The organism is Flavobacterium sp. RSP46, assembly GCF_003984825.1.
GTDB lineage: Bacteria > Bacteroidota > Bacteroidia > Flavobacteriales > Flavobacteriaceae > Flavobacterium.
In genome coordinates, this window is record NZ_RYDM01000004.1 from 158,390 (window position 1) to 216,060 (window position 57,671).

A 57,671-nucleotide genomic window follows, 5' to 3' on the forward strand; every position below is an offset into this window, starting at 1 on the left:
AAAAAATCTTTTTTAACACAGATTACACCAATTTTCACAGATTATTTTTTGAATGGGAAGAGGAAACTCAGTAACAACTATTATATACTGTCGTGTATTAAAAATAAACAAAATGACGCAACAGATTGATATTAAATTACTTTTTACAATAATGCTCCTTTTGACTTTATGACGTTTAAACTTTCAACTTCCTTATTTCATCTATTTTCGCTGTGCCAAAATTATTCGGAAATTTTGTTTTTGGACTGTAGCTATAACTATCCGTACTGCATCATTTGTCTAAATACTGCGCCCGAAATGCTTACAACTTATGCTTCAGCAATCCCAGCAGGTATTCTCCGTAACCTGATTTCCTCAAAGGCTCGGCCAGATCTTTCAATTGTTGCTCACTAATGAAACCCTGTCTCCACGCAATTTCTTCAATACAGCCCACTTTCAATCCTTGACGCTCTTCAATAACCTGAACAAATTGTCCCGCCTGCATTAAGCTATTAAAAGTACCGGTATCTAGCCAGGCCGTACCTCTGCTTAAAATTCCTACTTTCAAAGCCCCTTTTTCCAAGTACACTTTATTTACATCAGTAATTTCATATTCCCCTCTAGCACTTGGCTTGATATTCTTGGCAATTTCCACCACTGAATTATCATAAAAATACAAACCAGGTACCGCATAATTTGATTTGGGTTCCAACGGTTTCTCTTCAATAGAAAGCGCTTTAAAATCAGCATCAAATTCGACTACACCGTATCGTTCCGGGTCTGAAACATGATACGCAAATACGACCCCACCTTTAGGATTGGTATTGGATTGCAACAATTCATCCATATTGGATCCAAAGAAAATATTATCCCCTAAAACCAAAGCTACGCTGTCTTTCCCTATGAATTCTTCTCCAATAACAAAAGCTTGCGCTAATCCATTAGGAATGGCCTGCTCCGCATAACTAAATTGACAACCAATTGAAGACCCATCGCCTAATAATTTTTTGAAATTAGGCAAATCATGAGGAGTTGAAATAATTAATATTTCATTGATTCCCGCCATCATCAAAGTAGACAATGGATAATAAATCATGGGTTTGTCATAAACCGGCATCATTTGTTTGCTCATGGCCAGTGTTAACGGATGTAAACGGGTCCCGGAACCTCCGGCTAATATAATTCCTTTCATATATTTTTTATTTTTTTGCCACAAAGGCACTAAATTTCACAGGTATAATTTTTAATCTAAAATAATTTATTTTTTTAACTAATACCTTACAAAGGAAGTTTTTTCTATAGTTAAATCTACATCAATTAAAAAAACGGACAACTGATCACTAAACAATGATCACTAAACAATGACCACTGATCACTGACCACTAATTATACTGCTTCTCGTAATAATTTGCATACTCCCCCGAAGTAATATTATTCAGCCAGGTTGGATTTTCCAAATACCAATTTACGGTCCTTTCCAATCCTTGTTCAAAAGTAACCGATGGTTTCCATCCCAATTCTCTGTTTATCTTACTGGCATCAATAGCATAACGCAAATCATGTCCGGGACGGTCTTTTACGTACGAAATTAATTGTTCCGAAGTTCCGGACGCCCTTCCTAATTTCTCATCCATTATTTTGCAAAGCAATTTAACCAAATCAATATTTTGCCATTCGTTAAATCCACCAATATTATACGTATCATGGTTAACTCCTTCATGAAAAACCAAATCAATGGCTACCGCATGATCTTCTACAAATAACCAATCGCGGGTATATTTCCCGTCACCATAAACGGGTAAGGGTTTGTTTTGAATGATATTATTGATGAATAATGGAATCAATTTTTCAGGAAAATGAAACGGCCCGTAATTATTGGAACAATTGGTCAACACATAAGGCAAGCCATACGTTTCTCCATACGCTCTGACAAAATGATCCGAACTGGCTTTTGAAGCCGAGTACGGAGAATTAGGATCATACGCAGTAGTCTCCGTAAACAATCCTTCGGCACCTAAACTGCCATAAACCTCATCGGTACTGATGTGGTAAAAACGTTTTCCTTCGTAATTGCCTTGCCAAGTAGCCTTAGCCGCATTCAATAAATTCATCGTTCCGATAACATTTGTTTTCACAAAAGACAACGGATCGGTTATAGAACGATCCACATGAGATTCGGCAGCTAAATGCAAAACACCATCAAATTGATGCTCCGCAAACAATTGATCAATGAATGGCGCATCAACGATATCTCCTTTTATAAAAGTATAGTTAGGCGCTTTTTCAATATCAACAATATTTTCGAGATTCCCAGCATACGTGAGTGCATCCAAATTAACAATTTGATATTGCGGATACTTCTTTACAAAAAGCCGTACGACATGGGACCCAATAAAACCGGCCCCACCGGTGATTAGTATTTTTTTCATTTTTAGATTTTATTTTTAATTCGTTTTAACAAAACTTCCCTAAATTTATTTTTTGTTTCCCCCTGGCCCAGAGCGTGCGAAAAATAAAATTTAGTCAGTTTCTTTTTTGTTTCTCCTGGCCTAGAGCGTGCGAAAAATAAAATTTAGTTAGTTTCTTTTTTGTTTCCCCCTGGCCTAGAGCGTGCGAAAAATAAAATTTAGTTAGTTTCTTTTTTGTTTCCCCTGTCCCTAAAGGGAGCAAAAAAGAAACACAAAATCCGATTTAAAATTAACAGGCTTTATTTAAATTACGTTTTGGATTTTCGGCTTCCTTTAAGGGTGGGACAAAACGGAAATTTTACACAACCCCCTAACTCATAACCCACCTTTCATACAAACAGCTAAACTCTCTTTGTAATCCGGAACAACAATACCATAAACTCGTTTAATCTTGCTTTTATCCAATAAAGAAAAAGCTGGACGTTTGGCAGGTGTAGGATAAGCCGCTGAGGGAATTCCTTTCACTTCACAAGTATACCCACCAATTTCCTGGATTGCCAGGACAAAGTCATACCAGCTGATTTCTCCTTCATTCGAATAATTATAGATTCCGGCAATCCAGTCTGGTGCTGTTACAATAGTCATCATAGCCTGAGCTAAATCGGCAGCATAAGTAGGCGAACCAATCTGATCGTTAACCACACTGATCGTATCTCGTTCTTGTAATAATCGTTGCATGGTTTTTACAAAATTGTTCCCAAATCTGCTATACACCCATGAAGTTCTAATGATAATTGCATCGGGATTTGCTTTCAAACAAGCTAACTCTCCCGCTCTTTTGGTCGCTCCATACACATTAACAGGTTGCGTTAGGGCCTCCTCGCTCAATGCGACAGCTGATGTCCCGTCAAAAACGTAATCAGTAGAAATATGAATTAGTTTTACAGAATGATCTTTCGTATATTGAGCAATAATGGCGACCGCTAAATGATTAACAATATCCGCTAATTCGTGTTCTGTTTCCGCTTTATCAACGGCTGTATAGGCACCACAATTTAATATAAAATCTGGAGTAATTTCTTCTAATTGACTTTGTAAAATCGACAAATTATCCAAGGAAACTTGCGTTCTGTCTGCAAAAATCCATTCGAACTGAGGGTAGTTTTTAGACAACACCTTTAATTCAGAACCCAATTGCCCATTAGCACCAGTAACTACTATTTTCTTCATTTATCTTTTTAATTTTTCACTCCTCACTTTTCCTCTTCTCACTCCTCACTTTCAACTTCTCACAAGTCAATCGTTAGTTCTGGATCTTGCATTTCATCCAAACGTTCCGAAGCTATCTGTGCCAACCAAAGCTTAAATGGTTCAGCTTTTGGTGAAGGTATCGATTGTATTAACCTAAAAAGTTGCTCGGTATCGAAGACATCCGTCTTATAATATTTCCCATCGACAGATTGCATTTTCAGTTGACTACAATTTGTAGTCAACTGACTTCCCTCTTTTTTTAAACGCATTTTTAAAACACTCCAATATTTTCTTGCATTAGGAGTGCCTGTCAAAATATCAATTACATCAACAATAGAAAAGTACCATTTCTCTTGATCGGAATCCCAAAGAGTCCGTACTTTTTTATCATCAAATAACTGTAAGGCTTGGCGCTGTATCATAACGAAAAATTTAAAAATTTACTTCTACAAAGATAATAGCTTTAATTCATCTATTTTATAATACTAAAAATCAATACTTTACATTTATAGTTAGTCAATTTATGATCAACCGGTCGATTTTCAAATCACAAACAAAACTACTTAATGTCTTTGCTTCCTGATTACTATCAGGATTGCGATTAAAACTGCCTCTCGATATGACCTTAAACTCTCTTTTCAAAACTCCCAATCAATATCCTCAAAACTCGGCAAAACCAAATCCTTTTGAGAAACAATAACTTCATCAGGACTCACTTGCCAATCAATGGCCAAAGTAGGATCATCATACCGAATCCCTCTTTCGCTCTCCTTATGATACAATTGATCTACTTTGTATAGCACCGAAGCAGTTTCACTCAAAACCGAAAAACCATGGGCAAAACCGTGGGGAACCATCAATTGTTTTTTATTGGCTGCACTTAAAATCACACTAAAATGCTGTCCATAAGTTGCTGATTTTTTGCGTAAATCGACCGCCACATCAAGGATTTCTCCTTCAAGCACACGCACCAATTTAGCTTGTGCAAAAGGATTAATCTGCAAATGCAATCCCCGAATCACCCCGCGTTTGGAGAAAGACTGATTGTCTTGTATAAATTGATAGGACATCCCATGTTCATGAAATTGAGCCTGATTGTAGGCCTCAAAAAAATAACCCCTCGAGTCTTCAAAAACTGTTGGGGTAATAAGTATTAAATCTTTTATATTTGTTTTTTCAATGGTCATATTGTAATTGTAATTTTATTTATTCTATCATTTAATTGTAAGTAAGTCGAAAGTTTAAAAGTCGTAAAGTCAAAAGAATTAACTTTAAGTAAAACAGCTTTAAATCAGATTTTTACATGATTTTATCCTGATTTTATCCTGATTTTAAAATACGACATTATACCATGGTTATTACTTAATACAGAAAGCCAAACAACCACAATGGAATTTTATTTTGAAAACCATACTCAATATCGTCTGCGGCGATATAGGAATTTTCGATACCTTCAATTTGTTTCATCGACTTATCCTTTCCTCCAATTTCAAAAGAATATAAATCATTTACAAAAAAATCAGTTTTTTCGTGATGGCTCAACTTATTTTTATACCCCAATTGATTTGCAAAAAAGGTCTCTCTAGCCTTACCAATAGTAGCTTTTGAAGGAGAAAGTGTAAACATTAAATTTGTGTTTTCTAAATAAATCTTAGCTGGTTTTTGCAATTTCACACTTCCTTTAGCTTCTTTTTGCAAGTTAATGGTCAAACCTACTTCTTCCAAATAATGTAGATAAGTCATTAAAGTAGTTCTATTTATACCAATTTTATCACTTAAATTACTCACATTAGGTATAAAAGGAACCGATTCAGAGATTATAGCCAACAATTGTTTAATTTTTGGAACAAAGCCCAAATCAACACCTCGCAATAAAGGTAACTCCATTTTCATTGTGGGATATTCTTTTATATCATTACGAATCCTACTAAAACCAATAAAAGATTACAGTAGTTTATTTTCAATCGAATTTATTGCACTAAATGGAATTGCCGTAATAGAATTGCTCCTTTTTTGAACCAAGTCACCCCCATAAATCACATATCCCCCTTCTTTCTGAGCTAGTTTATTCCAATAAACAACTCCTTTAAAATAATCAATGGTTATTGTTTGCCCTGATTTTATCTCAATAGGAATTATATCCATCCCATTATCAATAATCAAGTCTATTTCTTTCCCTAAATTATCTCTCCAAAAATAAAGGTTATTGGTCTTGGCTTTATTAAATCTACTTTTAAGAAAATCAACAATAATCAAATTTTCAAAAAGCGCACCTCTAAATGGATGAACGTCAATTTGCTCACTATTTTGAATTCCCAATAAGGCAGACGCTAATCCCGTATCATAGAAATATAATTTAGGCATTTTTACAACTCTTTTGTTAAAATTAGAGTGATACGGTTGTAAACGGAACACTACAAAACTAGCTTCCAAAACACTAATCCAAGAACTAATCGTCTTTGTATCAACACCTATTTCTACCGCCAAACTATTCATATTCAACAACTGACCAATTCTACCAGCACATAATCGCAAGAATTTTTCAAAAACCACCAAATTGGTTATATTCTTAATCAGCCTAACGTCTCGCTCAATATATGTTCTAATATAATTTGAATACCACTGCGTAGTATCAACAGTGTCATTATATAACGAAGGATAGCAACCTTTAAAAATAGTCTGGCTAATAGTACGCTCCTTATCACCTATTTCGTGCAAAGTCAGTGGTAACAGATTAAGATAACCCACTCTTCCTGCTAAGCTCTGAGATATGCTTTCCTGCAACAAAAAATTATTTGAACCCGTTATAATAAATAAACCTTTTACAACTGATTCATCAAGGATTTGTTGCAAATAGGAAAAAATATCTGGAACTCTTTGCGCCTCATCAAATATTGCTCCATTGGGATAGTTTGACAAAAAGCCTCTTGGGTCTTCAATAGCAAACAAACGAATGTCGGGATTTTCAAAACTCACATACTCCTTGTCTTTAAAAATCCACCGTACCAAGGTAGTCTTACCAGACTGTCTCGGTCCAACCACGGCAACTGCTTTAAACTGCTTTGCCAAAGCTATAATTTCTTTTTCTGCTTCTCTACGTATCATTCTACAAATCTATACAATTACGGAATCAAATTCCATAATTGTATAGATTTTTTTAATCTGCGCCAATCTGCGTGAAATTTTTTTAACGCATCGGCGTGAAACTTTTCTATTTAAAACAATCAATATCAAATCGATATTCATCTTGAATTTCTCCTAACAAATAATCTCCCATGACCAATAATTTTGCTCCTTCCTTGAGTGCTTGAATACTACTTACGTACCCTTGAGGAATATAGAGAATATCAAGTGTTTCAGCATTTATTTATAATAAAAGAGAGTGATTTTAACCTTTTGGAAGGATTCTCCCAATTATCAATGGCAATCAATTCAATTTTAAAACTACCTTGTACAACAGAAAACCACCGTTGCTCTGTGCGGTGTCCTTACCACCCACGAACAAATGTGGTTTCGCTATTTTCTATGAGATAAATTCTTTTTATAGCCGTTGAATCAAAAGAATTATTAAATCGAAGGGTACCTCTAGTATCAGAATGATTTCCTCCTATAATTATTTTTGAAATTATTTTATTGGCAGTTGCAAATAGAACGTATTATTTGTCATCATAATGAAATCTACATTGAATAATAATACATTTTTGATCAATCCCTTTTGTTCCTTTTATGGAATAAACTAATCTATGTTCACCTGTAATTCTTCTTGACCAAAATCCTTTTAACCCAAACTTTAAAGGTTCTGGTTTTCCAATCCCTTTAAAACAATTTTGCTTAATTGATTTTATTAACTCTTTAATTTTATCAAGTACATCAGCATCATTTTCTATCCAATAGGTAAAATCTTCCCAACCATGACTTGTAAATTCGATATTCATATGAAGATAATATTTGTTTTTGTCGTTCTCGATAGCTGTCGGGAGGAATCGCCATTCTTCATTCCAGTTTGTGATTTAGAATCATTGCGATTTCATGATTTTGTAAATTCTATTAATCTAATGAATAGGGAATTGTTTCTCCTTCCTTTAGTTGACCAATAGATTCTTGAAGTCTATTCCTATTACTCTTGGTGGATAACAGATGCTCTGTTTCCAAAAGTGAATTATATTCTTGAATTGACATAATGACAACCGCTTCATTCTCTTTATTTCTAGGAACTACAATTACTTCCATCGATTGAGAAACATAATCAAAGTATTCTTTCATCCCTTTTCTTAATGCTGAAATTGTTATCGCTTTCATAATTTATTATTTTTTTTACAAATGTACAAAAAAATGTACTTAATATTGTACCACTTAACAATGTTTTATTTACGGGGATATCTGGATATTTTTACACGCCGATAATCGCTGATCTAGCTCCACGCCGATTTTCGCAGATTCTTTAAAATCTTTAAAAAATAGGCGCTAATCTGCGCTTTTTTAATCTGCGCCAATCTGCGTGAAATTTTTATTTAGAAATTAGTTACGTTGTTTAAAAAAAGCATGGACAACTGCCGAAATCCGCTCCCTCTCCTCATTCGTCAAATTAGAACCGGAAGGCAGACACAACCCCTTTTCAAATAAAGTTTCAGCAACTGTACTACTATAGTATGGGTACTTCTCAAAAATAGGTTGCAAATGCATTGGTTTCCACAGAGGACGACATTCAATATTGGCTTGCTCGAAAGCCAACCGTAAAGCTTCTCTATTAATTCCTTTCACTGCATCAGGTTCCACCACAATGGAACTCAGCCAGTAATTAGCAAAATAATCATCATTTGGTGCTTCAAAAACGGTTACTGCTGCAATATCCTTGAATAAATCGACATAAAAAGCATGCATTTTTCTTCGCAAAGCCACATGGTCGTCTAAAACTTCCATTTGACCGCGGCCGATACCAGCACAAATAGTACTCATCCTGCAGTTACATCCTATCCACTGTACTGGTAATGCGGCGCATCATCTCTCGATCGTTCTTTTTTGCAAATCGATTACTGTTTTTTATTTTTCTCTTGCAAAACCTGTTTTGCATTCAATCCTGTTACAACTTTTTTATCTGTTCTAGCTTCCAATTCTTGGAGAGCTACTTTGGCTACATTGCCCCCCTGTTGAGCCACTTTTTGACTCTCTTCAAAACTTTTAGGATTTACGGCTTGCGAAATATCTTTGGTAGAAGCCTCCGCTAGCATATTCAAAATCAATTCTGTATTAGTTCACCCCGTTTGATAATTCTTTAATCGCTCTTTTATATATCTTTTGCCCCATGATGTTTTTAGATATTTTTCTCTATGTGTTGCATCTTGCTGATTGAGACACCCTTCAAAATAAACCAATTTTAGTGGCATTCTATTTTTTGTAGAATTCACCTTACCCGAATTATGCTGACGAAGTCTCTCTTCTAAATCGCTTGTATACCCTGTATAAAACATCCCGTCTTTCTCCGATTGTAAAATATAAATATAAAAGTACATCTTTAAAATTTTAAGTCCATAAATATCTAACGGGGTCAATATTGTCCCGCAGATTTTCCTTTTTCAATCCCTTCAAAATTTTATACTCTTTAGTAGTTTTATCCGACCAAGCTTTGGTAATAATATCGGTTAATGTTGCAAACTGAATTCCTTCTTTCAGCCCTTTGTTTTTCCATTTACCCTGTGGGATAGTAAACATCCAACAGGGTGAATCGGTCAGTTCTTTTCGGATTTCAATACTTTTCAGTCGTTGATTGATCCAACTTTCCGAATAACCCAATTGCAAATACTGTTCTAAGGCGCGATCGATCGTCAGTTCAGGATCTTGCATTTCATCCAAACGTTCTGATGCTATTTGTGCCAACCAAAGTTTAAAAGGTTCCGCTGTTGGTGAAGGTATCGATTGTATCAGTCTGAAAAGCTGTTCGGTATCTGCCACATCAGTTTTATAAAACTTTCCATCGGCAGATTGCATTTTCAGTTGTACGATATCCTCGTACAACTGGCTCCCTTCCTTGGACAACTTCTTTTTTAAATCCGTCCAATACCTTCTAGGGATTGTACTATCGGTTAGTACAAGAATAACATCCACTATAGAAAAATACCATTTCTCTTGTTCCGAATCCCAAAGGGTGCGCACTTTTTTTTCTTTAAATAATTGTAAGGCTTGATGCTTTGTCATACTCTATATTTTTAAAAGTTTACTTTTACAAAGATCGTATATCCGTTATTTGCATACTTATCAACTTTCAGTTTCGAACTGACAATAGCTAACAGATAACTACAAACCGAAAACCCTTCTCACCACCCCGGCAATCCGCTCCCTGTCCTCATTCGTCAAATTAGAACCGGAAGGCAGACACAACCCCTTTTCAAATAAAGTTTCAGCAACTGTACTTCCATAGTATGGGTACTTCTCAAAAATAGGCTGTAAATGCATTGGTTTCCACAAAGGACGACATTCAATATTGGCTTGCTCGAAAGCCAACCGTAAAGCTTCTCTATTAATTCCTTTCGCTGCATCAGGTTCCACCACAATGGAACTCAGCCAGTAATTAGCAAAATAATCACTGTTAGGTACCGTAAAAACGGTTACTGCTGCAATATCACTGAATAAATCGACATAAAAAGCATGCATTTTTCTTCTCAAAGCCACATGATCGTCTAAAACTTCCATTTGACCGCGGCCGATACCAGCACAAATATTACTCATTCTATAATTATACCCTATTTCACTGTGCTGGTAATGAGGAGCATCATCTCTCGACTGGGTGGCAAAAAACACAGCTCTGTCTTTCAACTCCTTCGTTCGAGTAACAATAGCACCACCTCCAGAAGTGGTAATGATTTTATTCCCATTAAAAGACAAAACCCCTATATCCCCAAAAGTACCACACTTCTGACCTTTATAAGAACTTCCCAAAGCCTCCGCACTGTCTTCCAGAATTGGAATACCATATTTATCCGCTATTGTTCTAATTTCATCAATTTTATAGGGTACCCCATACAAATGCACGGCAATAATCGCTTTAGGCGTTTTTCCTGTAGCAATTCGATCTACAATAGCTTCTTCTAAAGCAGTCGGGCATAAATTCCAGGTGTCCGTTTCACTGTCAATAAAAACAGGAATTGCCCCTTGATACAATATAGGATTAGCCGAAGCCGAAAAAGTCATGCTTTGACAAAGCACTTCATCACCTGCTTGAACTCCTAATAAAATCAGACCTAAATGTATCGCTGCCGTACCCGAACTTAAAGCTCCGACATGAGTTTCATTTCTTAAGTAATTTTCAAGGGCCTGCTCAAAAGCATCAACATGAGGTCCTCCAGTAGTAATCCAATGTGTTGCTAAAGCTTCTTGGATATACCGTTCTTCAAAACCACTTCGCTGAGACAATGATAAAAAAATTCGATTTTTACTCATTGAGTTTCCAATAATTGGCTTCGTAACGAACATCATCATCACTAACATTGTGCAATGGTAAAGTCGAAAACGATAATAGTTTCGAATGGGATTCTAGGGATTCAATAGCATTGGCATAACCAGCCGGAATATGCAGCATTTTACTTTCTGACGCTAATAAAGTAACGGTCTCAATTGTTAAATCTTTAGAAGGTTGCTCCCAGTCATCAATTTTTACATAATGAATCCTGAAAGAACCACTCAAACAATAAAAATTTTTGGAGTCTAATTTATGTCCTTGCCAAGCACGCACAGGATGCGCATCAGAATTGCTGATAATATAAAATCGTTCAATTCCATTAAAACTAAAATCATTGACGTAGGATACCGTACCGCGGTGATCCGAAAAATTTCCTCCTGCAATTATTTTAGGTTTCATGTATATAATATTTTATCATTATAAAATAGTCCCGTTTCCAGTTCCAGCGCAGTCAATCACCTAATACTTCATAATTCCCTAACTCGACTGCAGATACCTTCAAACTGAACCCTGAACACTCTTGTTACCACTCCTTAATTGTCCTTAAATAAAAAGCATAAAAAAACAACATTTAAAATTAAAAGGAGGACTGCCAGTGGCAGTCAGGTAAATAAACACAACCGTTTTTACGCTTTTGATTTGTAGGCTTGATCTTTTGTTTTGCATAAAAGCAAAGAAAAAGTTAAACAACGATCACTTATAATTAAAGTGAAGTGAGATGAAAAGTAAAAACTCATCTCATTCTCTCTAACCAAATTAACAGTTTACTATTTTATATTTTTTATGCAACAAATAAAATTTCACACAATAAATAAGCAGCAATGGCACAATAACAAGCCCAAACAAAATAAAATCCGAAACGTTCTGATACAAACCAAGTACCATTACCGAAACAATAATCTGAACCATACCATAAAACGCCGCAATCAATCGGTGTTGAATTTTATATTCATTACTCAAAACCTGATAGAAATGCAACCGATGTGCCTCGAAAATATTATCTTTTAAATACAATCGGTGCAGGATCGTACAAATAGCATCAACTCCATAAACTGCTAAAAATAAAAGCCAAACCAAAGAATTTGTGACCAGAATAAGTTTCAAAACCAGATAAATTACCCAAAAAGCAATCGCAATACTGCCCACATCTCCGGCAAAACATTTGGCCTTTTTTCTATAATTAAAAAATAGAAAAACCAAATTAGCAAGCATCGCATATAGTATAAAAGCACCATCAATAAATACCTGGATATTTTGATTCACATACAACAATGACCCCATCACCACCAAAGTATACAATCCCGTTATACCATTGATACCATCCATGAAATTATACGCATTAATCAAACCTATGGCTAGAATATAAGCGAATACAATTCCTAAAACGGGAACAGAATTAAAAACACCTAAATCGTAAAAAATTACGCTGATGGCGAGAAAATGAACCGAAATTCTAATTTTATTAGACAAACTCTGAATGTCATCCCAAAAACTCACGACAGTTACCAAAGTAATTCCTGTAAAAAAAAAGCAATTATTTTGGAGGTGCTGTCCAAAATAAAGTAAAGCCGCAAACCAAAAAATGATACCGCCTCCTCTAAGCGTAATTTCAGTATGTGCTGACCGATAATTGGGTTTGTCCACGATGTTGTACCGATCAGCTACTTTGAAATAGAGCAATTCCAGTAGGAATAAAACAACAGTAATAAGTAAGTATTGCATTTTTATAGTGAAAAAGTATTTTTTATTTATTTTTGGAAAACCGCTGTCAATAATTATAATCTAAAAGCTAATAATAATAATAACCCGTAGGGTCCAACTATTTAAAACGTCAGTTTGAGTATTTTTGTGAAGTAAAACGGAACAAAGCTTCTCGATACGCTTCGCACTCGAAGTGACGTGTATCGAGAACCGATTTTAGCACTAATTTTCTAATTATCGATATAATCCCGCCCAAAAGCGGGATCACTCGAACTTACGGAAATTTTTATCAATATCTAATTACACCTAACGGTTTAGTACCATGAATACTCTTGTGGTTATTTTATCTCCTATCGCCCAAAATCATCCTGAACCCGCACAATATCATTCTCATCAGATGGATTTTCCGCATCGGTATGTTGCCAAATTTCAGCAATAACACCCCAACCTTCAAGCCCTACTAAACGATGGCGTTCTCCTTGCTGCAAAGTAATCGTATCGCCTTTTTTTAATACTTCAAGTTGTCCTTGTACATCATCTTCACTGCGAATAACACCTGCTTCCCCATCAATTAACCGCCATATCTCAGCCCTACGGTGATGGTATTGCCAGGATAATCGTTGATGAGGCGCTACTAACAATATTTTCGGACTCAATTTTCCGGATATCTTAAGAGATGCTACATCCAATCCTTCAAAATAGTGGTTGGCAAATTGCTGTGCTTGATTTTCGTCAATAACAAAAAAACCGCCCCAAGGGCGATTGTCATCATAGGATGCTATTGTAAATCCCTCTTGTTTTAAGGATTCATTTATTTGATTAAATATGGTAGTTTTCATTTACATTTTACTTTACAAATTATCACTTTTTTTACTGAAAATCAATACCAAAATTTTCAGTCATTTGCATTGATACTTGTTTAATTTCTTGTTCTTTCTCTTTAGGGTATATTAGTATCACATTGGCATCTGGATATACCCAGAAAATCAATAAACTGCTTGGGAAAGTGGTTGCGGCTCTTAGGCCAAAACCGACTGCCCACACCACCAGCCATGATTAAAATATAGGTGTTGTTTTTAGTTCCAGTCATTGTTTTTTATTTCTTCATATACTTTTTGAATCCCTTCTTCTAAAGTAATTTTCGCTTTCCAACCTAATCCATTCAGTTTCGAAACATCCATCAATTTTCGGGGGGTACCATCTGGCTTAGAAGGATCCGTTAGTATTTCACCTTCAAAACCAGCTGTTTTCTTAACTAATTTGGCCAAATCCAAAATGGAAATGTCGTCCCCAATTCCAATATTAACTAAACCCGAATCATTATAATTTTCCATCAAAAACAAACAAGCTTCTGCCAAATCATCTGCATGTAAAAACTCCCGTTTTGGACTCCCCGTTCCCCAAATGGTTACCGATGCATCACCGTTACGTTTAGCAGTAATAAACTTTCGCAACATCGCTGGTAGAACATGGGAATTGTTCAAATCATAATTATCATTAGGTCCGTACAAATTCGTTGGCATAACCGAAATAAAGTTACATCCATATTGATCTCTATATCCATCACACATTTTAATTCCGGCAATTTTGGCAATGGCATACGGCTCATTAGTAGGTTCCAAAAGACCAGTTAATAAATACTCTTCCTTCAGTGGTTGTGGTGCTAACTTTGGATAAATACAGGAAGAACCTAAGAACATTAATTTTTTCACTTTATTGACATAAGCTTGATGAATCACATTATTTTGAATCATCAGATTTTCGTATATAAAATCGGCTCTAAAAGTATTATTAGCTACAATGCCCCCTACCTTAGCAGCAGCTAAAAAAACATAATCTGGTTTTTCAGCTGCAAAAAATTCAGCAACAGCTTGTTGATTCCTTAAATCCAATTCTGCAGAAGTACGCAGTAAAAAATTGGTATATCCTTTTGCTTGTAAAGCACGTAAAATAGCAGAGCCTACCATTCCACGATGACCTGCAATATATATTTTATCTTGTTTGTTCATTTTGCTGTAATATTCGATTTCTTACTGTTCATATTCGCCTGAAGTGATACACTGAGATTTACAGTTCAAACTAGTTCTCCACTGAGAAACCGGCTTCTCTTAACATTTTTTTCTTTTGATAATACGCTAAATCCCCTTCCATCATCTCTTTGACCAATCCTGCTAAATCATATTTTGGAACCCATCCTAATTGGGTTCTAGACTTAGTAGGATCACCAATCAACAAATCCACCTCGGTTGGACGGAAGTACTGCGGATCTACGGCAATAACGGGTTTCCCAATTTCAACGGAATACGCTGGATTAGTGCAAGCCTTAACATACCCTTTCTCGTCAACACCTTCACCTCTGAATTCGATTTCGATTCCTACTTCAGCAAATGCCATTCTCACGAAATCACGTACATAAGTAGTTTTACCCATAGCAATTACGTAATCCTCTGGAACCTCTTGTTGTAAAATACGCCACATTGCCTCTACATAATCTTTAGCATGACCCCAATCGCGTTGCGCATTTAGATTTCCCAAATACAAACAGTCTTGTTGCCCCAAAGCAATAGCGGCAGTAGCCATAGTTATTTTACGGGTCACAAAAGTTTCCCCTCTACGTGGTGATTCATGATTAAAAAGAATTCCATTAGTAGCAAACATACCGTAAGCTTCTCTGTAGTTTTTGGTTATCCAAAAAGCATATATTTTAGCAACTCCATAAGGCGAACGAGGATAAAAAGGAGAGCGCTCATCATACAGCCCTTTCTCATTTTTATTTTCCGCTAACCCTCCATATAATTCGGATGTGGAGGCTTGATAAATACGTGTTTTCTTTTCTAGACCTAGGATACGAACCGCTTCTAAAATTCTTAGCGTACCAATTCCATCAACATTAGCCACATATTCCGGAGAGTCAAAAGAAACTTTTACATGACTCATCGCTCCTAAATTGTAGATTTCATCAGGCTGTACTTCTTGAATGATTCGAATAATATTAGTAGAATCAGTTAAATCCCCATAATGCAATTTAAAGTTCACATGCGTTTCATGTTGGTCTTGATAAATGTGATCAATGCGTTGGGTATTAAAAGAGGAAGCCCTTCTTTTAACCCCATGTACTATATATCCTTTTTCCAGTAATAATTCAGCCAGGTACGATCCATCCTGTCCAGTAATCCCTGTTACAAGTGCTATTTTCATTTTTATTATTTTTATTTTTATTTTCTAAACGACTCAAAAGTCATCATCAATCCGTCCTTAGAAGATATAGGCAATGCTTTCCCGATCGCCTTTACAATCTTTCTATTGCTAACCACATAATTCTCGGTTAATTTTTGCAAACGTTCTGAATTAAGTGGCAAATACAAATGATCTCCCATTATTGCCACTCCTCTAATCCATGAAGTCGGAATAGACCAAATTCTGCTTTTTTTATCTAAGCATGTACCCAATAATTCAATTAATTCATTTGTCGATAAAGACTTATCATCAGCCACCTGATATACACCCGAGAGAATAGTTGTATTTTCAAGCAATTCTTTAATCACAAAGCAAAGATTTTCGATACTCAGAAAAGACCGTTGGTTCTCAAAAGCTCCCAAAGGCCAAGGCAGTCCTTTGACGACCAATTGGTACAATAAATTCAAATTTCCTTTGTTTCCTGGACCGTGAATCATGCATGGTCTTAGGATATAAACTCTTTTGCCTTCTGGCAATACTTTGTTCAAGATGTATTCTTCAGCCTGATGTTTCGAAATACCATAATGAGTTTTGGGATTGGGTTTGTCGTCTTCCCTCAATATTCCCCCAACCTCATCTGCCACAGCTTTAACCGTACTCATAAAAATAAAAATAGCCGCCTCTGAGATTAAGAAAGCATCAAATAACTGCTTCGTTAACTCAAAATTAGCTTCGTAATAATTTATTGAATTGGAAACTTTTTTTAAATCGTGCGCCTTACCGGCCAAATGAATAACAGCATCTGCTTTCAGATCAAATTTCTGATTGGATATAAAACGCATACTCATAGGTTCTATGTCGTGTGAAACCAATAAATAGTTACGAAGATTAGTACCTACAAACCCTGTGGCTCCTGTAATTGCAATTCTCATTTCTTTAAAAATCCTATTATTTTCCAAAAAAAACGCATCTTTATCTTGAATGGAGAAAATGTAATCCTATTCATTTGAAGTGCTTTTTGAATTTCTTTAGTAATCAATTTATATGACGACGCACCAGAGCTACTTAATCCTCCAACTAACATTGCTGTAGTTGTTATTCCAGAAAACTTCCAACATATATTATTCTTTAAAAAAAACCTAGTAATCAACTCATAGTCAGCACCTATTTTAAAATTAAGATCATAGTATCCAAATTTTGAAAAAAGTTCTTTTTTAAAAAAAATTGAAGGATGGGGAGGCATAAATCCAATGCTAAGTTTCTCAGGACTCCAGTTTTTAGAAGAATACAATCGTACAATGCTACCATCTTCTTTGTGTTGAATAATATTTCCAACAGAAGCGTCTATGTTATTTTCTTGGTGAAAAGCGAAAATTTCTTCGATTACTGTTGCAGAGTTAAAAGTATCGTCAGAATTTAGAATTCCTATTAAATCGCCAGTAGCCATAGATATACCTTTATTCATGGCATCATACAAGCCATTATCCTGTTCAGAAATCCAATTAGAAATAACACTTTCATGCTTTTTTACAATTTCAATAGTATTATCTTTTGAATCACCATCTACTATAATGAATTCTAGATCTTTATACGTTTGATTGGCAACAGATACTATTGTCTTCTCAATAGTCTTAGAACTATTGTAACATACTGTAATTATTGAAATTTTCACTTATTATCCTATTTTAATTTTAAACCGTCAAAAAATTATATCTGTATTTTAAATCTGAAAATTTAGAAATATATTCCGCATCATCATAACGATTAGAGGTTTTAAATTTATAATGAAAAAGCAGGGAATCCGCTACTAAAGAATCCAATTCGTTCTTTGTAATTTTACTAAAAGAATCCGTTATATAAATTCGTTCGTATTCACTATCATGACGTCTAAACTTTAATATCTGCCTACCTATTTCTACATCGTCTATTAGATATTTTTTTGAATCATCTAATGAAAGTCCATTACACAAGTTAATTCCTATAAAAAAACCTGCTCCGCTAAAAAATAAAACTTTCGGTCCAAAAAAGAAATATTTAAAAAAAGAATATAAAAATTTGTTTTGACTAAAGATTTGGCTTAAAAGATTTGCTTTACCCAAATATCCATGATATGAATCTTTATCAAAAGAACACTTTTGTATATATTTAATAAGAACGGGAATATCAATATATGAAGACAAATTCGTTCTGTAGATTAATTTTATATCTGGATATTCACTTAATAAAATATTTTTGGCACTAACAAATTTACGATAACAATTTTCAATGGAATCGTCTTCTGCTACTCTAATTTCATTGTGGCTGTATAAACAATTCTCTAAATGCCCACCACTGTAAAAAAAAACCTTAAATCCTCTATCAATTGCATCCTTATACCAGCTATTCTCAATTGCTGTAATAAAACAACGATAACTCTCCGCTTTTGTGGAAAGGATGAGTATGCAAACATTTGAATTATTCATCTGTTAATTTTTTTATTAATATCAAACAGCTAATATAAAATAAAACTAACCTTGTCCTATAATTTAAAAATTTAATTATTTTCACAGAAGCTTTGTTTACAAACTTAAAATCATGCCAATGCTCTTCTAATCTATTGTTTAAGAAGTACCCCCCAATAAAATCTATTGTACGATAATCTGTTTTAATATAATTTTCATTTTTAAATACTAAAAAATTGGAAAACACCAATAAATTTGACACTATTACAGGATATACTATTTCAGCTAAATAGATCTGATCATAAAAATGTTTTCGGTTTTTAGCAAAACAAGGATTGGTTTTTAGTATCTTTTTAAAAACATGTACAAAGGTACCTTTAACAGAAAAAGTGCCAGCCATTATTGGATACAAATGTAATCGTGTATCCCGTATCACATTGGTATCAAATTCGGATTTAAACCAAATATTCAATAATGACAACTCTCTTTTTGATATTACAGAATCTGAATCACGAAAAAGATAGGCGTCTGCCACGTTATAAAAGATATTATAATATCGCCACATTTTAGCTGGAACAGCTAACAATAAGACTTCGTTAATATTCAAAATAAATTGAATAGGCAGTCCTTTAAAATAATCTACATCTACCGATTCATCAATAAAAACAACAATTCTAAATTCATATTCAAAATTTAAAGTTTCCTCAAAAAAATCATTAAACAATTCAAATTGTTTTAGAATTGGCAAGTAATAGTCATAATTCTTACCATAAAGTGTGTACGAAATACTTATTACCTTTTTACGCATCCATTATTTTTTTATAATAATTCTTCATCATTCCACCTATTGCTTCATAACTATATTTTAACACTACTTTTTCTCTAGATTTCTTTGCAAATGAGTCTCTTATTAGTTCATCCGCAAGAATATTATCAATACTTTCTGAAAAATTTTCTATCGAAAAACTTTTAACTAGAAACCCATCAAGGTTGTCTGTAATAATTTCTGACGGTCCACTGGAATCAAATGCAATAACTGGAGATCCACAAGACATAGACTCGAGAGTAACTTGACTAAAGGATTCAAATCGAGAGGGCACAACAGTTATATAAGCAAGATTATAAATTTTGACCATCTCGATTGTTGAATTTATTTCTCCGAAATGATGATGCGAAAAATTTAATTCATCTGAAATTTTACTATAATTATTACCAACGGTCAATAAACAAATGGAATCTGGGTTCTTGATAAGTTTTATAGAGGCTAAAAGTAAATCCATACCTTTATTATAATCTATCAAATTATTTGAAACAAACAATAGAAACTTTTTATCTATTGGCAAACCATTAAACAGAAATTCTTTTTTAAAATCTACACATAATGGCTTATATATTGAAATATCAATGGGATTAGGCACCACTAATACTTCTTGGAAGAAATGCCCCAAATAGGAATCAACAATCTTACTTTTCATGATTTCAGATGGAGCCGTTGCATATATTTGTTTCGTTTTGTATAAATGTTCTTTTTGCCTAAAGTTTTCTAATGTGAAATCTATAAAACCATTTTTTGCTGGGCAATCACTACAAGATTTGGTATACTTCAAGCATTCACCCGGAATATGACATCCACCAGTTATAAAATAATAGTCGTGTAATGTGACAACAATTTTTTTTACCTTAATTTTTATTAAAAAATGTGTCGAAATAAACCCGTGACCAATCCAATGAAGATGAATTAAATCAAATTTATGAGAGAATGGAGCGTAAATAGACGCTAATATATTGGAGAACAAATTAGTATTTCTAGAAAATAATCGACCTGTTTTTTTGTAAACAAATCGCGTAACAAAAATATCATACCAAAACAGAAAAGTAAACAAAGCTCTACCGAACCCACTTGCCTGGTGATTTTTTTTTTCTTTAACAAGGGATAAATAGGAGAATATACAAACGGACACACCTACTTTAACCAGTGATTCTGAAATTCGTAAGAGTGCAGAACTTGGATTATTTCTAAAATTTAAAAATAAAATTTTCACAAACCTATCTTTTTTATAAATGATCTGAAACGAAAATAAATCTGAAACAAAAAAACATTAACTATTATGAATGAACAAGAAGTTAGTTTATAAAAAATATTTAATGAACTTTTTAAAACTATAGACAACGATTCGCTTAATAATAGAAAGGGCTTTTGAGATGATATGCCACCAAAAGTTAATATTGTAAATTGGGCATTAACATTTTTAAAAAATAAATTTTGATCCAATGCAACTACAACACTTTTAAAGTCTGAACAAATCCTTAACGAATCATCGTACTTGTTGTTAAATAAATACAATGTTTTATATATTATACCTTGATGTACTGTTGGCATTCTCAAACGCCATTTCTTTACTGCTCGCGATTCTACTAAGTATGAAGTGTGTTCATTACTCACTTTAACATTGAGTGCTATTCCTGCAACAATAGACTCACTTAAATTTAGCTTTAAAACTTCTAACAAATTGTTAAAATCGACATCATTATCAATTATATCACCACTATTTAAAAAAAAACAATAAATCCCTTTAGATGCAGATACTCCCTTATTCATAGCGTCATAAATACCATTATCCCTCTCTGATATAAATGTCGTTTTTAATACTGTTGATTTAATGTAATTGTTTAAATAAGGAATAGTTTGATCAGATGATAATCCGTCAACTATTATATGCTCAAAATAACTTTGAAATGTATGATTTATTTGTTTTAAAGAATCAAGAGTTTTGTTTAGACCGTCAAAATCATTTCGCGTAACAGTAATAATTGATACAAGCATAAAAATAGATATAAATTAAATTATTTTTTCATTTAAAGTTAAATTATGTATTAAAATATAATTAGTTAAGACAATTAGAAAACTTGTTTCAGGAGTAAAAAAGGCTCCGTTTACAAATAAACAGGCTCCGATTATTAGAGAATAATTGTATAATTTATTGTAATCTTTACTGTTTTTAAAAACTGAACCGAAAATTAACAGATAAAACAATGGTGTTAACAGACCATAATAAGAAAAAATAACAAAAAAAGAATTATCAAACATAATCGGGGACTGACCAAAAGGGATCCCAAAATAATTTGCTTCAAGGAAAATCATTTTAACCACTTCAAAAAAAGGTTTTCCTATCCTTTCATAACCACTTGTCCCTTCGGTAGCAATTTCACCAAATCTGAAAAATTCAAAAATTGCAACATTATATTTAATTATAAAATAAACAATAAATAAGAAAAATAAAACTTTAACATATTTATTATTATATAGTTTGGGGATATAATAGAGTATCATAAACAAATATATTGTTGTAGAGAATGACAAAACAATCCCAAGAAGGATAATTAATTTTACTAACAATTTAATTCGCATTGAATCAGCCCAAATTAATATTGAAAACAAAACTAATCCTAAATAACTTGGTTCATGATACAATGAAACGGGACGCATATAATTTAAAAAATTAGCAGCTTGAAAACGACCTACATCTTCCGCAGTACTTATAGAAAATTTATCTAGAAGAAACCAACTAAATGATGTACCAATTAAACCATACTCTAATACTTGAAATAATTCAAATAAAACAATTACAACTACTGCTATCGATAAGATTTTTTTAAAATTAATTTTGTAAAGGACACTTGGAACATGAAATTTTGAAACTATTATACCCAAAACAGCAATATTCACTAATAAAAATGATTTTAAAAATTCTATAAAATCAAGTTGCAAAACAAATAAAACAACTACAAAATATTGATGAATTAACAATAATAAATATATCCTCCAAGAGTTTTTTGGTATATACTTTAATGACAACATTATTAATAATCCCTGTAAAAAAAAAGCAAGAGAAAAAGAATAACCTATAAATCTAAAAACATAAAGACTTAAAGTTAATATAGCAAATAAAAAAAAAAGCGAAAAGAATGTTTTTTTTATTAAAGCCATTTACTTAGGATTATGAATTTCTAAAATTTTAATGATTTTATAATAAGTATCCTTATTTGGGTTATCTAATAAAATAGGATAGATTTTCTCTATTATATCATCCTCATAATTCCACCATTGTAATTTTAAAAGCATTTCTATTATTTCTTCTGAAAACTTATATCTAATAAATTTAGCTGGATTACCACCGTAAATAGAATATGGTTCAACATTTTTAACAACATGACTGTTCGCGGCTATCACACTACCATCACCAATACTTATTCCGCTCATTACTGTAACATCTCTACCTATCCAAACATCATTACCAATCTTTATATCACCGTTACTAAATACAATTGATTTATCGAAAACTACTTTCAAAAAATTTGGATAGACCGATCCAAATGGGTAAGAACTAACAAACGAAGTACTATGGTTACCTCCACAAAACAATTTTAATCCTGCCCCTATAGACGAAAATCTGCCAATTTTAATATCTATATCTTCTCCCCATGAATAAATTTGAGTAGATTCAAAACCATAAGTATATTTCCCAATAAAAATATCTTTACCAGACAACTTAACCATCTGATCATTAGAAGGATTATATTTAGTTTTAAATAAACTATCAAAAAAAAAGTAAATCTTTAATAATATTGATTTCATGTATAATAAACGTAAAAAACTTCTGATTCATTCAATTAGAAATAAGTTTTATTTAATTGAAAATAATTTTTTAACTTGCTTTACAAATAACTCTTTCTCTTGCAAAATCTGATTTCTGTAATAATCAAAATTAGACACATCCGATTCATAATTTGTTAATGAATATTGTATTCTATCGATAATAGAATTCAAAGAATCTTTATTCTGATCAAACTTGTAAAAACTCTCAATGGGAACGTCTTCAAAAAAGCGTGCGGAGCCTTTAGTTCCAGTAATTACACAACATCCGTTTAAGACAACTTCTCTTGGTAATCGATCCTTTCCTGGATGATATCCAAAATCAATATAAAGTTTACTTTTATTAAACATTTCTATTAACTGTGACCGGGTCATATTTTCAACAGGTACCCATATAAACTGTTGAGCTTTTGAAATTATTTTTTTTGTAAAATTAAGGCCTTTTTTAGGGTTATAGAGAATTATATCTTCCCGATTAGAAACCGAAAATCCAGAATAAAAATTAGTATTAATATAATCACTCAACGCATAAGTTTCTTTAAATCCATTGTTTATAAGGAAATTCTGTGCATATTCGGATTGATATGCATTTACTGCATTTAAGTTAATTAGTGAATTTATAGAAATATTATTTCTAAATGAATTTTTACCTTTAAAAAAGAATTCATAAATCCTGACAAGAGTCATTTTAGCTCCAAAAGAAAAATTATATCTAAATAAATCTTTTATAATTAAATGTCTAAATGAACAAATAAAAAAATTATCAACACTTAACCACCATAGACATTTTTGAGAATATTTAACTAATTGTATTTTATCAAATACTGCTTCATAAAAAACTACAATATTATTAAAATTATCCTCAACTGTATCGGCTAGCTGAATATTGTACATTTTGTATGCATCAGGAATTTTGAAATCACCTTCTCCATAATAAACAATAAATGCATTAAGATTGTTACTATTTAAAACATCTACCAATTGGTGTAATAATTCAGCTCCTCCCGTTACAGCATTAGTAGGACAATAAACAAAAACTTTAGTATTCTTTGTAACTTTTAACATATTTTACTCAATTTTAATGATGATGCTATTATCTGATGCATATCATAGTAACGATATTCAGCTAAACGCCCACCAAAGTATACGTTAGTTTCTTTTTTAGCCAAGTCACTGTATTTCTTAAATTTTAATGAATTCGAATCATCATTTATAGGATAATAACTTTCCATACCTGAAGACCATTCAAGCGGAAATTCATGCGTGATCACAGTTTTAGCCTGCTTACCAAATTCAAAATGTTTATGCTCAATTATTCTTGTAAAAGGAATCTCTCTCTCTGTATAATTTACAACTGCATTACCTTGAAAATTTTCCTGATCAAGAATTTGATGCTCAAATTTAAGACTTCTGTATTCTAATTCCCCGAATTCAAAATTAAAATACTCATCAATTTTACCTGTAAAAATGATTTTATCACACAAACTTTCATATTTTTCACGATCAGCAAAAAAATCTACTCCCAATTGAACTTCAATTCCGTTCAACAATCCTTCAGTCAACTTGTTATACCCTCCAATTGGTATTCCTTGATATTTATCATTAAAATAGTTGTTGTCATACGTAAACCTTACGGGCAATCTTTTTATAATAAAGGCAGGTAACTCCGTTGCTTTCCTACCCCATTGTTTTTCAGTATACCCTTTAATTAATTTTTCGTAAATATCAATACCAACAAGAGATATAGCTTGTTCCTCCAGATTTTTAGGTTCTTTTATACCTGAATTTTTTACTTGTTCCTCAATTTTTTTTATAGCTTCATCTGGTGTTAAAACTCCCCATAATTGATAAAAAGTATTCATATTAAAGGGTAAATTATATATTTTGCCCCCGTATACCGCAACGGGCGAATTAGTATACCTATTAAACTCAACAAATTGATTAACATAATCCCAAATATCCTTATCATTGGTATGAAAGATATGAGCTCCATATTTATGCACATTTATGCCCTCAATTTTTTCACAGTGAATATTGCCCCCTGAATGAGCCCGTTTGTCAATAACCAAACATTTTTTACCTCTTTTGGAGACTTCATGAGCAAAGACACTCCCAAAGAGTCCAGCACCTACAATTAGATAGTCATATTCTTTCATATTCCGATTTTTTGTTTTATGACCTCAAGGGATTCTATGGCAAGAGGTGTTTTAAGTAATTTAAGATTAACAAATAAAAATGTAACTAATATTAAGAAAGAAATTATTATCATATATAATAAATCAGAATATATATATTGGTTTATATAAAATCCGAATACTATAATAGGAGAATAACTGATAATTTGTAATGCTAGTGTTTTAATAGGTGAACCTATATTAATTATTCTTGAAGCAAAATAACCCATAAGAATAGTCACAGCTAATTCACTTAACAAATTGGTCAAAGCTGCTCCAAAATCTGCCCAAATAGGTATCAAAATAAAATTCAAAGTTAAACTCAAGATGGTGCCTATTAAAACTGAAATCAAGAGTTTTTTATCTTCGCCCAAAGGAACTAATATTTGCATACCATATATATTAGATAATCCTATCAAAAGAGATACTCCAGTCAAGATTTGCATACTGTTTGTAGCTGGTAAAAATTCGGGCCCAGAAAACAAAACTATCAATTGTTTTGAACATAGAAATAAGACTATGGTTATTGGGACACCAAGCATAACGACAAAATCAGTAGATTTTTGAATTAATTTTTTAAAACTGACCATATTTTTTTCATGTGCTGCCAAAGTCAATTGTGGAATTAATACTATGCCTAAGGCAACTATAAAAGTTAAAGGCACTTTGTTTAATTTAGATGCAAGGGTATAATAACCAACATAAGTATCTCCTCTAAGAAAACCTAAAAGCAGAGTATCAATTAAAATGTATAAACTTATAGCTAGGGTGGATAGAAAAATGTAAAACAACGGCTTTATATGTTTCTTAATTTCCAAATCCTTAATTGAAAAATCGGTTTTATTTTTACAATAATAAATACTAATCAAATTATTTACAAACAATACAATAACATTAAGACTGAAATACCAAAATACATCTGAACTATTTCTAACTAGAACAAAAAGCCCAACAACAAATAAGAAACGTATGACAACAGATCGTAGTGCTATAAACTTAAACTCACTCAATCCATTAAAAAACCATTCTATTGAAAACGTATTAATAAAAATATAAAAAGCTCCCAATAAATATATCCCAAGATGATTTTGAAATTTATCAAATGAAAATATAATTAATAAATAAACAAGTACATTAATACAACTGGCCGTAAAATGAATTACTATTATTTCTGAAAAAATTTTGGATCGCAATTGTAATGAAGTACTTATTTTCGCAATCTCACGAACACCGTAAATAGGGATTCCGAGAGCCGCAAATAGCATAAAATAGCGACAAAAATTTTCGGCAAAATTCGTTAAACCAATCCCTTCAGGACCTAGAATCCTTGAAGCATATGGAAAAGTTATTAAAGGAAATAAAACCGAGGAAAGGGATTGTATGAGATTGAAAAAAAAATTATTAGCTGTTTTCAATAAAACTTATTTGAAGTTTATAATTTTAAAGTACTATTTTAGTTCATTAAGGGATACGACTTTTCTCAACGAACTACTGGAAAAACGATGGTCTCTTTTATTGTAATATAATTCGATTCCTTTTTCTTCGCAATATACTCTTCCTGTAAAAGTTTCTTCTTTATATTCATCCCCTATAATACGTACATCAATTTTAAAGGAACGTAAAATATCTTCTAAATCTTGTTCTGTTGCATAAGGAACAATCTCATCTACAAACTTACAACCTTTCAACTGTATGTAGCGCTCCACCACCGTTTGGGCGGGTTGGTTTTTACCTAATCGATCTAGCGTAGGATCAGTTTGCAAACCCACAATCAAATAATCACAGTGTCGTTTCGCTTCTTCCAGCATTTTTACATGACCGGCATGAAATAAATCAAATGCACTAAAAGTTATTCCAACTCGTATTGTATTGCTTTCCATATTTACGCCAATTGTTTTAAAATCTTTCTTACAATTAACAAGATTACAATTAAAAATCCCGCTAAAAAACCACCCATTACAATCCCTTTTGTTTTCCCAAATTTTTCTTTCATCAAAGGCAAAATAGGTCGATCAATAACCTGAATCAAAGGCGTTTCTTTACGTAAAGTTACTTTAGCTAGTTCCGTTTGTTTGACTAATTCCGTTAGTATTGCTGTGTTTGCCTGTACATCGACCTGTCTTCTAGCGGAAGGGGCGCGACGCACATTCATAGCAGGATTCAATCCAAAAGTATTGTCATTGGCAACCGCCACACCGGTAATCGCTCCGTTGAGTTCACCACGTATAGAATCCGTTTGTCGTTCCAGAATATCCATATTCATGCGGGCCTTTTTACTTTTAGTATTCACATAAAAATCAGAAACTTCTTTGACAAGCGCTTCCGTAAAATACTTGGAAAACAATTCATTAGTAGAAGAGACATCTATGTTAATAATAGCAATCTTTTTATCTTTTTGTCCTACTGTTAATCCGGTTTTAGACAAATCTTGATATACCACACCCAAGATACTGTCATGTACACGGGTAAAATGGGTACGCTTGGTATCGGGTAAAAACTGAATAGCCTTAAATTTCGGATTATTGTTCCATTGGTCTCTCCAACCATTATTCTGAATGTACATCTCCGCCAAAGAAATGGTTTTTCCATCTAGAACAACTGGACTTAACAAAGTTTGTTCCACCATAGCGCGAGACTTGAACAACTCGGTCAAATTAGATCCGGTAAAAATACTTCCGCCGCCGCCGCCAAGATCTATACCAAATGAACTCGCCAAACCTAAGGCACCGCCTAATCCTCCAGATTTCTCATCTTCTAGTGCGAAGGACAAAGAAGCTGTATATACCGGTTTTTTACTAAAAGAATAGGCTAACCCTAAAGCTGCCCCTATAACTCCTGCTAAAACAATAATTTTCCATTGCCCAAGCAAATAAGAAAACCATTCTCTTCCTTTTTCAATAAGTTCTTTTAACGATATTTCATCGTTTGGTATTTGTTCGTTCATTTTTCGGTTTTCTGTTATCCGTTGTCTGTTAATCAGCCTGCCCCGAGTTTTTACCGAGGGGTCACTTCGAGTAATTTTATAAAATAGCGACAGCAGTTGCATAAAATTGTATCGAGAAGTAGATTATTAATTTTTCATTTCCCTTCCTTTGGATCTGGTTCAAAAATATAAAGTGCTGAATTTTCGATTCCCTTTAGGACTGGAGCAAAAACTAAAGATACCTACTTAAAAGCGGTCAAAATAAGTAACGCTAAACTTGACATTACACTTCCTATTCCTACCCATTCCCCGGCACTCATTTTTTTAACTTCCGGTTTTTCTGGCACTATAATTTGAGAACCTGCAGTCACTTTAGGATACGTTTTTATGAATAAGAAAGAACTTACTACATCTGCTTTACCATTTGGATAAATAATGTAGGCCTTTTTCTTCCAGCCCTTGGCATCGATACCACCAACAGCATCTAAATAATAATTAAATCCTTTTCCTTTTGTATAAGGAATCTCCGAAGTTAACAATACATTACCTGCCACTTTAACCCCTTCATTGTAAGTAGCCACTTCAATCTCATCACCGGGAAACAAAGTTACATTGGTGTTGCTTTTTGGATTTTCAACAATGGCTTTCCAATCCACTGGTATGGTGGCAAATTTTAAATCTTCTTTTAGTTTTTTAGTAAGCTTGTTTTGGATACTGTCTTTTTTACCCAAATTCATATTTACATTTTCCAATGCTTCTATTTGTTCGGCTTGAATGGGTCTCTTGATCTTAACTCCCTCTATATTGGCAACTGATGTCAAGCCACCTGCTCGTGCAACAATATCATAGACTTTGTCTTTTTTAGTTGCCAAAACATATTTACCGGCATAATGGACCGCTCCGCTGATAGTGACCATCTCTGGTTTATCATACACCGCCATTTTACGGATATTCACCACATCAAAAGGCTTCAAATCAAAGTTCTTTAACTGTTCATTGTTATCAGCCGTAATTTCGATATTAAACAATTCCGCTTTATTCGGATTGGCATCGTCTATTTCTTCCGATTGAATCATTCTTGCTATCTCAACTCTCTTAGAAGCCGATCCTGTTAATCCACCAGCTTGAACCAATAGATCATTTAAGGTTAAGTTTTCATGATACTGATAAACACCTGGTTTTTTAATCTCACCATCAATGGTTATTTTAAAGTCTTCAACAAAATCTAAAATTGAATACACCGTTACGATGTCTTCTTTAAATAATGCAACATCCGCTTCTAGATCCCCTGCTAAGGCTTTGGCTAAATTTACATTGACTATTTCCGTGGTCAAATCCGATTGTAGTCGAATGATTCTCGCTCTGTTGCTATACGCATCTTCTTTTAGACCTTCCGCCTTTGCAATCAAATCGGAAACACGCATTCCTTCATAAAAAGAATAGGTATCCGGTCTAAAAACAGCACCGTCAATTTTGATACGGTTTTCAAAACGATTCAGAATTTTAGTCACTCTAAACACATCCCCGGACAACGGTTTATAAGTATTAAATTCTGCGAATTTTACATCTCGAACTTTAAATTCTTTAGCTGTTTTTTGCAATACATTTACCGAAGCAGTATACGCCAATTCATTGAATCCTGATGCAAAAGACAGTAAATCAGCAAATGTCTCCCCTTTTTTCATTTCAAAAATACCAGGACGTTTTACCTGTCCCTCGACGGTGACCCTTTGATTGTAGGCCGGAATTCGAATGACATCATTATCCTTTAATCCCACATTATCCGATTGATTTCCATTGACAAGGAAGCGGTAAATATCAATGTTTTTGAATACTTTATTATCCCTTAACAATTCAATATTTCTGTAACTGCCGTTTTTTCCCGGGCCACCACCTAAAAATAACGCATTATAAACGGTTGCCAAAGAAGATATCGAATAATTACCGGGTTGCTTACTGCCTATTATAGTAACTCTAATGGTTCTGATGCGACTTAAAGTCACTGCGACTTGAGATTGTCCTGATCCCACTGTGCTATACACTCTTGCGATTGCACCTTTTATTTTTTGGGTAGCAGCCTCAATCGTCATTCCGGAAACGGAAATCTGACCTACATATTGAATGGTTATTTTACCCTCTGTAGATACGGGAATACTAGCATTAAATTCTTGTACTCCATACACACTAACCTGCAATTCATCGCCGGGTCCCAACACGTAATTTACAGGCGTAGCCAATTTTAAATTGGGTTCAAAATTTAAGGTAGGATTATCGAAAAGCTCCGAACCAAAAATTAAAGCATTTAGGGTATCTTTTACTTTCGTATTGACGATTTTTTCTTGTTTTCTATCTTCCGTATCACTGGAATTACTAGTATTTGAAACGCCTGTTTGCAAGGACAGACCAGCAATTCGAGTTCTTAATTTAGCAAACTCCGAAGCGGGCATTCCTTTGGCTAGAGCCATAGGTTCTGCTTGTTCAATCGTCATATTGTTTGTTTGCAGCTGAGTTTTTATTTTTGCGATGTCGCTATCGATCAAATTATCCACTTTTAAAGTACTCAAATCAGTACTTTTTAACAAGTCCTGTGCAAGTACATGGGAAGATTGGAAAAAAGCAAACAACAATAAAAGAGCAACAATTATTTTTCTCATAAGTAATGTGTAAAAATGTGTATTTTTTTAATTCGAAATATTTTAAGTACTATTTTTTTAAATAAGTAATAACTAAAATTTAATGTCGTGTTTTACTAAAATTCTATATTTCTTTGCCATAAATTTCAAAGATCGGCACAGATTAATTCGCCACGCAGCTTTAAAAATCGTTTTAATTCATCCAATCTGTGGCAGAAAACTCTTTTTAATAATTGCGACAATATATTTTTCGTGCTACTTATACTATTTTTTAAATAACAAGAAACCCGTTGGGCGTAATGAATAAATTTCCCATTAATCTTAAAGAAAAAATTGATGCACAGCACGTAATTTTAAAATATAAGTAATAACCATGGTATAATGTCGTGTTTTAAAATCAGGATAAAATTATGTAACAATATAATTTAAAGCTGTTTTACTTAAAGTTAATTCTTTTGACTTTACGACTTTTAAACTTTCGACTTACCTATGTTTCTATGTGGTTAAAAAATTAAACAAATTGCATTACACCCAAGGGGTTAACTAGAATAAAACAAACAACTCTTTATCGTTTTTATTGTAGGAAGTTCTAATCCGTTGTTAAGGGAGCTTTTTCCGATTTTTTTTGAAAGCGGTACGATTAAGCGAGCGCGTAATTTAGTAAATTCTGAAGCGGGCATTCCTGTCGATAAAGCTAGAGGTTCGGCCTGATGAATAGTCATATTGTTGCTTTTCAACTAAGCTCTACTCTTTTCGAGAGCAGCACCCGATAAATTGTCTACTGGCGGAGTACTCCAATCGGCAGTTTTTAATATATCCTGAGCGCTTATCCGGACAGAATGAAAGAGGATTAAAAGGACACTACGGCAGTACCTATTATTTCCATAATTTTTTTTCAAGTATTTTAAATTCTAAAGGGGAACACTATTACCTAATAACGAACCGCTACACCCAATTCTTTATTTTTATAAAAGCTTCGCTGCTCAAAATCCCATTTTACAGTTATTTTGTGCGGCTTGCGCAAAAGTAGCAATTTTTTATAGCATTAGAAATAAAAAGGTTTACAATTAATCTTTTCTTAACCGATTAAATCTTTTCCTTTAAATGGTTAATTGGTTAATCGTTTAACTGGTTAATCGTTTACTATTTCGTTAACCGATTAAGTTTTTCTCTTTAAATGGTTAATCGTTTAAGTGGTTAATTGTTTAATCGTTTAACTGGTTAATCGTTTACTATTTCGTTATCCGATTACACTTTTTTTTAACCGATTAAACCTTTCCTAACCGATTAAACTTTTCTCATCGATTAAACTTTTTTCTCATCGATTAACCGATTAAACTTTTCTTAACCGATTAACCCTTTTCCTAACCGATTAACCCTTTTCTCATCGATTAAACCTTTTTCCTTTAACGTTTATTTATATCCCAGTTTTTTTCGATTTTCCCATTTCTTTTGCTCTATTTTTTCTTCAATAAATTGATCCATTACAGTATAAATTTCCATCAATTGTACATCGTGTTCTCCAAGGCGTTGTTCCAAATCATTTTTCAATTCCATGATTTGTTCAGAAAGATGACTTTGCAAACTAATTGTTTTTCTGATTTCTACAAAGGCACGCATAATGGCGATATTAGTTTCAACTGCTTTTTTAGATTTTAAAACCGTACTAAGCATTGCAACTCCTTGTTCACTGAAAGCAAATGGGGTTTGAGGGCTAAACTTTATTGATTCTGGTAGGTTATCACAATTTGTGATAAGCTCCTGCCATTCTATTTTATTGAGTTGAAACATAAAATCATCAGGAAATCGATAATCGTTTCTACGCACTGATTGTTTTAAACTTCTTGTTTCCACTTCATATAGTGATGATAAATCAAAGTCAAGCATAACTTTTACTCCACGAAATTCATAAATTTTTGATTGAAATAAACTTAAATCCATATCTAGTTCTTTTCATTGGTTAATTGGTTAATCGTTTAATTGGTTAATCGTTTACTATTTCGTTAATCGATTAAACCTTTTTCTCATCGATTAAACCTTTCCTAACCGATTAAACTTTTCTCATCGATTAAACGATTAACCTTTTCTTAACCGATTAAACCTTTCTTAAACGATTAACCCTTTCCTACTACTCGTATAATTTTCCAAGCAATGTTGCAGGGTCAATATTCAATTTTGAGAAAGCAAACCATTTTTTGCCTAAGTCTTTAAGTGATGCTCCTATATGATACACTTCCGTTTCATCGATTATCAAAAAACGATCATGTGATTTGGAAAATTGCTTAATTTCGACAAGTTCGTATTGGGAATTGAACCGCTCTAAATCGAGTTTTAACTGTTTAGTAATGTCTTTTGTGTAAATAATAACGCCAACTCCTTTTTCTCTCTTTGACAACTGTATTAAAACAGTTTCGTCTACGAAATTATCAATAAGAAGGATCGATTTTTTTGCAGATTTTATCAGTCTGGAAACAAAGGAATGTGCATCGAAAATTTGTCCATCATAGAAAATCCCTTGATTTAGGGGAAGAGAGGTATTTAACAAAATTTCAATTTTCTGGTCATGCTCGAAAATCTTTTTCTCGATATTTTCAATTCTATTCTGAATCGCATAGCCTTTTAACAAATAGGATTTCAAAGTATTAGTTGCCCATATCCTGAATTGTGTCCCCGTTTTTGACTTCACTCTATAACCGACGGAAATAATCACATCGAGATTGTATAGCTTTGTTTTGTATTTTTTGCCATCAGAAGCAGTTAGTAAGAAATCCTTACTAACTGAACCTGCTTCTAACTCTTGCTCTTTAAATAGGTTTCCAATGTGCAACGTGATGTTGTTTCGAGTCGTTTGAAATAAGGCTGACATTTGCAACTGCGTTAACCATACGGTCTCATCTTCAATTCGAACCTCAATATGGCTTGATAGAATTTCAGACTGATAGATAACTATTTCGTTGTTCATTATTTTCTGCTTGCTTGGTTGTTGTTTTTAAATGGTTAATCGTTTAATCGTTTAACTGGTTAATCGTTTACTATTTCGTTAACCGATTATACTTTTTTCTTTAAATGGTTAATAGGTTAAGTGTTTAACTGGTTAATTGGTTAATTGTTTACTATTTCGTTAATCGATTAAACCTTTCTTAAACGATTAAACTTTTTTCTCATCGATTAACCGATTAAACCTTTCTTAATCGATTAAACTTTTTTCTCATCGATTAACCGATTACACTTTTCTTAACCGATTAAACCTTTTTTCTTTAAATGGTTAATCCATAAGGCAAACTACCTGGATTCCAAATTTAAAGCCGGTCTTTAAAAAGCATGACCTGAACAAATTGTAGTGAGATGTACTGATTTATAAAAATGTCAATCCTATTCGTTTGTTTAATCCTAATTCAAAAAGTCGAATCAGTGTTGAAATTTGAATATTTCCTTTTCCATTTTCAATTTTAGAAATATAACTTTTTTTAGTCCCTGTCTTTTCGGCAAGCTGTTCCTGTGTCATTTTTGCTTCTTTTCTTGCTTGCTTCAGCATTTCGCTGATAATAAACATTTGAGTGTGTTCCTCATATTTATTTCTGCTTTCTGTTCCAATTTTTCCGTGTTCAACTTCAATAAGTTGATCAAAATTAGTTATGTGGCTATATTTGTCCATGTCTAATTTGTTTTAGTTGAAAAATATTCTTTTCTCAATCGTATTGCTTTTTCTAATTCGCTATTGGGAGTTTTCTGAGTTTTCTTTTGAAAGGCATTGAATAATACAACTACGTTTCCTTTGTCGAAACAACAAAATATTCTGTAAATATTGGATTGATATTCAACTCTTATTTCATAAACTCCATCGCTTCCGGACAAATGTTTTAAAAATTTTTCAGGAACTCTGTCAACTTGCATTACCAGTTCAAGAATATTTTTAATCTTAGCTTTTACTTTATCACACTATAGTTACCCTAAAAGGCTGTTTTTTTTTTAGCAGGAACGACTGATAGTTTAATTGGTTAATAGTTTACTATTTCGTTAACCGATTAAACTTTTTCCTCATCGATTAACCGATTAAACCTTTCTTAAACGATTAAACTTTTCTCATCGATTAAACGATTAATCTTTTCTTAACCGATTAAACCTTTCTTAAACGATTAACCCTTTCCTACTACTCGTATAATTTTCCAAGCAATGTTGCAGGGTCAATATTCAATTTTGAGAAAGCAAACCATTTTTTGCCTAAGTCTTTAAGTGATGCTCCTATATGATACACTTCCGTTTCATCGATTATCAAAAAACGATCATGTGATTTGGAAAATTGCTTAATTTCGACAAGTTCGTATTGGGAATTGAACCGCTCTAAATCGAGTTTTAACTGTTTAGTAATGTCTTTTGTGTAAATAATAACGTCAACTCCTTTTTCTCTCTTTGACAACTGTATTAAAACAGTTTCGTCAACGAAATTATCAATAAGAAGGATCGATTTTTTTGCAGATTTTATCAGTCTGGAAACAAAGGAATGTGCATCGAAAATTTGTCCATCATAGAAAATCCCTTGATTAGGAGACAAATTTGTTTTTAAAATCAAATCAAATTCATTGTTTTTATTTTCCAAAGAACCTACTTTTTTTTCTAAAACATCCATTCGATGATGAATAGCATAGCCTTTGAGCAGATAGTTTTTCAGAATTTTATTTGCCCAAATACGAAACTGAACCCCTCTATTTGATTTCACTCTATAACCTAAAGACATAATCATGTCCAAATTATAAAACTCTACTTGATACGTTTTACCATCACTAGCAGTTGTCGCAAATTTTGCGACAACTTGAATTCCTTCAAGTTCTTCTTTGAGTGCATTAGAAATATGCTTGCCTATAGTTTTAATATCACGATCAAACAAATCAGCGAGTTGAATTCGATTTAACCACACCGTATCATCTTCAATACGAACCTCAATTTGGCTTGTCAGAATTTCAGATTGATAAATGATGATTTCGTTGTTCATTATTTTCTGCTTGCTTGGTTGTTTTTTAAATGGTTAATGGGTTAATCGTTTAACTGGTTAATCGTTTACTATTTCGTTAACCGATTAAATCTTTTTCCTTTAATGGTTAATCGTTTAAGTGGTTAACTGGTTAATCGTTTACTATTTCGTTAATCGATTACACTTTTTCTCATCGATTAACCCTTTCCTAACCGATTAAACCTTTTTCTCATCGATTAACCCTTTCCTAACCGATTAAACCTTTCTTAAACGATTAACCCTTTCCTACTACTAGTATAATTTTCCAAGCAATGTTGCAGGGTCAATATTCAATTTTGAGAAAGCAAACCATTTTTTGCCTAAGTCTTTAAGTGATGCTCCTATATGATATACTTCCGTTTCATCGATTATCAAAAAACGATCATGTGATTTAGCGAATTCCTTAATTTCGATAAGTTCGTATTGGGTATTGAACCGCTCTAAATCGAGTTTTAACTGTTTAGTAATGTCTTTTGTGTAAATAATAACGCCAACTCCTTTTTCTCTCTTTGACAACTGTATTAAAACAGTTTCGTCAACGAAATTATCAATAAGAAGGATCGATTTTTTTGCAGATTTTATCAGTCTGGAAACAAAGGAATGTGCATCGAAAATTTGTCCATCATAGAAAATCCCTTGATTTAGGGGAAGAGAGGTATTTAACAAAATTTCAATTTTCTGGTCATGCTCGAAAATCTTTTTCTCGATATTTTCAATTCTATTCTGAATCGCATAGCCTTTCAACAAATAGGATTTCAAAGTATTAGTTGCCCATATCCTGAATTGTGTCCCCGTTTTTGACTTCACTCTATAACCGACGGAAATAATCACATCGAGATTGTATAGCTTAACTCTTCGCTTTATCTTTCTAGAACCTTCTTGTTGAACTGTCAAGTATTCCTTGACAGTTGAAAATTCGTCTAGTTCCCCTTCTTTGAAAACATTATTAATATGGAGACTAATATTTTGTTTTGTTGATTGAAATAAATCTACCATTTGTAATTGAGTTAGCCACACAGTCTCATCTTCTATGCGAACCTCAATATGGCTTGACAGCATTTCTGCCTGATAGATAACTATTTCGTTGTGCATTATTTTCTGCTTGCTTGGTTGTTTTTTTTAATGGTTAATGGGTTAATCGTTTAACTGGTTAATCGTTTACTATTTCGTTAATCGATTACACTTTTTTCTTTAAATGGTTAATGGGTTAAGTGTTTAACTGGTTAATTGTTTACTATTTCGTTAATCGATTAAACCTTTCTTAAACGATTAAACTTTTTTCTCATCGATTAAACGATTAACCTTTTCTTAACCGATTAACCCTTTCCTAACCGATTAAACGATTAACCTTTTCTTAACCGATTAAACCTTTCCTAACCGATTAAACTTTTCCCTACATCTTAACTTGCTTAAATGCATTTACATTCTCCAAAAACCAATCGTATGTTTTCTGGATTCCTTCTTCCAGCTGCACCTGATGTTTCCATCCTAGTGCGTGCATTTTGGAGATGTTCATTAGTTTTCTGGGGTACCGTCCAGTTTGCTGGTTCCAAGGGACCTGTGAGCAAGTATTCCTCTTTCAAGGGCTGTGGTGCCAATTTAGGATAGATGCACGAACTTCCCACCATTCCATTGTGTCCTGCGATATATATTTTTGAGGCGGTGTCCATTACTGTAATAATTCCGGTTTTTCCTGTTCCAATGCATTGTATACATTCTTAACATCTTGAGAACTATTTTTTTGAAGAATCAAATTAGCAGTATCCGTATAGACGAAAATAGTGTTTTTCATTCCCACAAACGCCGTATAATTTGTATTGCCAATCACCATGTTTCCATTGGGATCAACAGGATGTCCCGTTGCCACTAAATAGTCGTACACCGATTCGAAAGAACCCAAGTCCGACCATGAAAATTCAGACACGACCACTTTTATCTTTTTACTGCGCTCCATTACCGCATAATCAATACTGATGGATGGTATATCCATGGATAAAGCCAAATCTAGATTTCCATTGCTGTTGTTGTCCCATGCAATTTTAGATTTTTCATAGACTTCCGGATTATAGGTCTTTAATTCCTCCAGAAAAACGCCCGCTTTGAAACAAAACATCCCGCTGTTCCATAAAAAATTGCCTCTGGCTATAAAATCTCTTGCAGATACCTGATTGGGTTTTTCCCGGAAGGAAACCACATCCTCACCCTTGCGCTCAATATACCCGTATCCCGTTTCCGGTTTCGTCGGAATAATACCGAAAGTAACAATAAAACCGTTAGAAGCCTTTTCTACTGCTTCCTGAATCGCCTTATTATAGTGTTCCATATCGCCTATAATATGATCCGAGGGCGTCACGATTAAAACAGTCTCCGGATCAGAAGCTAGTGCAGCAAAAGCGATGGCTGCAGCCGTATTTCGCGGAGTAGATTCAACAATATCAATATATGGAGTATTGGATTTTTCTAGAACGTGTCGACTTAAATGACAGTTATCACTATTTCCCACAACCATAATCTGGTCCACCAAAGTACGATTGCGCTCCACGGTCATTGCAAATAACGATTTACCTTCAAATAAATCTAAATATTGTTTGGGTTGACTTTTGCGAGATAGCGGCCACAATCGGCTTCCCACTCCTCCGGTAAGGATTACATGTGTTACTGCAGGCTGTTTTTTCATAGTGTTTTTTGTGCAATTAGTGCTTATAAGTGATTTGACGCCTCGATTTTGGGGTTTACAAAACAGCCTATTGGCGACTATTTTAATTATATTTTTATTTAGACAGGAATCAAATTAAATTCCCTTTTTTTCTTTCGCTTCTTTTTTAAAGTTTCGAGTTAATGACTTAAAAAACTTAGTATGAAGACTACTAAACGCAAACTTCTTTGCTGTAATGACTTGAATACTTTAGAGTACAGTGAGAGGATGAAATGTTTGAATTTTAGAACATAAACACGCCCCTAACCTCTATAGCTCCACTTTTTACTTTTCACCATTCACTAAAAACACTACTTCTCTTTCATCAGTTCTTTCTCTGTGACTTCTTTTCGCAAGCTGCTACTTGAAAAGCGATGGTCTCGTATATTAAAAAAAAGCACGATCCCTTTTTCTTCACAGTAGTTTCGTCCCGTAAAATTCTTTTCTTTATATTCATCTCCTACGATGCGGACATCAATTTTGAACGCACGTAAAATATCCTCCAGATCTTGCTCTGTTGCATAAGGAACTATTTCATCTACATGCTTACAGCCTTTGAGTTGAATATAGCGTTCAACCACAGATTGGGTAGGCCTGTTTTTTTCAGGACGATCGATAGTAGGATCTGTTTGCAGTCCCGCAATTAAATAGTCACACTGTCCTTTTGCTTCCTCTAACATTTTGATATGTCCGGCATGCAACAAATCAAAAGCACTGAATGTTATCCCTATTTTCATGTTTTCTACTATTATGGTTTGAATCCGTAGTACTATTTACAATCTCCCATCTACTGCATCCCCTAAAACTCCTTTTACATCATACAACACACTAGTTTCTTTTTGTAACTGTGACAAATCTATCGCTAAAAAGGCAGCATGCGCCACTCCTAACACAATGGCATCAAATTTTTTATTGGGCACTGTAGCGGTTGTTTCTAATTGGTATTCGTGTTGTACTTCTGATGGGTTTGCCAAGGGATCATAAATGGTGATGACAATGCCATAATCTGCTAACGCAGTGATTACATCCACAATTTTGGTATTGCGCACGTCGGGACAGTTTTCTTTAAAGGTGATGCCCAGCATTAAAAGTGCCGCACCATTTATAGAAATGCCCTTTTTGATCATCAATTTTACAATTTGAGACGCTACATATTCTCCCATACTGTCATTTAGGCGTCTTCCTGCTAATATAATTTCAGGATGATATCCAAATTCTTGTGCGCGTTGTGCCAAATAATAGGGATCTACCCCAATACAATGTCCGCCCACTAATCCGGGTTTGAAAGGCAGAAAATTCCATTTGGTGCTCGCTGCTTCCAAAACGGCATGCGTATCAATATTCATTAAATTAAATATCTTGGCCAATTCGTTTACAAACGCTATATTGATATCGCGCTGTGAGTTTTCAATTACTTTGGCGGCTTCGGCTACTTTTATACAAGGAGCCAGATGTGTTCCTGCCGTAATAACAGATTGGTATAATTCATTCACTTTTATTCCGATCTCCGGCGTGGAACCAGAAGTCACTTTCAGAATTTTCTCGACCGTATGTTCTTTGTCTCCGGGATTAATTCGTTCCGGGGAATAGCCGGCAAAAAAATCAACATTGAATTTTAATCCTGAAAATTTTTCTAATACAGGCACACATTCTTCCTCAGTTACACCAGGATAAACAGTGGATTCGTAGATAACGATATCGCCTTTTTTTAAAACCTTTCCCACCGTTTCAGAGGATTTGTACAAAGGCGTTAAGTCTGGACGATTATTTTTGTCTACCGGAGTTGGCACCGTGATGATGTAATAATTGCAATCCGCAATAGCAGTGCTTTCTGAAGATACTATTAATCCGTTTGTAACAGACGATTTTTCGACTGCGCTCGAGGTGACAAAACTTGAGACTAATACCTTGCGTAATACTTCATCCGAAATCTCCAGTGTAGTATCCGTGCCTGATTGTAAGGATGCTACCCGAGAGGCATTGATATCAAATCCCACAACAGCATATTGAGTTGCAAATAATCGAGCCAATGGAAGTCCGACATACCCTAATCCAATTACCGCTATTTTTATACTTGAATTCATTTTTTTTTAAACAATTACAATTGAATTGTACATTTTAACCTACCGCTTCGCGACTTCAACTCACATTAATGAGCTGAAAAAGTCATAGATAATAGAGGCAAATATAACTAGAATATGTTGCCGTTTTATTTTTTATTTCTCCTCTGAAACACAAGAAAACATAAAAAAAGACACAAATAACTAGCAATCAATACAAACCATTTGCGAAATCCATTTAAACCCAGATGAAAAATCACCTAAATCAGTGACTAAAAAAGACGCCCTACCAAACCGATTTTAACTATACCGTACCATACTATAAATGTATCGTCTTTTTGTTTTTTGATAAGAACGGATATTTCCTTTTGAACCAGTAAGGCATTACGGTTTGTTACCCTTAAAAACTTACTTTTATTCCCGTTGCGTGTAATTATACCAAACGTCAGTTCGAGTGCGAAGCGTATCGAGAACCGTTTTTAATTTAAAATTTTCTTGTTCTCGATACGATCCCGCCCAAAAGCGGAATCACTCGAACTGACGGAAAATTATCATCAAAAATTAATTATACCCAACAGCTTAACTTTCTTACTTTTCTTACTGGCTAAAAAATCAATCCTAAAATGAACCCTTTCATCAGGACCGGTGTTCTTTACACTGTATCGATAAAACTTTTTTCGGTTCTGTTAAAAATCAAAACTCCCACTAAGAACACCAGTACCGTAATCAAAAAGGTATATCCCAATCCCAAAACAGATATGTGTCCAACATCCAGCAGCATGTATCGTGTCGTTTCGATCACATACGCCAAGGGATTGTAGGTTATCAGCCAGCCGTAATCCGGCAATTTTTCTTTGATGAGTGCCATTGGGTACATCACGGCGGACAAATACATCAATAATTGCACTCCAAAACCAACCAAATTACTAAAATCTCGGTATTTAGTGACTAAGGAAGAGATAAACATTCCCAGTCCCAATCCTAAAACTCCCATCATAACGATCAGTAGTGGAAAAAACAAAGTCGCTGTATTCATCCCTATGGCAGCTCCTTGGGCATAATAATAGCCGTAAAAACAAATGAATATAAAAAATTGAATTCCAAACTTCAATAAGTTGGAAACAACAATAGACAGCGGTACAATAATGCGAGGGAAATATACTTTCCCAAAGATACCTGCATTACTGCCAAAGGTATTCGAGGTACCATTGAGACAGGCCGTGAAGTAATTCCAAACGGTAATCCCGGCCAAATTAAACAAAAAAGGCGGCACGGTTCCGGTATTGATGCCCGCAACATTATTGAAAATAATAGTAAAAGTAATGGAGGTAAACAGCGGTTGTATAAGGTACCAAAGTGGCCCTAAAACCGTTTGCTTATAGACGGTCACCACATCCCTTTTTACAAAAAGCAGCAGCAAATCTCTATACTGCCACACTTCCTTCAGGTTAAGGGAGAAAAATTTATTTTTAGGTGTTATTTCAAACAGCCAAGTGGTGTTTTTTTGTTCGGAATGGTTCATTGGTTCATGCTAAAATGCTACTTTTTGTTGTTCTTTCCGTGCGAAAAAAGCTCAATTTTCTACTACTAAACTCAATTGAATTCTTACGAAGCAAATATAAATAATTTGCATTAAGTATTGTTTAAAAAACAACTTGTTCACATAATTCTTTTTTGCTGCGTCAGAATCGTGCGGAACAGCAGCGCTACTTAAATGATTTTCCAGAAACACTTTCTTTGCTTGCGAATCCTGCAACACACCCACGCCATTCCATGCAGGAACGGCATTTATCAATCGGATTACGGTGGCTGCAATTTATTGACCGGAAACGTTTGAAAACATCATGTGTAATTATACCAAACGTCAGTTCGAGTGCAAAGCGTATCGAGAACCGTTTTTAATTCAAAATTTTCTTGTTCTCGATACGATCCCGCCCAAAAGCGGGATCACTCGAACTGACGAATATGATCATCAAAAATCAATTACAATTGCATGGGTACTTCCATCAACAGGATTTCGGCACTAGCGGAATTAGCGGTAATTTTAATAGCATTGGTATCCCAGATTCCTACTCCGTCTCGCTCGTTTAAAGCAATGTTTCCTATGGCAAAATCGCCTTTCAAAACAAAAGCGTAGATTCCGTTTCCGGGTTTTTTTAATGCATACGTGGCAGCAAAATTCTCGTCGAATTTCCCTATATGAAACCACGCATCTTGATGAATCCAAACACCTTCATCCTCAGGATTTGGGGATAGAATTTGTTGGAGTTTATTGTGACGGTCGTTTAAATCTAAAGTAACTTGATCATAACGAGGCGTTACATTTTTTTTATTTGGATAAATCCAAATCTGCAAAAATTTAACCAGCTGGTCTTTATTTTTATTGTATTCGCTGTGAAAAATTCCGGTACCGGCACTCATGGCCTGAATATCCCCTTCCTTGATTACGGTAGTATTGCCCATACTGTCATGGTGTTCTAAATCGCCTTCGAGCGGAATAGAAATGATTTCCATATTGTCATGCGGATGTTTCCCAAAACCCATCCCCTGATTGACTCTGTCATCATTGAGCACGCGCAATACGCCAAAATTCATTCGCTCCGGATTTTGATAATTCGCAAAACTAAACGTATGATAGGATTCCAGCCAACCGTGATTGGCATGACCCCGCGTGTTTCCTTTGTGCAAAACAAAATGCGTAAGTACTCCTTCTGTATTTTTATCTGTATTTTCCATTGTTCTATTCTTTAAAAATATAATGCAAAGGTGCGTCAAAAAAAAGGCAGCTGCATTGAACCAGGACAAGAAATTAAAAATTATGAGACTTTAAAGTTTTGTCATTTTGGCTCTCACTTTACTTAAAAACTCAGCCGAAATCCCTAGATAAGAAGCAATGTAATGCTGGGCAACGCGCTGCGATAGTGTGGGATACTGTTCCAGAAACTCTATGTATTTCTCGGTCGCTGTTTTAGAAATAGTATGAAACAAACGGTCTTGCGTAACGGCCAGACTGCGCTGCATCAGGATGCGGAACGCGCGTTCAAACTTTGGTGCTTTGGCAAATAATTCTTCTTTTGCTTCCGGGCTGAACAGCAAAAAATCACAATCTTCCAACGTTTCGATATACACACGGCTTGGTGCATCTTCGTATATACTAAAAGAAATATCGCTCACCCACGCATTCTCGAGGGCAAATTGCAGAATAACTTCAAAACCATTGTCGTCAATATAATATTTCCGGACACAACCTTTGATGACAAAAGCTTCAAAATGGCACATTTCGCCTTCCTGAAGTAAAACCGTTTTCTTAGCAACGGTTTTATATTCCAGCAAAGAATTGAAAATTTCTAATTCTTTGGGTTCAAAAGTGACATAACGACTTATGTTTTTATTAATTTGGGAATACAATAGTTTCTCGTTTAGAATTTAAAGATAGCTAAATACCCTTAAAAAATGACTCGTAAATATATTAAATTAGCAAGATTTCCTCAAAAAACAAAATCTGCTCTCGATTAAATTCCTATTTTTGTTCCAATAAAAACATAATAAAAAAATTTATGCTCATTATAGGAATTGCAGGTGGTACAGGAAGCGGAAAAACAACCGTTGTACATCAGATTATGAATGAATTACCACAGACAGAAGTTGGTATTATTTCACAAGATTCATATTACAAAGAAAATCACGGACTCTCCTTTGATGAAAGAGCATTGATCAATTTTGATCATCCCCGAGCCATTGATTTTGAGTTGCTAGTGGCCCACCTCAAAGAATTAAAGGAAGGAAATAACATTCACCAACCCGTTTATTCCTTTGTAACCCACAACCGGTCTGACGATACCGTTTTTACTCATCCCAGAAAAGTGATGATTGTAGAAGGAATTTTAATCTTGGCCAATCCCGAATTAAGAGAATTATTTGATGTAAAAATATACGTTCATGCCGATTCTGACGAACGATTAATCCGACGCATGAAACGCGATATAATGGAACGTGGCCGTGACATGAATGAAGTACTTAACAGATACCAAACCACATTAAAGCCAATGCACGAGCAGTTCATTGAACCAACCAAGGCATTTGCGGACATCATTATTCCAAATGACAAGTACAACACGGTAGCCATTGATGTGGTGCGCGCAGTAATAAATCAAAAAATTCTGTGATTTAGTTGTAATTTTAACAGAATAATTAGTAGGAGCTATTTCCCGCTTTCCGTTGCAATCTTTTAGTAGGTGAATCTTCCTTCGTCAGTATCACCTACTAAAAGGATTTCCACTATAATCGGGGCTAAAAAAAATAAAAAAAATGACAAATCCATATAAAGACAAACCTTGGTTTAAATTCCTGAGCAACAAATATGTCTGGGTCCTGTTGTTCTTTTCGTCTTGGATGATTTTTCTGGACAACTATTCGTATTTTGATCATCGCATTTTAGACAAACAAATTAAAGATCTGGAAGACAATGCAGAATATTACAAAGACGAAATAAAAAAAGACAAAGAGAATATCAAACAATTAAACAATTCCGAACAAATAGAAAAATACGCCCGAGAAAAATACTATATGAAAAAAGATAGTGAAGACATTTACATCATCGAATTTGAAGGCGACACGATTCAAAAATAAAATCCCATTCCCAACCATTCCCAAAGGGAAGAGAGTGTACAATTTATAGTAATTATTAAAAACAGAACACCAAGTTTCGGTTCCCTCTCCTATGAAGAGGACTGGAGTGAGGAAAATGACTAACAAAATGGATACAAACCTTTTCGATGATTTCAACCCCATTTCCTCCAAACAATGGAAACAAAAAATCCAATTTGAACTCAATGGATCGGATTACAATGAAACCGTAGTTTGGAATTCTCCGGAAGACATTCAGGTAAAACCTTTTTACCACAAAGAGGAGTTTACAAAAGTATTTCCCGTTACCACAAAAGCAACAGAATTTAGAATTTGCCAAAATATATTTGTCTACGACCTTGAAAAATCAATAGAACGGGCATTAGACACACTGAATCGCGGGGCAGACAGCCTGCGCTTTACAATAGAAAACGAATCAATTAACGTTACCGATCTATTGGAAAAATTGCCTTTAGAGAACGTTACAGTATATTTTAACCTGGGATTTATTTCAATCGATTTCGTCAAAAAAATTGATGTTTTCGCCAAGAAAAGCAACACTGTAATTTTCTGTAATCTGGATCCTATAGGACAATTAGCCAAAGATGGAAACTGGTTTACAACTAAAGAAAAAAGCAATTTTGACACCCTGAATTTGCTTTCGGCAGCAACAACATCGGTATCGCTACTTAGTATCAACGCTGCGTTGTATCAAAATGCCGGTGCCACTATGGTGCAGCAAATTGCCTATAGTGTAGGACAAGCCAATGAGTATTTCAATAGAATTGACGCCATAAATACACCCATTGTTTTTGAAGTGGCCGTAGGAACAAATTACTTTTTTGAAATTGCAAAACTACGAGCGTTGCGCTTGCTTTTTAATCTCGTCGCCAAGGAATACAACCATACTTTAGCGTGCAACATCATCGTTTCGCCTACCAAACGTAACAAAACATTATACGATTACAATATAAATATGTTGCGTACCACAACTGAATGTATGAGTGCCATTATTGGAGGAGCGGATGCTATTGCCAATTTACCTTATGATGCTTTGTACCACAAAGACAACGAATTTGGCGACCGCATAGCGAGAAACCAATTGTTGATCCTCAAAAATGAAAGTTATTTTGACAAAGTCAATAATCCGGCAGACGGCAGTTATTATATCGAAAACCTAACCAATCAACTAGCGGAAAAAGCATTGGCTTTATTCAAAGACATAGAGGCAAATGGCGGTTTCCTGAAACAACTTAATGACGGAATCATCAAAAGAAAAATTCAGGAAAGTGCGGATACCGCGCAGGAACTATTTGATTCTGGGAAAGAAATTTTATTGGGAACAAACAAACATCCTAACAAACAGGATAAAATGAAACATGATTTAGAATTGTTTCCTTTTGTAAAAGTCAAACCAAGAAAAACCTTGATTACACCCATAATCGAAAAACGTCTGGCAGAAAAAACGGAACAGGAACGATTGGATCTTGAATAGTAAGCCCGACGCTGTTATTTAATTTAATACCATTGGAAAAGAGTATATTTACTTTGCTAAAAACATAAAATAATGGAACCCATAAGACAAATCGTTAAGGTGAAAAATCACAAAATAAGCATCACACTGCCGAATGATTTTAATGCTGATGAAGTTGAAGTGATTATTCTTCCAAAGTCGAATACTTTAGAAATCCCTCAATGGCAAATGGACCAAGTTAGAGAAAGAACTGAGAAATATCTTAAGAATCCATCTTCAGCTCAAGATATTGATGATTTTCTAAAAGATATTGACGGTGGGTTATAAAATTGTAATTGTAGAGGAAGCTAAACTTGATTTCAAAACAGCTTTGGATTGGTACAAAGGCATTCACCCTAAATTGGGCGATACGTTCTCCAATTCGTTCAAGGAAAGTTTAAAAATAATTAAGTCAAATCCATTACTTTTTCAAATAAGATATGATAAGACCAGAGTAGCTTTAATTGAAAATTTTCCATACTTAATTCATTTCAACAGCTACGAGAACATAATTGTCATTACAGCTATTTTTCATACTTCAAGAAATACTGAAATATGGACTGAAAGGAATTAAAATTTCAAAAAACTATAATCTTTGTACTAAACAAATGAAAAGAAAAGATTTACAACACATACAATTAAAAAGTACAGCGCTAAAACTCGAGCATGAAAATGCTGTGGCTGATGCATTTCTAACTGCAGAAGGAATAGAAGTAAAACCTACGTATTCAGAACAAGATATTAAGAATCTTACTCATCTTGATTTTGGGGCTGGTTTTGCTCCCAATTTACGCGGCCCATACACCACAATGTACGTCCGCCGACCATGGACGGTGCGTCAATATGCCGGATTTTCAACTGCCGAAGAAAGCAATGCTTTTTACAGGAGGAATCTGGCTGCGGGTCAAAAAGGACTATCCATTGCTTTTGATTTACCCACACACCGCGGCTATGATTCCGATCATGAGCGCGTAGTGGGCGATGTGGGGAAAGCAGGAGTTGCCATTGACTCCGTGGAAGACATGAAAGTATTATTTGACCAAATTCCGCTTAATGAAATGTCCGTTTCTATGACAATGAATGGCGCTGTTTTACCTATTATGGCTTTCTATATTGTCGCCGCCGAAGAACAAGGCGTAGCACCCGAGTTGCTTTCCGGTACGATACAAAATGACATTCTCAAAGAGTTTATGGTCCGTAATACCTATATTTATCCGCCAACGCCTTCGATGAAAATCATTGCTGATATTTTTGAATTTACCAGCAAAAAAATGCCCAAATTCAACTCGATTTCCATTTCTGGCTACCACATGCAAGAAGCGGGAGCCACGGCTGATATTGAACTGGCGTACACGCTGGCCGATGGATTGGAATACATCAGAACTGGATTAGCAACCGGAATGAAAATTGATGAATTCGCCCCACGACTGTCCTTTTTCTGGGCGATTGGAATGAACCATTTTATGGAAATTGCCAAAATGCGCGCAGGAAGAATGATCTGGGCGAAATTAGTAAAGCAATTTGAACCAAAAGACGATAAATCATTAGCGTTACGAACCCATTGTCAAACTTCGGGATGGAGTTTAACCGAGCAAGATCCCTTTAACAATGTGGCAAGAACCTGTATTGAAGCAGCAGCAGCAGCTTTTGGAGGCACACAATCTTTGCATACCAACGCCTTAGATGAAGCAATTGCGTTACCAACAGATTTCTCGGCCAGAATTGCCAGAAACACGCAACTTTATTTACAAGACGAAACTAAAATTACTAAAACGGTTGATCCTTGGGCAGGCAGTTATTATGTAGAAAGTCTGACAAATGAAATTGCTGAAAGTGCCTGGAAACTCATTCAAGAGGTAGAAGAACTGGGCGGTATGACCAAAGCTATTGAATCCGGAATTCCGAAACTTAGAATCGAGGAAGCAGCAGCCAGAAAACAAGCGAGAATAGACAGCGGGCAGGATATTATTGTGGGCGTTAACAAATATAGATTAGAAAAAGAAGACCCTTTACAGATTTTGGATGTGGACAATCAAATGGTCCGCAAGCAACAATTGGAACAATTAGACCGAATCAAAGCGACCAGAGCTACTGAAAAAGTGCAGGAATCGCTGAAAAAATTAATCCTTTGTGCGCAAACTGGTGAAGGAAATTTACTGGAAATAGCGGTTGAAGCCGCTCGAAACAGAACTACGCTGGGTGAAATCAGCGATGCGCTGGAAACAGTTTTTGGAAGATACAAAGCACAAATTAAATCCTTTAGCGGTGTGTATAGCAAAGAAATAAAAGACGACAAAAGCTTTGAAAAAGCAAAACAACTGGCAGATGAATTTGCAAAAAAAGAAGGACGTCGCCCTAGAATCATGATTGCCAAAATGGGACAAGATGGTCACGATCGTGGCGCTAAAGTGGTGGCTACCGGGTATGCTGATGTTGGTTTTGATGTTGACATTGGCCCGCTTTTTCAAACACCAGCTGAAGCGGCCAAACAAGCGATAGAGAATGATGTGCACATCCTGGGAGTTTCCTCACTGGCGGCAGGACACAAAACGCTGGTACCACAAGTTATTGCAGAACTTAAAAAATACGATCGAGAAGATATTATGGTCGTGGTAGGTGGCGTAATTCCGGCACAAGATTATCAGTTTCTATTTGATGCCGGTGCGGTTGCCGTTTTTGGCCCTGGCACAAAAATCAGTGAAGCGGCTATTAAGATATTAGACATTTTAATGGACAGTTTCGACTAAAACTACAGCCTATTATTTTGACTCAAAATTTAAGAACATCAATCGAAAGGCTGGTGTTTTTTGTTTTAAATCAGATGCCTATCCGCTAAACGGACTACGTTTACAAAACAGAACTATTTCTAAAAAAGTTAGCTATGAATTACACTAATTTTTACCATTTTTTTTAAAATAAGTAATAACCATGGTATAATGTCGTATTTTAAAATCAGGATAAAATTATGTAACAATATGATTTAAAGCTGTTTTACTCAAAGTTAATTCTTTCGACTTTACGACTTTTAAACTTTCGACTTACTTATTGATAAACAGTAAATTAAATATTTAAAAAAATAACACGTCTTACCTTTAGTCATTTATTACAAGTAACCCGTTGGGTGTAATTAGTTTTTGATGGGAATTTTCGTCCGTTCGAGTGATCCCGCTTTTGGGCGGGATTATATCGAGAACTAGAAAATTAGTATTAAAAACGGTTCTCGATACACGTCACTTCGAGTGCGAAGCGTATCGAGAAGCTTTGTTCCGTTTTACTCCACAAAAACACTTATTATTTTGCTTCTTTTAAGCATTGCAATAGTATCAAATGTTCAAGAAACGGAGAAAGCAAAAATCAAAAATAGAAGGAAACCATCAATTTAGTGGTACGTCCCAATAGAGAAATCCTTAAGGCTAAATAATTCGACTATGGGATAAAAGAAAAGAGGCCGTCAAATAATGACAGCCTCTTTTTTTAGAATAAAAAAGGAATTAAATGTTTTTTGCCGTTGCATTATTATCCGCAATAATACACGAAGTATCATACCCGCCAAACATTTTCATATAGCTTTTTATAGAACTACCATAAGCGTCTCTAAAATTTCGTTTTCCTTTATTTTTAAAATATTTTTTTACAGAACCCGCTCCGCCAAGGTGAGCTGCCGCTAATATCCCGGATTCGGTAACGAATATTCCGTTTAATATAGTGCCTTCGTATTTTTCAATTTCTCTTTTCAGCTCCCATTTGTTTTTCGCCAGTAGCGCTAGAAATGCTTTTTCCTGTAATTCAGGACTATTCAAAAAGGCAGACCGATTATAGACTCCAACCGATTTAAGTGTCTCAATACCAAACTGATATTTTCCCATATATCCGAGGGAGTTCACTTTTTTGTATTTACTTTCGGATTCTCTATATCCAATAGCTTCTTTAAAACCGATAAAGAAATTTCCGGTAAAAGGAATGTTTAATTTGGTGTATTCATTTTGTTCTTCAGAAGGAAATAAGTAGTGTGCTCCCTCATCTTCATTAATAAGAAACCAAGGGCTGGTTTCTAGGTTAAACGGTTTAAAACCTGAGCTTAAAAAAACTGTAATCACAGTCAGACCTGTGTAAAAAGACCACTTCTTAATCATAAATTGTTTTTCTTCAAAACGCTGTCCCGTTAAGAAATTTCTATGCGCAAAGATACAACAAAAATAATAAGTCTGATAATCAAGTAGTTAAACTTTTTTAAAAATAAATGAAGTGGTATTTTATATCGTTAAAACGCACGAATTCAATTGTAGGTGCCGGAATTTTAACCGTGTTCAGAACGGAAAAAACAGTCTTTAAAAAATGGGACTGCGTTTTTATTTTCGTCAGATCAACATCAATACTCAAATAAAACTGTCGGAATCTTTGTGGATATGTGGTTGAAAAAGCGTTATTATCGCTATTTCCGGTCAGCATTCCTTCGGCTCCGTAACCCAAAGCTACATTTAGCCATTTTGGAATCCTGGAGCGTTTTGCAAAAGAGTGCAAATTAACAGAAAGCCAATAGGTTTGTCCATTATAGTCTTTTAGAATTTGCTCTGTAAAAGAACTGCCCAAAACTTCCGGTCTGTAATTGGCATATTGGGTGGTATGAAAAGAGAATTTAGGGGTAATACGCTGTTCATTCCAGATTAATTCCTGAGAAACGTATAAAGCTGTCCCGGAAGCATTGGCAATTATATCGCCATAGGAGGCACCCCACGCAGCAGAATATCCATCCAGAACCTCAACGGCGGTAATAAATGCAAAGCCCAAGCCGGCTCCGTATAGTAGCTGATTTTTTTTAGAAGCCCCACTCCACTGCAGCATTTGGGCACCAAGACGTCCCAGATGATACGAAGAAAATACATGCCCAGATTTGTCCATCTGTAGCCAATCAGTATTGTCATTTATAAAATGAAAATCAGATTTGGGATAATCAGCGTACCAAAGTTGGTTTAAACCGATCAGCGTTCCTGCGGTCAAAACAGCTTCAGCAACAAACACCCCTTTTTGCTTTTTCCTATTCAAAGAATCGGAGGGTTTAAAAAAAGATTCCGCACGCTCTTGGGCAAATACAATTTGGAAACCCACTAAAAATAAAAATAAAATCCCTTTTTTTAATCCCAAAACTATCTTTTTACGCCTTGGCTGTTGATCCAATCCGAATATTTTTTGGCATTTTTATTATGTTCCTCTAATGTGGCAGCAAACTCATGGTATCCAAAACGTTCCACGCTGGCACAAAAATAAATAAACTTGTTTTTCTCAGGATCCAAAACCGCTTCCATGGCTGTAATATCAGGCATAGCGATAGGTCCAGGAGGCAGTCCTACGTTCATATAGGTATTATACGGATGTGCCATTGTCAAATCTTTGTAGAAAACCCTTTTGATAACCTGATCAAAATCGTTTGCTTTCTTCTTTATCGCAAATATTACCGTTGGATCTGCCTGCAATGGCATTCCCGTTCGCAACCGATTGAGATACACGCCGGCTATTCTTGGTCTCTCGTCTTTTTTTACGGATTCTTTGTGAACAATTGAAGCCAGAATAGTCGCTTCGATGGGAGTGAGTCCCTGTTTTTGCGCTTTGGCAACTCTTTCCTTGTTCCAAAAATTACGGTATTCCTTAATCATTTTATCACGGAACTTTTCAGCGGTAGTGTTCCAATAAATCTCGTATGTATTTGGAATAAACAGTACCAAAACAGTCTCTTCATTGAACCCGTTTTCTTTCAAGAAAATAGAATCTTTGAAGGAAGTCAGTAATGACAAGCTATCCGCTTCAATTTGTGAACCTACACGCCCGGCTAAATTCTCAATACGTTCCTGATTATTAAAAGCCAACTTTACTGCTGAATTAAGACGCAATGTTTTTACCAGTTCATAACTGTTCATTCCCTTTTTGAATAAAAAACGTCCCGGAATTACATTATCAGAATAGCCTCGTTTATTGGCCACCATCTCAAAACGATCCAAGTTTTCGACATACGGAGCAATTATTTTTTTGACCTCTTCGTAATTGGAATCCGTTGGCACGTATACGTACACTTCGTTCTCTGAGAATTTGGTGTTAGAAGAAAAAATTTGGCGCAAAATAACCAATCCGTATAGCATCAGTATTCCTATTAAAACAACAGCGGTAATGGTAATAATTTTCTTTAAATTCATATATGGTATTTTTATTGGAAAAGTAGTATTTTTAACTTTAGTTTGAAATTATGATGAATTAAAACTACATTTTTTAAAATTTAGTATTGATCAATTGAAAAACAGCTTCGTCTTTATAAATACCATTCACAAAAGTCCACTCCTTTTTGACGCCTGTCATTTTGAATCCAAATTTAGTAAAAAGTGCTTTACTAGCTTCATTTTCGGTTCCAATATTTGCATATAACTGGTGTAAATTTAGATTATAAAAAGCATATTCAATTAATAATTCCAAAGCTTCGGAACCAATATTCTGTTTTCGATTTTTGCTTTTTTGAATGACAATACCTACTCCCGCCCTGTTATTCTTTGGATCAAAATCAAATAAATCGATCAAACCTAGGGCCGGGAAATCCTGATCCTGACAAATAGCCAATCGCAATTGCTTGGCTTCATAAATATCCTGATGGGCATTTTCTAAATATTGCTTGACTAAAAACCGGCTGAATGGCGTATGCGTATTGCTGACTTCCCAAATGCTCTGGTCGTTTTCTATGGCATATACAAACTCCAGATCATTGGGCTCTAATGCCCGAATGTAGATATTGTCTCCTTTTAATGTTTTCATTTTAAAATTAAGATTTTACTTAATTATTTTTATACCCTATTTTTTTTCTAGGTTCGGTATTATCTTTTTTGTCAATTAGTTCATCAAGATAATTAAACACAAGTTCTATATTTTTAGTATGATTGGAGAGTTTCTTTTTAATTTCTTCAATTTCTAATTTCATACTCATAGTATCGGTAAGCATCGCTCTTATTTTTGTGAAAACACGTATAATTTGAATATTTACTTTTATAGCAGTAGTGCTGTTAAGTACACTTGACAACATTGCGACACCTTGTTCTGTGAATGCCATAGGCATATACCTTGTTCCTCCCCAACTTGAGGTGCCAATTTGGCTCCTCAAATTATCGAATTCTAACTGATTAAGTTCAAACATAAAATCTTCTGGAAAGCGTTCTATGTTCCTACGAACCTGCCGCTTGAGTTGTTTGTTTTCTACCGCATAAAGTTCCGACAAATCTTTATCTAACATAACTTTTTGATCTCTTATCAAATAAATTTTACTGCTGATAATATCATCCGGAATCATAATTGCTTTAACCATATTTTCTACTTTGTTCGTGAAAATTATTTTTTAACTGAATAAAAATTAAATCCTTTAGCTTCCTAATTAAATAATAATTGTTCCTTTAAACACAAACTCTGCTGGTCCCTTCAGAAAAACATTAGTGAATTTTCCTTCTCCTTTATCAAAAGAAACGACTAATTTTCCACCTTCTACATTTAAATCGATCGAAGTAGCATTTGTTTTTCCAATAACGTTCATTGCAATTGCTACTGCTGTTGCGCCTGTTCCGCAAGAAAGTGTTTCATCCTCTACGCCTCTTTCATACGTTCGCATAGAGAAAGTGGCCTGGTCAATTTGTTTGACAAAATTGATGTTACTTCCTGCTTTCCCGTACAAATCTCCGTATCGAATAGCAGCTCCGTTTTCCTTGATATTGTAATTTTCCAGATCGTCTACCAGTTGTACATGATGCGGCGATCCCGTATTTAGAAACACATGATCTGTACTGACTTTTACGGCATCAACATCAATCATTTGTAATGATACCAATCCGTCATCGCCAATTGTGGCGTGATGCAAACCATCTGTGGCTATGAAAGTAGCTTTATTCTCAATTACCTGCAGCTTTTTGGCGAAAGCCACTAAACAGCGTCCACCATTGCCACACATGGAACTTTGGTTTCCATCGGAATTGTAATAAACCATTTTAAAATCGGTTACAGGATCATTTTCTAATAAAATAAGACCATCGCCACCTATCCCAAAACGTCTGTCGCACAAGTGCGCAATGTGTTGTGTATTCTCTTTTGGGAAAAAATTCAAACGATTATCAATCAGGACAAAATCATTTCCTGTTCCTTGGTATTTATAAAATTGTAGTTGCATTTTAATTTCTATTGTGTGCTACAAAAGTACGAACTATTAATGAAATGTTAATCATTGTTAAAGAGCGTTAAACTGTATTTTAGGAAGCTATTTTATTTTTAATTTTACAAGTAAATATCTTAATAAACGAATTTAATTATGAAATCGCCATGACAGAAGCTGTCGCAAACACCAATGAAGATCTGGCGATACCATATTCCTATAAAAAACAAATATTATCTACATATGAAAAAAATTTCAACTCTTTTTTTGGTTTCGTTGTTGAGTGGGGGAGTCACACTTGGCGCTTACAAATTATTATTTGATACCAATGGGTATTTTTCCAGTGAAAAAAATGCCTTGGTAACAGCTGCATCTGATTCGTATGAAACGAAAGTCGGACTGTCTCCCGAGATTCTTGATTTTACCGAGGCTGCAGAAAAAACAATTCATACGGTGGTACACGTAAAAAACGTCTCCCGCAGAACGATTACCAATCCTATTTTAGAATATTTTTATGGGTATAAAGGCGGACAATCCCAGGAACAAGTAGGAACGGGTTCCGGAGTAATCATTTCTGAGGACGGTTATATAGTGACCAATAATCACGTCATCAAAGGCGCATCAGAAATTGAAATCACCTTAAACAACAAAAAATCATACATGGCAAAACTTATTGGAACCGACTCTAAAATGGATATTGCTTTATTGAAAATTGATGCGAATGAAAAATTACCGTATACTGTTTTTGCCAATTCTGATTCGGTGAAAGTGGGTGAATGGGTTTTGGCAGTTGGAAATCCGTATAATTTAACCTCTACGGTAACAGCCGGAATTGTTTCGGCGAAAGCCAGAGATTTAGGCACCAGCGGAATTCAGTCTTTCATACAAACAGATGCTGCGGTAAACCCCGGAAATAGTGGTGGTGCCTTAGTGAACACGCGTGGTGAACTGATCGGAATCAACACGATGATTTCCTCCATGACCGGTTCTTATGTAGGCTATTCGTTTGCAGTTCCTTCGAATATTGCCCGAAAAATCATTGAGGATCTCATGGAATACGGGAATGTACAACGCGGAATTCTTGGTGTTGAAGGAGGCGAACTAAATAGCATGACTTCTAAAGAACTGGGAATCAATCAAACACAAGGCTTTTACATTAATAAAGTTACCAAAAATTCAGGAGCTGAAAAATCAGGACTTGAAAAAGGAGATGTCATCATCAAATTAGACGAACTAAAGGTGGCTACTTTTGCTGATCTTTCCGGATACATCAATACGAAAAGACCCAATGACAAAATACAGGTTACCTATATCAGAGATGGAAAAACAAGAGTAGCTCCTGTAGTGCTTAGCAAAAATGAATTTTTCAGCGCGGAGTTTAAAGGCATCGAATTAGAAAATATTGAGGCTGCTGACAAGCAGAAATTCAAAATCGATTATGGCGTGCGAATCAAATCCATAAGCAGTCAAAATCTGAAGCAATACGAAGACGAGCTGGTGGGAAATATTATCTTGAGTATTGACAATGTCAAAGCTACGGATGTTGCAACGGTATCTCAACTTTTAAGTAAAAAAGAAGAAAACCAAACCATACGCATCGAAATGATTACTAAAAACGGAGAAGTCATGCGTGTAATTCTCTAGCGCATTCCTGTTTTAAAAAAACCAAAGCCATCTTGATATTTCAGGGTGGCTTTTTTATTTTTAAAATAAATCCAAAAATAGCTTACGAAATCGATTGAAATGGGTATTTTTGCGCCAAATTTTAAAAAATACAATCCTTTATTTTCATTAAATTTTTAACATGGCAACTACAACTTTATACGAAAAGGAAGTTTCTTTTCAAGCCGACAGGCGACGTGCAGGAGTAAAACTGATTAAAATTATCAGCGATTTATGGTATGATAAATCCATTGAGATGGTTTTATTTAGAAACCCGCTAATCGACAGGAATGTTAGTGATATTATCAACCTGCATGAATATGCGGCTGAATTTGTAGGCAAACCCATTTCAGTATTTGATTCGGTTAAAATTGCAAAAGCGATTTTAGAATTGAATTTACCGCCTGCAAAATTAGACATTGGAAAACTGACGTACGAATATGGTTTAGAAGAAGATACATATCCTGACGCCAAGTATTTTGTCATTGACAAATTAAAAAATGCCAAAAATTCAGAGGAAATTCAACCAAAAGATGTGGTGCTGTATGGTTTTGGTCGCATTGGTCGTTTATTAGCCAGAGAATTAATGTCGAAAACCGGAAAAGGAAGTCAATTGCGATTGCGTGCCATCGTAACACGCGATAAAAATGATGCTAATTCTCTTGAAAAAAGAGCTTCTTTATTGCGTTACGATTCGATTCATGGTGATTTTCAAGGCTCCGTAACGGCTGATCCTGAAAATAATGCTTTGATTATCAACGGAACCACTGTACACATTATTACGGCAAACGGACCTGAAGAAATTGATTATACGCTTTTTGGAATCGATAATGCATTGGTTATTGACAACACGGGTGCTTTTACCACACACGAAGCACTAAGCCGCCATTTGGTTTCCAAAGGTGTGGAAAAAGTATTACTTACCGCTCCAGGAAAAGGAGTTCCTAATATTGTTCATGGCGTAAACCACAACGAATACAACCCGGATGAAATCAATATCTTTTCGGCGGCATCGTGCACTACGAACGCTATCACGCCAATCTTGAAAGCTGTTGAGGATACTTTGGGCGTTGTCAAAGGACATCTGGAGACCATCCATGCGTACACAAACGACCAGAATCTTGTGGACAACATGCACAAAAAATA

The 57,671-nt window shown here is 34.6% G+C and carries 57 protein-coding genes and 4 pseudogenes (1 of these 61 cut by a window edge); 8 read left to right on the top strand and 53 right to left on the bottom strand.

Annotation, left to right across the window (positions count from 1 at the left end; genetic code table 11):
• Positions 1-301: 301 nt before the first annotated feature.
• The 47 genes and pseudogenes from rfbA to EKM01_RS08785 all read right to left on the bottom strand — a co-directional run bounded on the left by rfbA (position 302) and on the right by EKM01_RS08785 (position 43,965).
• On the bottom strand, positions 302-1,171 hold the full coding sequence (rfbA, locus tag EKM01_RS08545) for a glucose-1-phosphate thymidylyltransferase RfbA (protein ID WP_126461242.1): 870 nt from the start codon (positions 1,169-1,171) through the stop codon (positions 302-304).
• Between the two features lie 190 nt (positions 1,172-1,361).
• Positions 1,362-2,408, bottom strand: a complete 1,047-nt coding sequence (gene rfbB / locus EKM01_RS08550) for a dTDP-glucose 4,6-dehydratase (RefSeq protein WP_126461250.1) — start codon at positions 2,406-2,408, stop codon at positions 1,362-1,364.
• A gap of 354 nt (positions 2,409-2,762) precedes the next feature.
• Positions 2,763-3,617 (bottom strand): dTDP-4-dehydrorhamnose reductase, encoded by an 855-nt coding sequence (rfbD, locus tag EKM01_RS08555; protein ID WP_126767859.1) that lies wholly within the window; start codon positions 3,615-3,617, stop codon positions 2,763-2,765.
• Positions 3,618-3,682: 65 nt separating this feature from the next.
• Positions 3,683-4,060, bottom strand: a pseudogene (locus EKM01_RS08560) (Bro-N domain-containing protein); the annotation flags it as partial.
• 216 nt (positions 4,061-4,276) lie between these two features.
• On the bottom strand, positions 4,277-4,825 hold the full coding sequence (gene rfbC / locus EKM01_RS08565) for a dTDP-4-dehydrorhamnose 3,5-epimerase (protein WP_126568220.1): 549 nt from the start codon (positions 4,823-4,825) through the stop codon (positions 4,277-4,279).
• 175 nt (positions 4,826-5,000) lie between these two features.
• Positions 5,001-5,531 (bottom strand): ATP-binding protein, encoded by a 531-nt coding sequence (locus EKM01_RS08570; RefSeq protein ID WP_126767861.1) that lies wholly within the window; start codon positions 5,529-5,531, stop codon positions 5,001-5,003.
• A 51-nt stretch (positions 5,532-5,582) separates the two neighbouring features.
• Complete coding sequence (locus EKM01_RS08575; RefSeq protein ID WP_126555279.1) at positions 5,583-6,743, bottom strand: ATP-binding protein; 1,161 nt, start codon at positions 6,741-6,743, stop codon at positions 5,583-5,585.
• Positions 6,744-7,294: 551 nt separating this feature from the next.
• Positions 7,295-7,573: a Txe/YoeB family addiction module toxin gene (locus EKM01_RS08585; protein ID WP_126461268.1), complete on the bottom strand. Its 279-nt coding sequence runs from the start codon at positions 7,571-7,573 to the stop codon at positions 7,295-7,297.
• Positions 7,574-7,685: 112 nt separating this feature from the next.
• Positions 7,686-7,937 carry a type II toxin-antitoxin system Phd/YefM family antitoxin gene (locus EKM01_RS08590; protein WP_126461271.1) on the bottom strand — a complete coding sequence of 84 codons (252 nt, stop codon included), beginning with the start codon at positions 7,935-7,937 and terminating at the stop codon, positions 7,686-7,688.
• A 219-nt stretch (positions 7,938-8,156) separates the two neighbouring features.
• Positions 8,157-8,594: a DegT/DnrJ/EryC1/StrS family aminotransferase gene (locus EKM01_RS08595; RefSeq protein WP_126555282.1), complete on the bottom strand. Its 438-nt coding sequence runs from the start codon at positions 8,592-8,594 to the stop codon at positions 8,157-8,159.
• Between the two features lie 74 nt (positions 8,595-8,668).
• Positions 8,669-8,872, bottom strand: coding sequence for a hypothetical protein (locus EKM01_RS08600; protein WP_233589316.1), 204 nt, complete (start codon positions 8,870-8,872; stop codon positions 8,669-8,671).
• Positions 8,873-8,890: 18 nt separating this feature from the next.
• Positions 8,891-9,148, bottom strand: coding sequence for a GIY-YIG nuclease family protein (locus tag EKM01_RS08605; RefSeq protein WP_126767864.1), 258 nt, complete (start codon positions 9,146-9,148; stop codon positions 8,891-8,893).
• 10 nt (positions 9,149-9,158) lie between these two features.
• Positions 9,159-9,830 carry a Bro-N domain-containing protein gene (locus EKM01_RS08610; RefSeq protein ID WP_126767867.1) on the bottom strand — a complete coding sequence of 224 codons (672 nt, stop codon included), beginning with the start codon at positions 9,828-9,830 and terminating at the stop codon, positions 9,159-9,161.
• Positions 9,831-9,929: 99 nt separating this feature from the next.
• Positions 9,930-11,072, bottom strand: coding sequence for a DegT/DnrJ/EryC1/StrS aminotransferase family protein (locus tag EKM01_RS08615; protein WP_126767870.1), 1,143 nt, complete (start codon positions 11,070-11,072; stop codon positions 9,930-9,932).
• Positions 11,065-11,490: a WxcM-like domain-containing protein gene (locus tag EKM01_RS08620; protein WP_126767871.1), complete on the bottom strand. Its 426-nt coding sequence runs from the start codon at positions 11,488-11,490 to the stop codon at positions 11,065-11,067. The genes EKM01_RS08615 and EKM01_RS08620 overlap by 8 nt, the downstream gene beginning before the upstream one ends.
• A 357-nt stretch (positions 11,491-11,847) precedes the next feature.
• A complete protein-coding gene (locus EKM01_RS08625; protein ID WP_126767872.1) occupies positions 11,848-12,813 on the bottom strand; it encodes a glycosyltransferase family 4 protein in 966 nt (321 codons plus the stop codon).
• 329 nt (positions 12,814-13,142) lie between these two features.
• A complete protein-coding gene (locus tag EKM01_RS08630) occupies positions 13,143-13,631 on the bottom strand; it encodes a phosphoheptose isomerase (RefSeq protein ID WP_126767873.1) in 489 nt (162 codons plus the stop codon).
• Between the two features lie 128 nt (positions 13,632-13,759).
• Positions 13,760-13,882: pseudogene (locus EKM01_RS14795) on the bottom strand (mannose-1-phosphate guanylyltransferase); the annotation flags it as partial.
• On the bottom strand, positions 13,869-14,801 hold the full coding sequence (locus EKM01_RS08640) for a GDP-L-fucose synthase (RefSeq protein ID WP_126767875.1): 933 nt from the start codon (positions 14,799-14,801) through the stop codon (positions 13,869-13,871). The pseudogene EKM01_RS14795 and the gene EKM01_RS08640, both read right to left, overlap by 14 nt.
• Before the next feature lie 70 nt (positions 14,802-14,871).
• Complete coding sequence (gmd, locus tag EKM01_RS08645) at positions 14,872-15,990, bottom strand: GDP-mannose 4,6-dehydratase (RefSeq protein ID WP_126767878.1); 1,119 nt, start codon at positions 15,988-15,990, stop codon at positions 14,872-14,874.
• Between the two features lie 17 nt (positions 15,991-16,007).
• Positions 16,008-16,901: an NAD-dependent epimerase/dehydratase family protein gene (locus EKM01_RS08650; RefSeq protein ID WP_126767881.1), complete on the bottom strand. Its 894-nt coding sequence runs from the start codon at positions 16,899-16,901 to the stop codon at positions 16,008-16,010.
• Positions 16,898-17,641 (bottom strand): glycosyltransferase family 2 protein, encoded by a 744-nt coding sequence (locus tag EKM01_RS08655; protein ID WP_126767883.1) that lies wholly within the window; start codon positions 17,639-17,641, stop codon positions 16,898-16,900. Before EKM01_RS08655 ends, EKM01_RS08650 begins: the two co-directional genes overlap by 4 nt.
• Before the next feature lie 19 nt (positions 17,642-17,660).
• On the bottom strand, positions 17,661-18,431 hold the full coding sequence (locus tag EKM01_RS08660; RefSeq protein ID WP_126767887.1) for a hypothetical protein: 771 nt from the start codon (positions 18,429-18,431) through the stop codon (positions 17,661-17,663).
• The gene (locus EKM01_RS08665; protein WP_126767890.1) at positions 18,424-19,218 is read right to left on the bottom strand and encodes a hypothetical protein; all 795 of its coding nucleotides are present in this window, start codon (positions 19,216-19,218) and stop codon (positions 18,424-18,426) included. Before EKM01_RS08665 ends, EKM01_RS08660 begins: the two co-directional genes overlap by 8 nt.
• On the bottom strand, positions 19,211-20,452 hold the full coding sequence (locus EKM01_RS08670) for a glycosyltransferase (RefSeq protein WP_126767893.1): 1,242 nt from the start codon (positions 20,450-20,452) through the stop codon (positions 19,211-19,213). The genes EKM01_RS08665 and EKM01_RS08670 overlap by 8 nt, the downstream gene beginning before the upstream one ends.
• Positions 20,449-21,234, bottom strand: a complete 786-nt coding sequence (locus EKM01_RS08675; protein ID WP_126767896.1) for a glycosyltransferase — start codon at positions 21,232-21,234, stop codon at positions 20,449-20,451. Before EKM01_RS08675 ends, EKM01_RS08670 begins: the two co-directional genes overlap by 4 nt.
• Before the next feature lie 1,164 nt (positions 21,235-22,398).
• Complete coding sequence (locus tag EKM01_RS08685) at positions 22,399-23,046, bottom strand: CatB-related O-acetyltransferase (protein WP_126767902.1); 648 nt, start codon at positions 23,044-23,046, stop codon at positions 22,399-22,401.
• A 48-nt stretch (positions 23,047-23,094) separates the two neighbouring features.
• The gene (locus tag EKM01_RS08690) at positions 23,095-24,129 is read right to left on the bottom strand and encodes a hypothetical protein (protein ID WP_126767904.1); all 1,035 of its coding nucleotides are present in this window, start codon (positions 24,127-24,129) and stop codon (positions 23,095-23,097) included.
• Positions 24,123-25,220 (bottom strand): UDP-galactopyranose mutase, encoded by a 1,098-nt coding sequence (glf, locus tag EKM01_RS08695; protein WP_126767907.1) that lies wholly within the window; start codon positions 25,218-25,220, stop codon positions 24,123-24,125. Before glf ends, EKM01_RS08690 begins: the two co-directional genes overlap by 7 nt.
• Positions 25,217-26,653 (bottom strand): flippase, encoded by a 1,437-nt coding sequence (locus tag EKM01_RS08700; protein ID WP_126767909.1) that lies wholly within the window; start codon positions 26,651-26,653, stop codon positions 25,217-25,219. Before EKM01_RS08700 ends, glf begins: the two co-directional genes overlap by 4 nt.
• Positions 26,654-26,686: 33 nt before the next feature.
• Positions 26,687-27,103, bottom strand: coding sequence for an adenylyltransferase/cytidyltransferase family protein (locus EKM01_RS08705; protein WP_126768036.1), 417 nt, complete (start codon positions 27,101-27,103; stop codon positions 26,687-26,689).
• A gap of 17 nt (positions 27,104-27,120) precedes the next feature.
• Positions 27,121-28,182, bottom strand: a complete 1,062-nt coding sequence (locus EKM01_RS08710; protein WP_126767912.1) for a Wzz/FepE/Etk N-terminal domain-containing protein — start codon at positions 28,180-28,182, stop codon at positions 27,121-27,123.
• A 221-nt stretch (positions 28,183-28,403) separates the two neighbouring features.
• Entirely contained in the window at positions 28,404-30,815 is a 2,412-nt protein-coding gene (locus EKM01_RS08715) for an SLBB domain-containing protein (RefSeq protein WP_126767915.1), read from the bottom strand.
• A 518-nt stretch (positions 30,816-31,333) separates the two neighbouring features.
• The gene (locus EKM01_RS08720) at positions 31,334-31,516 is read right to left on the bottom strand and encodes a hypothetical protein (RefSeq protein WP_126767917.1); all 183 of its coding nucleotides are present in this window, start codon (positions 31,514-31,516) and stop codon (positions 31,334-31,336) included.
• Positions 31,517-32,207: 691 nt separating this feature from the next.
• Positions 32,208-32,735 (bottom strand): ORF6N domain-containing protein, encoded by a 528-nt coding sequence (locus EKM01_RS08725; RefSeq protein WP_126767920.1) that lies wholly within the window; start codon positions 32,733-32,735, stop codon positions 32,208-32,210.
• Between the two features lie 187 nt (positions 32,736-32,922).
• Positions 32,923-33,756 (bottom strand): RhuM family protein, encoded by an 834-nt coding sequence (rhuM, locus tag EKM01_RS08730; protein WP_126767922.1) that lies wholly within the window; start codon positions 33,754-33,756, stop codon positions 32,923-32,925.
• Positions 33,757-34,149: 393 nt separating this feature from the next.
• The gene (locus tag EKM01_RS08735) at positions 34,150-34,449 is read right to left on the bottom strand and encodes a helix-turn-helix domain-containing protein (protein ID WP_126461339.1); all 300 of its coding nucleotides are present in this window, start codon (positions 34,447-34,449) and stop codon (positions 34,150-34,152) included.
• 2 nt (positions 34,450-34,451) lie between these two features.
• Positions 34,452-34,715 (bottom strand): annotated as a pseudogene (locus tag EKM01_RS08740) (type II toxin-antitoxin system RelE/ParE family toxin); the annotation flags it as partial.
• 229 nt (positions 34,716-34,944) lie between these two features.
• Positions 34,945-35,784: a RhuM family protein gene (gene rhuM, locus EKM01_RS08745; protein WP_126767928.1), complete on the bottom strand. Its 840-nt coding sequence runs from the start codon at positions 35,782-35,784 to the stop codon at positions 34,945-34,947.
• A 270-nt stretch (positions 35,785-36,054) separates the two neighbouring features.
• On the bottom strand, positions 36,055-36,894 hold the full coding sequence (locus EKM01_RS08750; protein WP_126767930.1) for a virulence RhuM family protein: 840 nt from the start codon (positions 36,892-36,894) through the stop codon (positions 36,055-36,057).
• Between the two features lie 301 nt (positions 36,895-37,195).
• Positions 37,196-37,330: pseudogene (locus tag EKM01_RS14800) on the bottom strand (GDP-L-fucose synthase); the annotation flags it as partial.
• Between the two features lie 141 nt (positions 37,331-37,471).
• A complete protein-coding gene (locus EKM01_RS08760; RefSeq protein WP_126767933.1) occupies positions 37,472-38,479 on the bottom strand; it encodes a mannose-1-phosphate guanylyltransferase in 1,008 nt (335 codons plus the stop codon).
• A 329-nt stretch (positions 38,480-38,808) separates the two neighbouring features.
• Complete coding sequence (locus tag EKM01_RS08765) at positions 38,809-39,234, bottom strand: adenylyltransferase/cytidyltransferase family protein (RefSeq protein WP_126767936.1); 426 nt, start codon at positions 39,232-39,234, stop codon at positions 38,809-38,811.
• Positions 39,235-39,270: 36 nt separating this feature from the next.
• Positions 39,271-40,581, bottom strand: coding sequence for a nucleotide sugar dehydrogenase (locus EKM01_RS08770; RefSeq protein ID WP_199749418.1), 1,311 nt, complete (start codon positions 40,579-40,581; stop codon positions 39,271-39,273).
• 628 nt (positions 40,582-41,209) lie between these two features.
• On the bottom strand, positions 41,210-42,079 hold the full coding sequence (locus EKM01_RS08775; protein WP_126461360.1) for an ABC transporter permease: 870 nt from the start codon (positions 42,077-42,079) through the stop codon (positions 41,210-41,212).
• A gap of 461 nt (positions 42,080-42,540) precedes the next feature.
• On the bottom strand, positions 42,541-43,293 hold the full coding sequence (locus EKM01_RS08780) for a pirin family protein (RefSeq protein ID WP_126562973.1): 753 nt from the start codon (positions 43,291-43,293) through the stop codon (positions 42,541-42,543).
• A gap of 90 nt (positions 43,294-43,383) precedes the next feature.
• Positions 43,384-43,965, bottom strand: coding sequence for a Crp/Fnr family transcriptional regulator (locus EKM01_RS08785; RefSeq protein WP_126767938.1), 582 nt, complete (start codon positions 43,963-43,965; stop codon positions 43,384-43,386).
• A 149-nt stretch (positions 43,966-44,114) separates the two neighbouring features.
• Here EKM01_RS08785 and udk point away from each other — a divergent pair, with 149 nt between their 5' ends.
• The 6 genes from udk (at position 44,115) to scpA (ending at position 49,443) form a co-directional block, all read left to right on the top strand.
• On the top strand, positions 44,115-44,723 hold the full coding sequence (udk, locus tag EKM01_RS08790) for a uridine kinase (protein WP_126461373.1): 609 nt from the start codon (positions 44,115-44,117) through the stop codon (positions 44,721-44,723).
• A 142-nt stretch (positions 44,724-44,865) separates the two neighbouring features.
• A complete protein-coding gene (locus EKM01_RS08795) occupies positions 44,866-45,186 on the top strand; it encodes a septum formation initiator family protein (protein ID WP_126555369.1) in 321 nt (106 codons plus the stop codon).
• Positions 45,187-45,313: 127 nt separating this feature from the next.
• Positions 45,314-46,678 (top strand): methylmalonyl-CoA mutase subunit beta, encoded by a 1,365-nt coding sequence (locus EKM01_RS08800; RefSeq protein WP_126767940.1) that lies wholly within the window; start codon positions 45,314-45,316, stop codon positions 46,676-46,678.
• Positions 46,679-46,750: 72 nt separating this feature from the next.
• A complete protein-coding gene (locus tag EKM01_RS08805) occupies positions 46,751-46,984 on the top strand; it encodes a hypothetical protein (protein ID WP_126461382.1) in 234 nt (77 codons plus the stop codon).
• A complete protein-coding gene (locus EKM01_RS08810) occupies positions 46,974-47,270 on the top strand; it encodes a type II toxin-antitoxin system RelE/ParE family toxin (protein WP_126456040.1) in 297 nt (98 codons plus the stop codon). Before EKM01_RS08805 ends, EKM01_RS08810 begins: the two co-directional genes overlap by 11 nt.
• Before the next feature lie 34 nt (positions 47,271-47,304).
• Positions 47,305-49,443, top strand: coding sequence for a methylmalonyl-CoA mutase (gene scpA / locus EKM01_RS08815; protein ID WP_126555375.1), 2,139 nt, complete (start codon positions 47,305-47,307; stop codon positions 49,441-49,443).
• A 744-nt stretch (positions 49,444-50,187) separates the two neighbouring features.
• On the opposite strand, the gene EKM01_RS08820 is transcribed toward scpA, so the two are convergent.
• From EKM01_RS08820 to dapF, 6 genes are all read right to left on the bottom strand, one after another.
• Positions 50,188-50,829 carry a peptidoglycan-binding protein LysM gene (locus tag EKM01_RS08820; RefSeq protein ID WP_126555378.1) on the bottom strand — a complete coding sequence of 214 codons (642 nt, stop codon included), beginning with the start codon at positions 50,827-50,829 and terminating at the stop codon, positions 50,188-50,190.
• A gap of 97 nt (positions 50,830-50,926) precedes the next feature.
• A complete protein-coding gene (locus EKM01_RS08825) occupies positions 50,927-51,871 on the bottom strand; it encodes a DUF2279 domain-containing protein (protein WP_370274277.1) in 945 nt (314 codons plus the stop codon).
• Positions 51,841-52,881: an endolytic transglycosylase MltG gene (gene mltG / locus EKM01_RS08830; protein ID WP_126568163.1), complete on the bottom strand. Its 1,041-nt coding sequence runs from the start codon at positions 52,879-52,881 to the stop codon at positions 51,841-51,843. The genes EKM01_RS08825 and mltG overlap by 31 nt, the downstream gene beginning before the upstream one ends.
• Before the next feature lie 73 nt (positions 52,882-52,954).
• Positions 52,955-53,488 (bottom strand): GNAT family N-acetyltransferase, encoded by a 534-nt coding sequence (locus tag EKM01_RS08835; protein ID WP_126456048.1) that lies wholly within the window; start codon positions 53,486-53,488, stop codon positions 52,955-52,957.
• Between the two features lie 19 nt (positions 53,489-53,507).
• Positions 53,508-54,032 carry an ORF6N domain-containing protein gene (locus EKM01_RS08840; RefSeq protein ID WP_126461395.1) on the bottom strand — a complete coding sequence of 175 codons (525 nt, stop codon included), beginning with the start codon at positions 54,030-54,032 and terminating at the stop codon, positions 53,508-53,510.
• Between the two features lie 66 nt (positions 54,033-54,098).
• Positions 54,099-54,881: a diaminopimelate epimerase gene (gene dapF, locus EKM01_RS08845; RefSeq protein ID WP_126562979.1), complete on the bottom strand. Its 783-nt coding sequence runs from the start codon at positions 54,879-54,881 to the stop codon at positions 54,099-54,101.
• A 225-nt stretch (positions 54,882-55,106) separates the two neighbouring features.
• Between dapF and EKM01_RS08850 the strand changes: the two genes are divergently transcribed.
• Both EKM01_RS08850 and EKM01_RS08855 read left to right on the top strand, forming a co-directional pair.
• Positions 55,107-56,507 (top strand): trypsin-like peptidase domain-containing protein, encoded by a 1,401-nt coding sequence (locus tag EKM01_RS08850; RefSeq protein ID WP_126767946.1) that lies wholly within the window; start codon positions 55,107-55,109, stop codon positions 56,505-56,507.
• Between the two features lie 160 nt (positions 56,508-56,667).
• A protein-coding gene (locus tag EKM01_RS08855) for a glyceraldehyde-3-phosphate dehydrogenase (protein ID WP_126461404.1) crosses the window boundary here: on the top strand, positions 56,668-57,671 show its 5' portion. The gene runs 445 nt beyond the window's last position; 1,004 of the gene's 1,449 nt are visible here — the first part of the coding sequence; its start codon is at positions 56,668-56,670; its stop codon lies off the right edge, out of view.

Bases quoted from the DNA above. Each gene is read 5' to 3' on its own strand.
- rfbA (WP_126461242.1), bottom strand. From the start codon at position 1,171: ATGAAAGGAATTATATTAGCCGGAGGTTCCGGGACCCGTTTACATCCG.
- rfbB (WP_126461250.1), bottom strand. From the start codon at position 2,408: ATGAAAAAAATACTAATCACCGGTGGGGCCGGTTTTATTGGGTCCCAT.
- rfbD (WP_126767859.1), bottom strand. From the start codon at position 3,617: ATGAAGAAAATAGTAGTTACTGGTGCTAATGGGCAATTGGGTTCTGAA.
- rfbC (WP_126568220.1), bottom strand. From the start codon at position 4,825: ATGACCATTGAAAAAACAAATATAAAAGATTTAATACTTATTACCCCA.
- EKM01_RS08570 (WP_126767861.1), bottom strand. From the start codon at position 5,531: ATGAAAATGGAGTTACCTTTATTGCGAGGTGTTGATTTGGGCTTTGTT.
- EKM01_RS08575 (WP_126555279.1), bottom strand. From the start codon at position 6,743: ATGATACGTAGAGAAGCAGAAAAAGAAATTATAGCTTTGGCAAAGCAG.
- EKM01_RS08585 (WP_126461268.1), bottom strand. From the start codon at position 7,573: ATGAATATCGAATTTACAAGTCATGGTTGGGAAGATTTTACCTATTGG.
- EKM01_RS08590 (WP_126461271.1), bottom strand. From the start codon at position 7,937: ATGAAAGCGATAACAATTTCAGCATTAAGAAAAGGGATGAAAGAATAC.
- EKM01_RS08595 (WP_126555282.1), bottom strand. From the start codon at position 8,594: ATGAGTACTATTTGTGCTGGTATCGGCCGCGGTCAAATGGAAGTTTTA.
- EKM01_RS08605 (WP_126767864.1), bottom strand. From the start codon at position 9,148: ATGTACTTTTATATTTATATTTTACAATCGGAGAAAGACGGGATGTTT.
- EKM01_RS08610 (WP_126767867.1), bottom strand. From the start codon at position 9,830: ATGACAAAGCATCAAGCCTTACAATTATTTAAAGAAAAAAAAGTGCGC.
- EKM01_RS08615 (WP_126767870.1), bottom strand. From the start codon at position 11,072: ATGAGTAAAAATCGAATTTTTTTATCATTGTCTCAGCGAAGTGGTTTT.
- EKM01_RS08620 (WP_126767871.1), bottom strand. From the start codon at position 11,490: ATGAAACCTAAAATAATTGCAGGAGGAAATTTTTCGGATCACCGCGGT.
- EKM01_RS08625 (WP_126767872.1), bottom strand. From the start codon at position 12,813: ATGCAATACTTACTTATTACTGTTGTTTTATTCCTACTGGAATTGCTC.
- EKM01_RS08630 (WP_126767873.1), bottom strand. From the start codon at position 13,631: ATGAAAACTACCATATTTAATCAAATAAATGAATCCTTAAAACAAGAG.
- EKM01_RS08640 (WP_126767875.1), bottom strand. From the start codon at position 14,801: ATGAACAAACAAGATAAAATATATATTGCAGGTCATCGTGGAATGGTA.
- gmd (WP_126767878.1), bottom strand. From the start codon at position 15,990: ATGAAAATAGCACTTGTAACAGGGATTACTGGACAGGATGGATCGTAC.
- EKM01_RS08650 (WP_126767881.1), bottom strand. From the start codon at position 16,901: ATGAGAATTGCAATTACAGGAGCCACAGGGTTTGTAGGTACTAATCTT.
- EKM01_RS08660 (WP_126767887.1), bottom strand. From the start codon at position 18,431: ATGAATAATTCAAATGTTTGCATACTCATCCTTTCCACAAAAGCGGAG.
- EKM01_RS08665 (WP_126767890.1), bottom strand. From the start codon at position 19,218: ATGCGTAAAAAGGTAATAAGTATTTCGTACACACTTTATGGTAAGAAT.
- EKM01_RS08675 (WP_126767896.1), bottom strand. From the start codon at position 21,234: ATGCTTGTATCAATTATTACTGTTACGCGAAATGATTTTGACGGTCTA.
- EKM01_RS08685 (WP_126767902.1), bottom strand. From the start codon at position 23,046: ATGAAATCAATATTATTAAAGATTTACTTTTTTTTTGATAGTTTATTT.
- EKM01_RS08690 (WP_126767904.1), bottom strand. From the start codon at position 24,129: ATGTTAAAAGTTACAAAGAATACTAAAGTTTTTGTTTATTGTCCTACT.
- glf (WP_126767907.1), bottom strand. From the start codon at position 25,220: ATGAAAGAATATGACTATCTAATTGTAGGTGCTGGACTCTTTGGGAGT.
- EKM01_RS08710 (WP_126767912.1), bottom strand. From the start codon at position 28,182: ATGAACGAACAAATACCAAACGATGAAATATCGTTAAAAGAACTTATT.
- EKM01_RS08715 (WP_126767915.1), bottom strand. From the start codon at position 30,815: ATGAGAAAAATAATTGTTGCTCTTTTATTGTTGTTTGCTTTTTTCCAA.
- EKM01_RS08720 (WP_126767917.1), bottom strand. From the start codon at position 31,516: ATGACTATTCATCAGGCCGAACCTCTAGCTTTATCGACAGGAATGCCC.
- EKM01_RS08725 (WP_126767920.1), bottom strand. From the start codon at position 32,735: ATGGATTTAAGTTTATTTCAATCAAAAATTTATGAATTTCGTGGAGTA.
- rhuM (WP_126767922.1), bottom strand. From the start codon at position 33,756: ATGAACAACGAAATAGTTATCTATCAGTCTGAAATTCTATCAAGCCAT.
- EKM01_RS08735 (WP_126461339.1), bottom strand. From the start codon at position 34,449: ATGGACAAATATAGCCACATAACTAATTTTGATCAACTTATTGAAGTT.
- rhuM (WP_126767928.1), bottom strand. From the start codon at position 35,784: ATGAACAACGAAATCATCATTTATCAATCTGAAATTCTGACAAGCCAA.
- EKM01_RS08750 (WP_126767930.1), bottom strand. From the start codon at position 36,894: ATGCACAACGAAATAGTTATCTATCAGGCAGAAATGCTGTCAAGCCAT.
- EKM01_RS08760 (WP_126767933.1), bottom strand. From the start codon at position 38,479: ATGAAAAAACAGCCTGCAGTAACACATGTAATCCTTACCGGAGGAGTG.
- EKM01_RS08765 (WP_126767936.1), bottom strand. From the start codon at position 39,234: ATGAAAATAGGGATAACATTCAGTGCTTTTGATTTGTTGCATGCCGGA.
- EKM01_RS08770 (WP_199749418.1), bottom strand. From the start codon at position 40,581: ATGAATTCAAGTATAAAAATAGCGGTAATTGGATTAGGGTATGTCGGA.
- EKM01_RS08775 (WP_126461360.1), bottom strand. From the start codon at position 42,079: ATGAACCATTCCGAACAAAAAAACACCACTTGGCTGTTTGAAATAACA.
- EKM01_RS08780 (WP_126562973.1), bottom strand. From the start codon at position 43,293: ATGGAAAATACAGATAAAAATACAGAAGGAGTACTTACGCATTTTGTT.
- udk (WP_126461373.1), top strand. From the start codon at position 44,115: ATGCTCATTATAGGAATTGCAGGTGGTACAGGAAGCGGAAAAACAACC.
- EKM01_RS08795 (WP_126555369.1), top strand. From the start codon at position 44,866: ATGACAAATCCATATAAAGACAAACCTTGGTTTAAATTCCTGAGCAAC.
- EKM01_RS08800 (WP_126767940.1), top strand. From the start codon at position 45,314: ATGGATACAAACCTTTTCGATGATTTCAACCCCATTTCCTCCAAACAA.
- EKM01_RS08805 (WP_126461382.1), top strand. From the start codon at position 46,751: ATGGAACCCATAAGACAAATCGTTAAGGTGAAAAATCACAAAATAAGC.
- scpA (WP_126555375.1), top strand. From the start codon at position 47,305: ATGAAAAGAAAAGATTTACAACACATACAATTAAAAAGTACAGCGCTA.
- EKM01_RS08820 (WP_126555378.1), bottom strand. From the start codon at position 50,829: ATGATTAAGAAGTGGTCTTTTTACACAGGTCTGACTGTGATTACAGTT.
- mltG (WP_126568163.1), bottom strand. From the start codon at position 52,881: ATGAATTTAAAGAAAATTATTACCATTACCGCTGTTGTTTTAATAGGA.
- EKM01_RS08835 (WP_126456048.1), bottom strand. From the start codon at position 53,488: ATGAAAACATTAAAAGGAGACAATATCTACATTCGGGCATTAGAGCCC.
- EKM01_RS08840 (WP_126461395.1), bottom strand. From the start codon at position 54,032: ATGGTTAAAGCAATTATGATTCCGGATGATATTATCAGCAGTAAAATT.
- dapF (WP_126562979.1), bottom strand. From the start codon at position 54,881: ATGCAACTACAATTTTATAAATACCAAGGAACAGGAAATGATTTTGTC.
- EKM01_RS08850 (WP_126767946.1), top strand. From the start codon at position 55,107: ATGAAAAAAATTTCAACTCTTTTTTTGGTTTCGTTGTTGAGTGGGGGA.